This is a genomic window from Streptomyces sp. PH10-H1, assembly GCF_030063355.1.
Lineage (GTDB): Bacteria > Actinomycetota > Actinomycetes > Streptomycetales > Streptomycetaceae > Actinacidiphila.
Genome location: NZ_JASISZ010000045.1, coordinates 1 through 57,671, shown reverse-complemented (window position 1 = coordinate 57,671; position 57,671 = coordinate 1). Strand labels below are relative to the sequence as shown.

The 57,671-nt window shown below is 70.8% G+C and carries 44 protein-coding genes and 1 pseudogene (1 of these 45 running past the window's edge); 31 read left to right on the top strand and 14 right to left on the bottom strand.

All coding sequences use genetic code 11. The annotated features are described in order from the left end of the window. Positions 1–574 carry the 3' portion of an enoyl-CoA hydratase family protein gene (locus QMK24_RS25150; RefSeq protein WP_283469046.1) on the top strand. It extends 254 nt beyond the left edge of the window, so only the last 574 of its 828 coding nucleotides appear in the window; the start codon falls outside the window, past its left edge; the stop codon is at positions 572–574. Positions 575–588: 14 nt separating this feature from the next. Next, a complete protein-coding gene (locus QMK24_RS25145) occupies positions 589–2,895 on the top strand; it encodes a bifunctional salicylyl-CoA 5-hydroxylase/oxidoreductase (protein ID WP_283469045.1) in 2,307 nt (768 codons plus the stop codon). A gap of 51 nt (positions 2,896–2,946) precedes the next feature. On the opposite strand, the gene QMK24_RS25140 is transcribed toward QMK24_RS25145, so the two are convergent. Continuing rightward, on the bottom strand, positions 2,947–3,792 hold the full coding sequence (locus QMK24_RS25140; RefSeq protein ID WP_283469044.1) for a PaaX family transcriptional regulator: 846 nt from the start codon (positions 3,790–3,792) through the stop codon (positions 2,947–2,949). Positions 3,793–3,811: 19 nt separating this feature from the next. Continuing rightward, entirely contained in the window at positions 3,812–5,431 is a 1,620-nt protein-coding gene (locus QMK24_RS25135; RefSeq protein WP_283469043.1) for an AMP-binding protein, read from the bottom strand. Between the two features lie 98 nt (positions 5,432–5,529). On the opposite strand from QMK24_RS25135, the gene QMK24_RS25130 reads away from it, so the two are divergent. The 9 genes from QMK24_RS25130 (at position 5,530) to QMK24_RS25090 (ending at position 14,023) form a co-directional block, all read left to right on the top strand. After that, positions 5,530–6,645 (top strand): acyl-CoA dehydrogenase family protein, encoded by a 1,116-nt coding sequence (locus tag QMK24_RS25130; protein ID WP_283469042.1) that lies wholly within the window; start codon positions 5,530–5,532, stop codon positions 6,643–6,645. Next, on the top strand, positions 6,642–7,040 hold the full coding sequence (locus tag QMK24_RS25125; protein WP_283469041.1) for a RidA family protein: 399 nt from the start codon (positions 6,642–6,644) through the stop codon (positions 7,038–7,040). The genes QMK24_RS25130 and QMK24_RS25125 overlap by 4 nt, the downstream gene beginning before the upstream one ends. 67 nt (positions 7,041–7,107) lie before the next feature. Beyond that, positions 7,108–8,337, top strand: coding sequence for an NAD(P)/FAD-dependent oxidoreductase (locus QMK24_RS25120; protein ID WP_283469040.1), 1,230 nt, complete (start codon positions 7,108–7,110; stop codon positions 8,335–8,337). After that, positions 8,327–8,641, top strand: coding sequence for a (2Fe-2S)-binding protein (locus tag QMK24_RS25115; RefSeq protein WP_283469039.1), 315 nt, complete (start codon positions 8,327–8,329; stop codon positions 8,639–8,641). Before QMK24_RS25120 ends, QMK24_RS25115 begins: the two co-directional genes overlap by 11 nt. After that, positions 8,622–10,127: an FAD/NAD(P)-dependent oxidoreductase gene (locus QMK24_RS25110; protein ID WP_283469038.1), complete on the top strand. Its 1,506-nt coding sequence runs from the start codon at positions 8,622–8,624 to the stop codon at positions 10,125–10,127. Before QMK24_RS25115 ends, QMK24_RS25110 begins: the two co-directional genes overlap by 20 nt. Before the next feature lie 47 nt (positions 10,128–10,174). Next, the gene (locus QMK24_RS25105) at positions 10,175–11,113 is read left to right on the top strand and encodes a dihydrodipicolinate synthase family protein (protein WP_283469037.1); all 939 of its coding nucleotides are present in this window, start codon (positions 10,175–10,177) and stop codon (positions 11,111–11,113) included. Between the two features lie 79 nt (positions 11,114–11,192). Further along, complete coding sequence (locus QMK24_RS25100) at positions 11,193–12,194, top strand: proline racemase family protein (protein WP_283469036.1); 1,002 nt, start codon at positions 11,193–11,195, stop codon at positions 12,192–12,194. A gap of 138 nt (positions 12,195–12,332) precedes the next feature. Beyond that, positions 12,333–13,262 (top strand): ornithine cyclodeaminase family protein, encoded by a 930-nt coding sequence (locus QMK24_RS25095; RefSeq protein ID WP_349307899.1) that lies wholly within the window; start codon positions 12,333–12,335, stop codon positions 13,260–13,262. A 41-nt stretch (positions 13,263–13,303) separates the two neighbouring features. Beyond that, the gene (locus tag QMK24_RS25090) at positions 13,304–14,023 is read left to right on the top strand and encodes a GntR family transcriptional regulator (RefSeq protein ID WP_283469035.1); all 720 of its coding nucleotides are present in this window, start codon (positions 13,304–13,306) and stop codon (positions 14,021–14,023) included. A 101-nt stretch (positions 14,024–14,124) separates the two neighbouring features. On the opposite strand, the gene QMK24_RS25085 is transcribed toward QMK24_RS25090, so the two are convergent. Beyond that, positions 14,125–15,513, bottom strand: a complete 1,389-nt coding sequence (locus QMK24_RS25085) for an aminopeptidase P family protein (protein WP_283469034.1) — start codon at positions 15,511–15,513, stop codon at positions 14,125–14,127. 213 nt (positions 15,514–15,726) lie between these two features. On the opposite strand from QMK24_RS25085, the gene QMK24_RS25080 reads away from it, so the two are divergent. Both QMK24_RS25080 and QMK24_RS41550 read left to right on the top strand, forming a co-directional pair. After that, positions 15,727–18,162, top strand: coding sequence for a collagenase (locus tag QMK24_RS25080; protein ID WP_502962606.1), 2,436 nt, complete (start codon positions 15,727–15,729; stop codon positions 18,160–18,162). Between the two features lie 274 nt (positions 18,163–18,436). Further along, positions 18,437–19,168: pseudogene (locus QMK24_RS41550) on the top strand (ATP-binding protein); the annotation flags it as partial. A 288-nt stretch (positions 19,169–19,456) separates the two neighbouring features. On the opposite strand, the gene QMK24_RS25070 reads toward QMK24_RS41550, so the two are convergent. Next, entirely contained in the window at positions 19,457–20,329 is an 873-nt protein-coding gene (locus QMK24_RS25070) for a sterol desaturase family protein (protein ID WP_283469033.1), read from the bottom strand. Positions 20,330–20,369: 40 nt separating this feature from the next. Here QMK24_RS25070 and QMK24_RS25065 point away from each other — a divergent pair, with 40 nt between their 5' ends. After that, complete coding sequence (locus QMK24_RS25065; RefSeq protein WP_283469032.1) at positions 20,370–21,305, top strand: helix-turn-helix transcriptional regulator; 936 nt, start codon at positions 20,370–20,372, stop codon at positions 21,303–21,305. Positions 21,306–21,368: 63 nt separating this feature from the next. Here QMK24_RS25065 and QMK24_RS25060 read toward each other — a convergent pair whose 3' ends face one another. Next, positions 21,369–22,898: a helix-turn-helix domain-containing protein gene (locus QMK24_RS25060; RefSeq protein ID WP_283469031.1), complete on the bottom strand. Its 1,530-nt coding sequence runs from the start codon at positions 22,896–22,898 to the stop codon at positions 21,369–21,371. A 452-nt stretch (positions 22,899–23,350) separates the two neighbouring features. Between QMK24_RS25060 and acnA the strand changes: the two genes are divergently transcribed. From acnA to QMK24_RS24990, 14 genes are all read left to right on the top strand, one after another. Continuing rightward, complete coding sequence (gene acnA / locus QMK24_RS25055) at positions 23,351–26,062, top strand: aconitate hydratase AcnA (protein ID WP_283469030.1); 2,712 nt, start codon at positions 23,351–23,353, stop codon at positions 26,060–26,062. A 434-nt stretch (positions 26,063–26,496) separates the two neighbouring features. After that, positions 26,497–27,885, top strand: a complete 1,389-nt coding sequence (ngcE, locus tag QMK24_RS25050; protein WP_283469029.1) for an N-acetylglucosamine/diacetylchitobiose ABC transporter substrate-binding protein — start codon at positions 26,497–26,499, stop codon at positions 27,883–27,885. Positions 27,886–27,966: 81 nt separating this feature from the next. After that, positions 27,967–28,899 carry a carbohydrate ABC transporter permease gene (locus QMK24_RS25045; RefSeq protein WP_283469028.1) on the top strand — a complete coding sequence of 311 codons (933 nt, stop codon included), beginning with the start codon at positions 27,967–27,969 and terminating at the stop codon, positions 28,897–28,899. A 13-nt stretch (positions 28,900–28,912) separates the two neighbouring features. Continuing rightward, positions 28,913–29,857 (top strand): carbohydrate ABC transporter permease, encoded by a 945-nt coding sequence (locus QMK24_RS25040; protein ID WP_283469027.1) that lies wholly within the window; start codon positions 28,913–28,915, stop codon positions 29,855–29,857. Between the two features lie 381 nt (positions 29,858–30,238). Further along, positions 30,239–31,453 carry an ROK family transcriptional regulator gene (locus tag QMK24_RS25035; RefSeq protein WP_349307900.1) on the top strand — a complete coding sequence of 405 codons (1,215 nt, stop codon included), beginning with the start codon at positions 30,239–30,241 and terminating at the stop codon, positions 31,451–31,453. A 137-nt stretch (positions 31,454–31,590) separates the two neighbouring features. Continuing rightward, a complete protein-coding gene (locus tag QMK24_RS25030; RefSeq protein ID WP_283469025.1) occupies positions 31,591–32,676 on the top strand; it encodes a sugar ABC transporter substrate-binding protein in 1,086 nt (361 codons plus the stop codon). 218 nt (positions 32,677–32,894) lie between these two features. Then, positions 32,895–33,683 carry an ATP-binding cassette domain-containing protein gene (locus QMK24_RS25025; RefSeq protein WP_283469024.1) on the top strand — a complete coding sequence of 263 codons (789 nt, stop codon included), beginning with the start codon at positions 32,895–32,897 and terminating at the stop codon, positions 33,681–33,683. After that, complete coding sequence (locus tag QMK24_RS25020) at positions 33,680–34,975, top strand: sugar ABC transporter permease (protein WP_283469023.1); 1,296 nt, start codon at positions 33,680–33,682, stop codon at positions 34,973–34,975. Before QMK24_RS25025 ends, QMK24_RS25020 begins: the two co-directional genes overlap by 4 nt. Before the next feature lie 194 nt (positions 34,976–35,169). Beyond that, positions 35,170–37,095, top strand: a complete 1,926-nt coding sequence (gene dxs, locus QMK24_RS25015) for a 1-deoxy-D-xylulose-5-phosphate synthase (RefSeq protein WP_283469022.1) — start codon at positions 35,170–35,172, stop codon at positions 37,093–37,095. A 171-nt stretch (positions 37,096–37,266) separates the two neighbouring features. After that, positions 37,267–38,802, top strand: coding sequence for an amino acid permease (locus QMK24_RS25010; protein WP_283469021.1), 1,536 nt, complete (start codon positions 37,267–37,269; stop codon positions 38,800–38,802). A 20-nt stretch (positions 38,803–38,822) separates the two neighbouring features. Then, positions 38,823–40,373: a glycosyltransferase family 39 protein gene (locus tag QMK24_RS25005; protein ID WP_502962607.1), complete on the top strand. Its 1,551-nt coding sequence runs from the start codon at positions 38,823–38,825 to the stop codon at positions 40,371–40,373. Positions 40,374–40,478: 105 nt separating this feature from the next. Then, positions 40,479–41,282: a DsbA family protein gene (locus QMK24_RS25000; RefSeq protein WP_283469020.1), complete on the top strand. Its 804-nt coding sequence runs from the start codon at positions 40,479–40,481 to the stop codon at positions 41,280–41,282. A 127-nt stretch (positions 41,283–41,409) separates the two neighbouring features. Further along, positions 41,410–42,717, top strand: a complete 1,308-nt coding sequence (locus QMK24_RS24995; protein WP_283469019.1) for a peptidoglycan-binding protein — start codon at positions 41,410–41,412, stop codon at positions 42,715–42,717. Further along, positions 42,714–43,787 carry an SPFH domain-containing protein gene (locus QMK24_RS24990; RefSeq protein ID WP_283469018.1) on the top strand — a complete coding sequence of 358 codons (1,074 nt, stop codon included), beginning with the start codon at positions 42,714–42,716 and terminating at the stop codon, positions 43,785–43,787. The genes QMK24_RS24995 and QMK24_RS24990 overlap by 4 nt, the downstream gene beginning before the upstream one ends. Before the next feature lie 97 nt (positions 43,788–43,884). Here the strand turns inward: QMK24_RS24990 and QMK24_RS24985 are convergent, their stop codons facing one another. The 5 genes from QMK24_RS24985 to QMK24_RS24965 all read right to left on the bottom strand — a co-directional run bounded on the left by QMK24_RS24985 (position 43,885) and on the right by QMK24_RS24965 (position 50,261). Further along, entirely contained in the window at positions 43,885–46,011 is a 2,127-nt protein-coding gene (locus QMK24_RS24985; RefSeq protein ID WP_283469017.1) for a 3-hydroxyacyl-CoA dehydrogenase NAD-binding domain-containing protein, read from the bottom strand. Continuing rightward, positions 46,008–47,252: a thiolase family protein gene (locus QMK24_RS24980; RefSeq protein ID WP_283469016.1), complete on the bottom strand. Its 1,245-nt coding sequence runs from the start codon at positions 47,250–47,252 to the stop codon at positions 46,008–46,010. The genes QMK24_RS24985 and QMK24_RS24980 overlap by 4 nt, the downstream gene beginning before the upstream one ends. A 130-nt stretch (positions 47,253–47,382) precedes the next feature. Then, positions 47,383–48,645, bottom strand: a complete 1,263-nt coding sequence (locus QMK24_RS24975; RefSeq protein WP_283469015.1) for an HRDC domain-containing protein — start codon at positions 48,643–48,645, stop codon at positions 47,383–47,385. 86 nt (positions 48,646–48,731) lie between these two features. Continuing rightward, positions 48,732–49,397: a response regulator transcription factor gene (locus QMK24_RS24970; RefSeq protein WP_138354287.1), complete on the bottom strand. Its 666-nt coding sequence runs from the start codon at positions 49,395–49,397 to the stop codon at positions 48,732–48,734. A gap of 234 nt (positions 49,398–49,631) precedes the next feature. Next, positions 49,632–50,261, bottom strand: a complete 630-nt coding sequence (locus tag QMK24_RS24965; RefSeq protein ID WP_283469014.1) for a DUF3000 domain-containing protein — start codon at positions 50,259–50,261, stop codon at positions 49,632–49,634. Positions 50,262–50,324: 63 nt separating this feature from the next. On the opposite strand from QMK24_RS24965, the gene hemE reads away from it, so the two are divergent. The 3 genes from hemE to hemQ all read left to right on the top strand — a co-directional run bounded on the left by hemE (position 50,325) and on the right by hemQ (position 53,659). Further along, positions 50,325–51,395 (top strand): uroporphyrinogen decarboxylase, encoded by a 1,071-nt coding sequence (gene hemE, locus QMK24_RS24960; RefSeq protein WP_502962608.1) that lies wholly within the window; start codon positions 50,325–50,327, stop codon positions 51,393–51,395. 79 nt (positions 51,396–51,474) lie between these two features. Continuing rightward, positions 51,475–52,929, top strand: a complete 1,455-nt coding sequence (gene hemG, locus QMK24_RS24955; protein ID WP_283469013.1) for a protoporphyrinogen oxidase — start codon at positions 51,475–51,477, stop codon at positions 52,927–52,929. 4 nt (positions 52,930–52,933) lie between these two features. Further along, entirely contained in the window at positions 52,934–53,659 is a 726-nt protein-coding gene (hemQ, locus tag QMK24_RS24950; protein ID WP_283469012.1) for a hydrogen peroxide-dependent heme synthase, read from the top strand. Between the two features lie 27 nt (positions 53,660–53,686). Here hemQ and QMK24_RS24945 read toward each other — a convergent pair whose 3' ends face one another. From QMK24_RS24945 to QMK24_RS24930, 4 genes are all read right to left on the bottom strand, one after another. After that, on the bottom strand, positions 53,687–55,258 hold the full coding sequence (locus QMK24_RS24945; protein ID WP_283469011.1) for an alpha/beta hydrolase: 1,572 nt from the start codon (positions 55,256–55,258) through the stop codon (positions 53,687–53,689). Positions 55,259–55,341: 83 nt separating this feature from the next. Then, positions 55,342–55,554, bottom strand: a complete 213-nt coding sequence (locus QMK24_RS24940) for a hypothetical protein (RefSeq protein WP_283469010.1) — start codon at positions 55,552–55,554, stop codon at positions 55,342–55,344. A 56-nt stretch (positions 55,555–55,610) separates the two neighbouring features. Continuing rightward, positions 55,611–56,705, bottom strand: a complete 1,095-nt coding sequence (locus QMK24_RS24935) for a DUF1996 domain-containing protein (RefSeq protein WP_349307901.1) — start codon at positions 56,703–56,705, stop codon at positions 55,611–55,613. Positions 56,706–56,715: 10 nt separating this feature from the next. Next, on the bottom strand, positions 56,716–57,378 hold the full coding sequence (locus QMK24_RS24930; RefSeq protein WP_283469009.1) for a DUF4142 domain-containing protein: 663 nt from the start codon (positions 57,376–57,378) through the stop codon (positions 56,716–56,718). Between the last annotated feature and the right edge of the window lie 293 nt (positions 57,379–57,671).

Sequence of the window (57,671 nt, the reverse complement as noted above, 5' to 3'; positions counted from 1 at the left end):
GCTCGCCATGGGCGCGGGCGAACTGCTCGGCTTCAACCGCATGACCGGGCAGGTCGTCCGGGCGATCCGCGAAGCGCCGTTCCCCGTCGTCGCCGCCGTGCACGGGATCGCGGCCGGCGCGGGCGCCGTACTGGCACTGGCCGCCGACTTCCGGATCGTCGAGACGTCCGCCCGTTTCGCCTTCCTCTTCACCCGGGTCGGACTCGCGGGGGCCGACATGGGGGCCGCGTACCTGTTGCCCCGCATGGTCGGACTCGGCCACGCCACCCGGCTGCTGATGCTCGGCGAGACGGTCGACGCCGCCGAGGCGCAGCGGATCGGCCTGGTCAGCGAAACGGCGGCCGACGGACAGGCCGACGCGGTGGCCGCCGCACTGGCCGCGCGGCTCGCCGCCGGCCCGACGCTGGCGTACGCGCAGACCAAGGCGCTGCTCACCGCCGAACTCGACATGCCGCTGGCGGCCGCCGTCGAAATGGACGCCGCCGCCCAGGCGCTTCTCATGACCAGCGCCGACTACGCCGAATTCCACGCCGCGTTCACCGCGAAGCGCCCGCCCCGCTGGGAAGGGCGCTAGCGATGCGGACGCGGATGCGGATTGCGGTCATCGGCGGCGGACCCGGCGGCCTGTACGCGGCCGCGCTGCTCAAACGCCTCGACCCCGCGCGTGACATCACCGTGTGGGAACGCGGCGCCCCCGACGACACCTTCGGCTTCGGCGTCGTCCTTTCCGACGAGACCCTCGGCGGCATCGAGCACGCCGACCCGGTCGTCTTCCGCGCCCTGCAGGCGGAGTTCACCCGCTGGGACGACATCGATGTGCACTTCCGCGGCGAAGTGGTCACCTCCGGCGGGCACGGCTTCGCCGCCCTCGACCGTCGCCGGCTGCTGGCGATCCTTCACCAGCGCTGCCGCGACCTCGGCGTGGAGCTGCGGCTGCGTGAACCCGGCCCCGCCGCCGCCACCCTGGCCCGGAGCCACGATCTCGTCATCGCCGCGGACGGCGCCAACAGCGCGACCCGCGCCGCGCACGCCGATGTCTTCCAGCCGAGCCTGACCGGCCACCGCTGCCGCTACATCTGGCTCGGCACCGACCTTCCGCTGAACGCCTTCCGCTTCGAGATCGCCGAGACCGAGTACGGCGTCATGCAGGGCCACGCCTATCCCTACCGTGACAGCGCCAGCACCTTCATCGTCGAGATGCGGGAGGACGTATGGCGGCGCGCGGGATTCGACCGGCTCGACGAGGCCGAGTCGATCGCCCGCTGCGAGAAGCTCTTCGCCTCCTCTCTGAACGGCCACGCGTTGCACGGCAACCGCTCACGCTGGGGCGCGTTCACGACCGTCGTCAACCAGCGGTGGTGGCACGAGCGGACCGTACTGCTCGGCGACGCCGCCCACACCGCGCACTTCTCCATCGGCTCCGGCACCAAACTCGCCATGGAGGACGCGCTCGCGCTCGCCGCCTGTCTGCAGGAACAGCCGGATGTGCCGGCCGCGCTGGCGGCGTACGAATCCGAGCGCAGGCCCGTTGTCGAGAGCACCCAGCGCGCCGCCCGTGCCAGCCTCGAATGGTTCGAGCAGCTCTCCCAGTACACCGGCCAGCAGCCGCTGCAGTTCGCCTTCAACCTCCTCACGCGCAGCCGCCGCGTCACCCACGACAACCTGCGGATGCGGGACCGGGACTTCACCGATGCCGTGGAACGGGCCGTACTGCCTCAGACCGAGGGAACCGGGCCCGCCGCCACCGGGCCCGCCGCCACCGGGCCCGCCGCCCCGCCGATGTTCACCCCCTTCCGGCTGCGCGGGCTCACCCTGCGCAACCGGGTCGTCGTCTCGCCCATGGACATGTACTCGGCCGTGGACGGCACCCCCGGCGACTTCCATCTCGTCCACCTCGGCGCGCGGGCCCTCGGCGGCGCCGGTCTTGTCATGACCGAGATGGTGTGCGTCAGCCCGCACGGCCGCATCACCCCCGGCTGCACCGGCCTGTACACCGACGAGCACGAGACGGCCTGGCGGCGCGTGACCGACTTCGCGCACAGCCAGTCGTCCGCCGCCATCGGCCTCCAGCTCGGCCACAGCGGACGCAAGGGCTCCACCCGCCTCATGTGGGACGGCATGGACGAGCCGCTGCCGGACGGCAACTGGCCGCTCGTCGCGCCCTCCCCGGTGTCCTACCGGCCGGGCGTCAACCAGGTGCCGCAGGAGCTCGACGCGGCCGGACTCGCCGGCATCCGCGAGCAGTTCACCTCGGCCGCCCTGCGCGGCGCCCGCGCGGGCTTCGACCTGCTCGAACTCCACTGCGCCCACGGCTATCTGCTCTCCTCCTTCCTCTCTCCGCTCACCAACCACCGCACCGACGCGTACGGCGGCGACCTCGACGGTCGGCTGCGCTACCCGCTGGAAGTCTTCGACGCAGTCCGGGCCGTCTGGCCGCAGGACCGGCCCATGACCGTCCGCATCTCGGCCACCGACTGGGCGCCGGGCGGCACCACGGATGACGACGCCGTCGCCATCGCCCGTGCCTTCGCCGCCCACGGGGCCGACGCCATCGACGTCTCCACTGGCCAGGTCGTCGCCGATGAGCGCCCCCAGTACGGCCGCTCCTACCAGACCCCCTACGCCGACCGCATCCGCAATGAACTCGGCGTCCCCGTCGTCACCGTCGGCGCCGTCTCCTCCTGGGACGACGTCAACTCCCTCATCCTCGCGGGCCGCGCCGATCTCTGCGCCCTGGCCCGCGCCCACCTCTACGACCCCAACTGGACGTTGCACGCCGCCGCGGAACAGAACTACACCGGCCCGGCGGCCGCGTGGCCCCAGCCCTACGCCGCCGGCAGCCGCCGCCCGCCGAGCGGCCGCACGGACGCCCCGAAGCCGCGGCTCACGCTTTAGCCGTGACCGGCAGGGCTGCACCGGGTTAAGCGTCCTCCGGCCGCGCTGTCCTCACTGGCCGCGGGGGTCCCCAGTGTTCTCGCGCACGTAGCGTCCGCCTGCTTCGCGCAGTCGTGCGTGCAGCTCCCGGAAGACCTGGGCCGCGCGAGCCCCGGGCCAGTCGGCGGGGAGCAGATCCGCGGGAAGGCCCGGGTCGGCGTAGGGGAGCCGGCGCCAGGTGTCGAGGGCGCGCAGATAGTCGCGGAAGGCGGCCTGCGGCGGGGCGGGGGACCGGTGGGGCCAGTGGGCGAGGACGGGCTCATGGGCGTCGAGGAAGGTCCGGTGGAGTTCGGCGATGGCGTCGAGGTCCCACCAGCGGCGGACGGCCGTGACGGTGGGTTCGAACCCGAGGCGGGTGCCCTGGAACAGGTCGACGTAGGCGTTGAGTTCGAGGCGGCGCAGGGTGTGGCGGGCCTCCTCCTGGATGTGGGCGCGGGCTATCCACACACCGGGGGCGGCGGTGCCGAAGCCGAGCCGAGCCAGCCGGGAGCGGAGCAGGTGCCGCTTGCGGCGCTCGGTCTCGGGGACGGAGAAGACGGCGAGCACCCAGGCGGCCTCCGCGGCCTCCGCGCCCTCCGCGCCCTTCGCGAGGGACCCGTAGATGCGCCGGTCGCCGTCGGCGAGGAGCTGGCGGGCGTCGTCGGAGAGCGCGTATCCGGCGGCGCCGCCGACCCGGTCCGGGACGAGGAACTCGCGCCGTTTGAGCCGGGAGACGGCCGAGCGGACCGACCGCGGGTCGATGTCCACCGCGCCCATGAGCCGGACGAGGGCGGCGACCGGCACCCGGCCGCCCAGTTCGGCTCGCCCGTAGGCGCCGAAGAAGGTCACGATCAGTGAACCGGGGGTGTACTCGGTCATCTGGTCACTCCAGGTCGCGTCACTCCAGGTCGCGCAGCCGGAAGCGCTGCAGCTTCCCGGTGGGCGTGCGGGGCAGCGCATCGAGGAAGACGATGTCGCGCGGGCACTTGTAGGGCACGATCACGCCCTTCGTGAAGTCGCGCAGGGCCCCCACCGTCGCATCGTCCCGCGCGACGCCGGCCCGCAGGACGACGAAGGCCCGGACGTGCTGGCCGCGCTCCTCGTCGGGGACGCCGATCACGGCCGCTTCGAGGACGTCGGGATGGCGCAGCAGCGCCTCCTCGACCTCCGGGCCCGCGATGTTGTAGCCCGCCGAGATGATCATGTCGTCGGCGCGGGCGACATAACGGAAGTAGCCGTCGGGCTCACGGACGTAGGTGTCGCCGGTGAGGTTCCAGCCGTCCTGTACGTACACGGTCTGACGCGCGTCGGCGAGATAGCGGCAGCCGGTGGGACCGCGCACCGCGAGCAGGCCGGGCTCGCCGTCCGGGACGGGCCGCCCGTCGGCGTCCACGATCCGCGCGCGGTAGCCGGGCACGGGCACGCCCGTGGTGCCGGGGCGGATGGCGTCGTCGGCGGCGGAGATGAAGATGTGCAGCATCTCGGTCGCGCCGATGCCGTTGATGATGCGCAGGCCGGTGCGCTCGTGCCAGGCCTGCCAGGTGGCGGCGGGCAGGTTCTCGCCCGCCGACACGCAGCGCCGCAGCGACGACACGTCGTACGGGCCGGAGCCCGCGTCGGCGCCGAGCTGTCCGAGCATCGCCCGGTAGGCGGTCGGCGCGGTGAACAGCACGCTCACCCGGTGCCGGGCGACGGCCGCCAGCAGCTGCTCGGGCCCGGCCTGTTCCAGCAGCACACTGGACGCCCCGGCCCGCATCGGGAAGATCACCAATCCGCCGAGGCCGAAGGTGAAGCCGAGCGGCGGGCTGCCCGTGAAGACGTCGTCGGGGCGGGGGCGCAGCACCTGGGCGGAGAAGGTGTCCGCGATGGCCAGCACATCGCGGTGGAAGTGCATACAGCCCTTGGGGCGGCCCGTGGTCCCGGAGGTGAAGGCGATCAGCGCGACATCGTCGGACGAGGTGTCGACGGCGGGGAACCGGTCGGGCTTGCCTGCGGCCAGCCGCAGCAGGTCATCGGGCGCCTCGCCGCCGTAGGTGGTGATCCGGAGCTCCGGGATCTCCGCCTTGGCCAGGTCGTCGACCGACCGGAGGTCGCACAGCGCGTGCCGGACGGCCGCGATCCCGCAGATCGTCGCCAGCTCACCGGAGCGCTGCGCGGCCAGTACGGTCACGGCGACCGCGCCCGCCTTGAGCACCGCGAACCAGCAGGCCACCAGCCAGGGCGTGGTCGGTCCGCGCAGCAGTACCCGGTTGCCGGGGCGCACGCCGAGGTCGTCGGCCAGTACGTGCGCGATGCGGTCGGCGGCGGCGCGCAGGTCGTCGTAGGACCAGACCTCCCCGCCGGGAGTGCGCAGGCAGGGGGAGCCGGGGCTGCCGCCGGACAGCAGTTCGGCCGCGCAGTTGAGCCGGTCGGGGTAGTGCAGGGCGGGCAGCTCGAAGGCGAGTTCCGGCCACGTTTCGCGCGGCGGGAGATGGTCGCGCGCGAAGGTGTCCACGTGGGCTGAGGGCAACAGGTCCATGGCGGTACCGCCTTCGTTGGCACCTGAGAGCGGACGAATTCAGCGTAACGTGTTGCTGACGACAGTCAACGGTACGCGATACCGCTTGGAGGCGCCCGATGCCCTCGTTCGCGCTTGACCCGGAACAGCTGAAGTGGTGCGCCCACGTCCGCTCCCTCGCGGCGAGCCGGCTGCGGCCGTTGGCCGAGGCGGGCGATCCCGGGCGCGTCAACCGCCCGCTGCTCGCGGAACTGGGCGGACTCGGCCTGCTGGAGCGGGTCTTCCCGCCCGGCGGCCGGGTGTCGGCGATGGACCTGTGCCTGGTGCGGGAGTCGCTGGCCCGCGAGTGCACTGAGGCCGAGACTGCCCTCGCCCTCCAGGGCCTGGGCGCGCATCCGGTGCTGCGCAACGCGGCGCTGGCCGCCCGGTGGATCCCGGAGGTCACGGCGGGCCGGGCGGTCGCCGCCTTCGCGCTCACCGAACCCGCCGCCGGATCGGACGCGGCGGCACTGGAACTGGCCGCTGAGCCGGACGGCGCGGGCTGGCGGCTGACGGGCGAGAAGTGCTGGATCTCCAACGCCCCACAGGCCGACTTCTACACGGTCTTCGCCCGCACCGAACCCGGCGCGGGGGCGCGCGGGGTGACGGCGTTCCTCGTACCCGCCGACCGGCCGGGCCTGTCCGGCGAACACCTGGACATGCTCTCCCCGCACCCCATCGGCCGTCTCGCCTTCGACGGCGTCCCCGTCACCGCCGGCGATCTGCTCGGTGAGGCGGGCAGGGGCTTCCGCGTGGCCATGGACACCCTGAACCTCTTCAGGCCCAGCGTCGGGGCGTTCGCCGTCGGGATGGCGCAGGCCGCGCTCGACGCCGCCATCGCGCACGCGGGCGGGCGCACCGCCTTCGGCGGCCCGCTGAAGGATCTGCAGGCCGTGTCCCACGCGCTCGCCGAGACGGCGACCCGCACCGAGGCCGCACGGCTGCTCGTGTACGCGGCCGCGGAGGCGTACGACAGCGGAGCGGCCGACATCGCCAAGCGCTCGGCGATGGCGAAGCTGTACGCCACCGAGACGGCCCAGTTCGCCGTGGACACCGCTGTCCAGATCCATGGCGCCCGCGCCCTGGAACGCGGCCATCTTCTCGAACACCTCTACCGTGAAGTGCGCGCGCCCCGAATCTATGAGGGAGCCACCGAGGTCCAGCGCACCATCATCGCGAAGGAGCTGTACCGATGAGTCTGCGGCGTATCAACCCGGACGAACTGTCACCGCCCACCGGCTTCACCCACGCCGTCAGCGCGACCGGCCGCACGCTGGTCTTCCTGGCCGGCCAGACCGCCCTCGACCGGGCGGGAAAAGTCGTCGGCGACACGCTGCCCGAGCAGTTCGAGCAGGCCCTCACCAATCTCCTCGCCGCGCTGAACGCCGCGGGAGGCGGCCCCGCCGACCTCGCCCGGGTCACGGTGCACACCACCGATGTCGGCGCCTACCGGGAGAACGCCGCCGAACTGGGGCGCCTCTGGCGGTCGTTGGCCGGCCGGGACTTCCCGGCGATGGCTGTCGTCGGCGTGGTCCGGCTGTGGGACGAGCAGGCGCTGGTCGAACTCGACGGGATCGCCGTCCTGCCGTAGCGCCTGTCCTGCCGCCGTGATCGCGTGATCTCTTGGCAGCACTAAAGCCATGTGACATATTACTGCGGTGCCCACAAGACACTCACCGGACGTCGTCATCGTCGGGGCCGGGGTGGTCGGCGCGGCCTGCGCCTATTACGCCACCCGGTCCGGACTGTCCGTCGCCGTGGTCGACCGCGGCCCTGTCGCGGGCGGCACCACAGGCGCCGGTGAAGGCAATCTGCTGGTCTCCGACAAGGAGCCCGGTCCTGAGCTCGACCTCGCGCTGCTGTCCACCAGGCTCTGGCGCGAGCTCGCCGACGAACTCCCACCGGAGATCGAGTTCGAGCCCAAGGGCGGCCTCGTCGTAGCGTCCGACGAGGCCCGCCTGGGCGCCCTCAGCGCCTTTGCGGCCAAGCAGGCCGCAGCCGGCGTGGACGTGCGGGAGGTCCCCGCGGACCGGCTGCACGAGCTCGAACCGCACCTGGCCCCCGGCCTCGCGGGCGCCTTCCACTACTCCCAGGACGCCCAGGTGCAGCCCGCCCTGGCCGCCGCCCACCTGCTGCGCGCCGCCCGGCGCGACGGCGCCGTGCTGCGCCTCGGCGAGGAGGTCACCGCCGTCCTCACCGGTCCCGGCGGCGCGATCCGCGGTGTGCGCACCGATCGCGGCGAACTGTCCGCACCCGCCGTGGTCAACGCCGCCGGTACCTGGGGCGGCGAACTCGCCGCGCTCGCCGGGGTGGGCCTGCCGGTCATGCCGCGGCGCGGCTTCGTCCTCGTCACCGAACCGCTGCCCCGGCTGGTCCGGCACAAGGTCTACGCCGCCGACTACGTCGCCGATGTGGCCAGCGGCTCGGCCGCCCTGCAGACCTCGGCCGTGGTCGAGGGCACGTCCTCGGGGCCGGTCCTCATCGGCGCCAGCCGGGAGCGGGTCGGCTTCGACCGCACGCTTCGAGTCGAGATCCTGCGCAGGCTCGCCGCCCAGGCCGCCGGACTCTTCCCGGTGCTGGCCGGGGTGCGGGTGCTGCGCGCGTACCACGGCTTCCGGCCCTATCTGCCGGATCATCTGCCCGCGATCGGCCCCGATCCGCGTGCCCCGGGCCTCTTCCACGCATGCGGCCACGAGGGCGCCGGAGTCGGTCTCGCCCCGGCGACCGGACTGCTGCTCGCCGCCGCGATCCGGGGTGAGCGGGCCGCCCTGGACCTCGCGCCGTTCCGCCCCGACCGCTTTCCCGGCGCCGGTGCCGGTGGTGATGTCGGTGCTGATGCTGACGCCGATGTCCGGTCGGACCGGAGAGGAGATCCCCATGGCGCGTAATCCGGCCGACCTGGCCGGGGCCACGCCCGAGCCGCCGTTCGAGATCCGGATGGACGGGCGCGCCGTGCCCGCGCTGCCGGGCCAGAGCGTCGCCGCCGCCCTGTGGGCGGCGGGCATCCTCGCCTGGCGCACCACCCGGGTGAACGGCCGCCCGCGCGGCGCCTTCTGCGGCATCGGCTCCTGCTTCGACTGCCTCGCCACCGTCAACGGCACCGCCAACCAGCGGGCCTGTCTGGTCCCGGCCCGCCCCGGCGACCTCGTCACCACCCAGGAGGGCAACGGCCGTGCCGACCTCGCCGTCTGAGCCGCAGCTGTACGACCTCGCCGTCGTGGGCGCGGGCCCCGCCGGACTCGCGGCGGCCGTCACCGCCGCGGACCTCGGCCTGAGCGTCGTCGTGCTCGACGCCGCGGCCGCCCCCGGCGGCCAGTACTTCCGCCATCCCGCGCCCGGACTCGGCGCCGCGCGCCCCGAAGCGCTGCACCACGGCTGGGCCGCTTTCGCCGCGCTGAGGGAACGGCTCGACCTGCACACCGGGGCCGGCAGGGTCCGGCATCTCACCGGCCATCACGTGTGGACCGTGGAGCGCACGGGCGAGACCTGGACACCGCACGCCGTCGCAGGGCCTGACGGTCCGGGGCAACGGCAGCGGGCCGTCACATCGCGCGCGCTGCTGCTGGCCACCGGCTCCTACGAGCGCCAACTGCCCTTCCCCGGCTGGACCCTGCCCGGTGTGGTCGGCGCGGGCGGCGCCCAGGCGATGCTCAAGTCCGGGCTCGTGCTGCCTGGCCGGCGGATCGTGGTGGCGGGCAGCGGACCGCTGTTGCTGGCGGTCGCGGGCTCGCTGGCCGCCGCGGGCGCGAAGGTGCCCGCCGTCGTCGAGGCGGCCGGTTACGCCGCGTACGCCAGAGGCCCGCGGACGCTGGCCGCCAACCCAGGCAAACTGCTCGAAGGCGCGGTCCACGGCGCCGCCCTGCTGCGGCACGCTGTGCGGCTCCGCAGCCGCAGCGCCGTGACCGAGGCCCATGGCACGGACCGGGTGGAGGCTGTCACCGTCGCCCGGTTGGACCGCGACTGGCGGCCCGTGCCGGGCACCGGGCGGCGGATCGCCTGTGACGCGCTCGCGGTGGGCCACGGCCTGGTGCCGCAGCTGGAACTCGGCACCGCACTCGGCTGCGCCACCCGCCGCACCCCCGACGGTACATACGCACTCGAACTCGACGACCGTCAGCGGTCGTCGGTCCCCGGCGTATGGGCGGCCGGGGAGGCCGGGGGAGTGGGAGGCGCTCGACTCGCCCTGGCCGAGGGGGAATTGGCGGCCCTCGCCATCGCGGCCGAGCTGCGGGCGGACACCGTCCTCGCGGACGCCCCGCGTGCGGTCGCGCTGCGTCGTAACCGGTCCCGGCTGCGCGCCTTCGCCGGGATCATGGCGACCGCCCACCGGCCCGGCCCCGGCTGGCCGGGCTGGCTGCGGGACGACACCGAGGTGTGCCGTTGCGAGGAGGTGTCCGCGGCGGACATCCGGGAGGCGGTCGAGGGGCTCGGCGCCCGCGATGCCCGCACCGTCAAGCTGTTCACCCGCGCCGGGATGGGCTGGTGCCAGGGCCGGATGTGCGGCCCCGCGGTCGCGTGGCTGGCGGGTGGCGGCCCGGACGCGAGCAAAGGCACAGGCGCGGGCACAGGCGCGGGCGCTACCGCGAGCACCGACGCCGGGCCGGACCGCCGTCCGCTGGCCTGCCCCGTCCCGCTGGCCGCGCTCGCCGCGCTGCCCGTGACCACGGAGGATCCGTAGGACTCTCGTCCCGAGCCTCTTGTGGGCTCCGCGCGGCACACAGTAAAATGTCACATCTCACCAAAGGGAGATCCACCGTGAGCACCAACACCCCGCCCCGAGACCAGCCCTGGCACGGCGTCATGGTCGCCACCGCCCTCCCGTTCCACGCCGATCTGCGCGTGGACTTCGACGCCTACGCCGAGCACGTCACCTGGCTCATCGGATCCGGCTGCGACGGTGTCGTCCCCAACGGCTCGCTGGGTGAATACCAGACCCTCACCGACGACGAGCGCGACCGCGTCGTCCGCACCGCCGTCGAAGCGGCGGGCGACGGCGACCGCGTCATGTCCGGCGTCGCCGCCTACGGCAGTGCCGAGGCCCGCCGCTGGGCCGAACAGGCGGGCGAGGCAGGCGCAGGCTCCGTCCTGCTGCTGCCGCCCAACGCCTACCGAGCCGCCGACGCTGCGGTCCGTGCGCACTACGCCGAGGTGGCCAGGGCCGGGCTGCCGGTCGTCGCCTACAACAACCCGCACGACACCAAGGTCGACCTCACGCCGCAGCTGCTCGCCGCTCTCTACAACGACGGCAGCATCGTCGCGGTCAAGGAGTTCAGCGGTGATGTCCGCCGGGCGTACGAGATCGCCGAACTCGCCCCCGGCCTCGACCTTCTGGCCGGCGCCGACGACGTACTGCTCGAACTCGCCGTCGCGGGCGCGGTCGGCTGGATCGCGGGTTACCCCAACGCGTTCCCCGAGGCATGCGTCAGCCTCTACCGGGCCGCGGTCTCCGGCGACCTCGACACCGCCGTGCCGCTCTACCGGTCGCTGCACGCCCTCCTGCGCTGGGACTCCAAGACCGAGTTCGTGCAGGCGATCAAGGTGTCGATGGACCTCGCGGGCCGCCCCGGCGGCCCGGTCCGCCCGCCGCGCTCCCCGCTCCCGGCCGACACCGAGGCCGCGGTACGCGCTGCGACCGAGAAGGTCATGGCCGAAGGCCTCGGCTGACCGCAGACCGTTCACCGCAGACCGTTCACCGCAGACCGTTCACAGCAAACCGCCGAGGCGACATTTCCAGGGGGACCCCATGCGCAGCCGGAACATCTACCACGCCGTGGACTCCCACACCGAAGGCATGCCGACCCGCGTCATCACCGGCGGCGTGGGCGTCATCCCCGGCGCCACCATGGCGGAACGCCGTCTGCACTTCCAGGAGCACTCCGACCGGGTGCGCACCCTGCTGATGTACGAGCCGCGCGGGCACTCCGCCATGAGCGGCGCGATACTCCAGCCGCCCACCCGGCCCGACGCCGACTACGGCGTGCTGTACATCGAGGTCTCCGGCTATCTCCCGATGTGCGGCCACGGCACCATCGGCGTCGCCACCGTCCTGGTCGAAACCGGCATGGTGCCCGTCACCGAACCCGTCACCACCGTCCGCCTCGACACCCCCGCCGGGCTCGTCACCGTCGACGTCCAGGTCGAGGACGGCGTGGCCACCTCCGTCACCCTCCGCAACGTCCCGGCCTTCTCCGTCGGCCTCGACCGCAAGGTCGACGTCCCCGGCCACGGGACGCTCACGTACGACCTCGCCTACGGCGGCAACTTCTACGCCATGCTGCCGCTGGCCGCGCTCGGACTGCCCTTCGACCGGGACCGCAAGAACGACATCCTCGCCGCAGGACTGGCCGTCATGGACGCCATCAACGCGGTGGACCGGCCGGTCCACCCCGAGGACCCGGACATCCACGGCGTCAAGCACGTCCAGCTGATCGCCCCGGGCTCCGACGCGAAGCTGTCCCGGCACGCGATGGCCATCCATCCGGGCTGGTTCGACCGGTCGCCGTGCGGCACCGGCACCTCGGCCCGGATGGCGCAGCTGCACGCGCGCGGTGAACTGCCGCTGCACACCGACTTCGTCAACGAGTCCTTCATCGGCACGTCCTTCACCGGCCGGCTCGTCGAGGAGACGACGGTCGGCGGGCTCCCCGCCGTGGTCCCCACTGTCACCGGCCGCGCCTGGATCACCGGCACCGCCCAGTACTTCCTCGATCCGTCCGACCCCTTCCCCGGCGGGTTCCTGCTGTGAGCCTCATTGTCCGAGTCCCCCGCCTGAGTCCCCTCGTCCCGGCCGGGCTCCTCGCCCCGTCCGGACGCGCCGCCCGCGCGGTTGGCCGGTACGGTTTTCCCAGGGCGCCCCACGACGCTCCGGAAACGGACTCCTGCTGTGACCCTGCTGCACCTCGGTGCGAACGCCATCGCCCGGCTCCTCGGCCCGGCCGAGGCGGCGGACGCCGTCGAAGCGATTCTGCGGGGCGGCCTCGACCCCGAGTCGGGACCGCCCCGCACCGGCGTTCCGGTACCGGCCGGCGAGTTGCTGCTCATGCCCGCCGCCGCGGACGGCTTCGCCGGGGTGAAGATCGCGGGCGTGGCGCCGGGCAATCCGGCGCGCGGCCTGCCCCGTATCACCGGCAGCTATCTCCTCCTCGACGGCGGGACCCTGCAGCCGGTCGCCCTGCTCGACGGGCCCGCCCTCACCTCGCTGCGCACCCCGGCGGTGTCCGCCGTCGCGATCCGGTACCTGGCCGCGCCCGACGCCTCCCACCTCGTCCTGTTCGGCGCCGGGCCGCAGGCGTACGGGCATCTGGAAGCGGCCCGCGCGGTGCGGCCCCTGAAGCGGATCACAGTGGTCGCCCGCAGACCGGGACCCGCCGAGGCGCTGGCGGCCCATGCCCGCGGGCTCGGTCTTGAGGCCGGTACCGGCGGGCCCGACGCGGTGGCGGAGGCCGACCTGGTGATCTGCTGCACCACGACCCGCACCCCGCTGTTCGACGGACGGATGATCGCCGCCCACGCCACCGTGGTCGCCGTCGGATCGCATGAGACGCAGGCCCGCGAGACGGACACCGCCCTGGTGACCCGGGCCACCGTCGTCGTCGAGGCCCGCTCGGCCGCGCTGCGCGAGGCGGGGGACATCCTGGTCCCGATCGCCGAGGGCGCTTTCCGGCCGTCGGACCTCGCGGGCACCCTCGCCGACCTCGTCACGGGCCGGCTGCGCCCGGAACCGGGCCGCCCCCGTTTCTTCAAGGGCACCGGGATGGCCTGGCAGGACCTCGCCGTGGCGGCGGAGATCTTCCGGGCCGCGAAAGCAACGTGACATTGTACGCTGGTGCTCCGCGCGATGACGGAGGAACAGCGATGGGTGACCTGAAGCAGCGCAACCTGATCACGGCGCAGGAGCGGCTGCGCGACCAGGTGGGCCACGCCCTGCGCGCCGCGCTCATCGCCGGTGAACTCCGCCCCGGAGTCGTCTACTCGGCGCCCGCCCTCGCCGCGGACTTCGGCATCTCCGCCACCCCGGTCCGCGAGGCGATGCTCGACCTGGCGCGCGAGGGACTGGTCGAGCCGGTCCGCAACAAGGGTTTCCGGGTCACCGAGATGAACGAGCGGGACCTCGACCAGTACACCGAGATCCGCGCCCTCATCGAGGTCCCCACCGTCGGCCGCGTCGCCCGTACCGCCACCCCCGAGCAACTGGAGGAACTGCGGCCGTTCGCCGAGGAGATCGTCGCCGCCGCCCGGCAGCACGACCTGATCGGCTATCTGGAGGCCGACCGCCGCTTCCACCTCACCCTCCTCGGACTGGCTGGGAACGAGCGGCTGGTCGAGGCCGTCGGCGACCTGCGCAAGCGGTCCCGGCTGTACGGACTGACGCGGCTGGACGAGCGCGGCGAGCTGGTCTCGTCGGCCGAGGAACACCTGGAACTTCTCGACTTGATGATCGCGGGCGACGCCGAGGCCGCCGAGGAGTGCATGTCCCGCCACCTGGGTCACGTCCGGTCCCTCTGGGCGGTCGGCCAGGAAGAGCGGGAGTCTGCGAAGGCGACCCCGGTGCTCAAGCGCAAACTGGGCGCCTAGGCCCGGACAGGGCCTAGCCGCTGGTCGCGCTGTCCTCGGAGCCGGACGGGCCGAACAGCCCGTCCAGGGGGTACCTCCCAGCGGTAGCTGGGGGAGGACGGTCAGCCCTCCAGCAGCGAACCCATCCAGCTCTCGATGCCGGCGACATCGCGCGGCAGCGCCCCGGACATCAGCCGGGCCCCGTCGGACGTGATCACCAGGTCGTCCTCGATCCTGATGCCGGTGCCGCGCAGTTCGAGGGGCAGTGTCTCGTCGTCGGGCTGGAGGTACAGGCCCGGTTCGACGGTGAGGACATGGCCCTCCTCCAGCACCGCGTCGAGATAGGTCCCGGCTCGGGCCCGGGCGCAGTCGTGGACGTCGAGGCCGAGCATGTGGCCGCTGCTGCACAGGGTGTACCGGCGGTACAGGCCGCTGTCCTCGGCGAGGGCCTCGTCGGCGGAGATCCGCAGCACACCCCAGTCGGCGAGTCCTTCGGCGATGACGCGCATGCAGGCCCGGTGGAAGTCACGGAAGCTCGCGCCGGGCTTGAGGGCCGCGATGCCGGCGTCCTGCGCGCCGAGGACCAGCTCGTACAGCTGCCGCTGGACAGGGGAGAAGGTGCCGGACAGCGGCAGGGTGCGGGTGATGTCGGCGGTGTAGAGGGTGTCGGTCTCCACGCCCGCGTCGAGCAGCAGCAGTTCCGACGGGTCCAGGGCGCCGTCGTTGCGTATCCAGTGCAGTACGCAGGCGTGCGCGCCGGACGCGGCGATGGTGTCGTAGCCGGTGCCGTTGCCCTCGGCCCGCGCGCGCAGGTTGAACGCCCCTTCGAGCCAGCGCTCGCCGCGCGCGTGCCGCAGGGCCCGCGGCAGGGCGCGTACGACGTCCTCGAAGCCGGTCACCGTATGGTCCACGGCGAGTTGCAGCTGACCGACTTCCCACGCGTCCTTCAGCAGCCGCAACTCCGAGAGCGCGGTGGCCAGTTCCGCGTCGGCGGAGGCGTCGCGGCCCGGCGGCAGCGTGCCGAGGCCGTCCAGGTGCTCGCACCGGATGCCGGTCATCCGCCCGGCCTCCTCGAGGTCGGGGCGGCGCCCGACCCAGAACTCCCCGTAGCGGCGGTCGCGGTAGAACTCGTCGCCGGTGCGCGGTGAGCGCGGCCGGAGATACAGGACGGACTCGTGCCCCGCGGGTCCCGACGGCTCCATGACGAGGACGTTGCCGGGCTGGTCCTCGCCGGTCAGACCGGTGAGCCAGGCGTAGGCGCTGTGTGGGCGGAAGCGGTGATCCGCGTCGTTGGAGCGGACCTTGAGCTGCCCGGCGGGGACGATGAGCCGCTCGCCGGGGAACCGGGCGGACAGCCGCTCGCGGCGGGCCGGGGTGAGGTGTGAGGCGGGGACACGGGTGCCGGCGGGCAGTGGGGTGGCCGCCCAGCCGGCACCCATGAAGGCGCCCAGCGCCGCGGAGACGGGCAGATCGTGGCTTCCCGTATGGAGTCGGACGGCGGTCTCGGTCATCGGACGGGCTCCTTCGGACACGGGTCGGTAACGGCGGTGCACACATCTTGTCAGTGCAATTTCACATTACTATGTTACGGGTCACATCTTAGGACGATCGCGAGTCCCGGGACAGTGGCAGCGGCGAGGCCGTCGGCCACTCTCCGGAATCCGCACCCGTCAGCCGCATCCGACGGTGTCTCACCCACTCCACCCCACTCTGAGGAGTTCTCGGTGTCTCACGCCCGTTCCGCACGCACCACCCGCACCGTGCGCAACACCCTGCTCGTGACTGCCCTGTCGGTCTCTCTCACGCTGCCGATGATGCAGGTCGCCCAGGCGGGCCGGACCGGTCCGCAGGCCGCCACCGCCGCCCCCTCGATTCCCGCGTCTCTCGCGGGACGGCCGGGCGCCGGATCCCAGGCACCCGGCGGCAACCCGTTCGACGAGGTGCAGCGGCTCGCCCAAGCCGGCACCGTCGCGCCCCAGCAGGCGCCCGCACCCGGCGGCGGCCTGCACCTCGAGGGCAAGCTGCCCGGTGACCAGTCGGCAGTGGCGGGCACTTCAGGTGCGGCCCGCGCCAAGGCCGCTGCCACCGCCGCAGCCGCCACCGCGAACGCGGCCAAGGCACCGCGGGGCACCGTGCCCTGCACCCTCGACGCCATCACCGTGCTGAGCCCAGAACGCTTCGCGGACTTCCTCGCCGACACCTACACGGTCTCCGTGGACGGCTGCCTCCGCGGGCTCCTGTGGACCTGGGACCCGAGACTCATCCCCGTCATGTCCCGCGCCCACGTCCAGGCCGTCGCCAAGCGAATAGCGCTCCTCGCCCCCAAGCACCGGGGCACCAACGCCAACAACCTGTACGAGATGTTCACGTACCTGCACGCCGTGGCGTACCACGACTTCTCCCACGACGAGATCGACACCACCGACGCCCCGACGGTCGCCGCCGTCCAGCGCGCCGTGGCCGCCTTCGGGACCGCCCCGCGCACCTTCGACGCGACCAAGGCGAACGCCAACACGCTCCGCGAGGCCCTCTACGCGGCCAGCGCGCCGGGCCTGCGCCGGTACCAACTCCCGCTGATCAAGAAGGTGCTCGCCACCATGGCCCCGGGCGCGGCCACCGCCACCGACGCGGACTGGGGCGGCGCGGTCCTGGCGGCCCTGTCCGTCAACTACCTCGGGATCTACCCCGGGAACAACGACACCGCGTTCCGCGCGGCGGCCGGCTCCGACACCTCGTACCGGAACGCCTTCCGGGTCTTCGCCGGCTACGGCCACCTCAAGGGCACCGCGAACGCCTGGGCGGCGCGCGACGCGGTGGGCGAGTACGGCCGCTTCGGCCAGATCGACGCCCTCAGGACCGCGATCATCAACGATCTCGGCACCCTGCTGGGCACCACCGAGGCCGCCTTCGGAAAGATGAGCGCGCCCTGGGCCGGGATCGCCTCCTGGCTCAACTACTACGGCGACTGCCAGCGGTTCAACGTCTGCAAGTCCCAGATCGAGGCCGCGCTGTTCCCCAACACCTTCACGTACGACAACGGCGCCATCGAGGTCCGCACCGGACTCGACCGGGGCACCGTCGACCAGCTCTACTACGCCAGCAAGCAGGTCAAGACCCAGTTCTTCCGCGTGCTGGGCACCAGCGCCCCGCTCGCCGGGGACACCAACACCACCCTCCACATCCACCTGTACGCCTCGCGCGCGGACTACGAGGTCTACCAGCCGCTGCTCACCGGCTACAGCACCGCGAACGGCGGTATGTACATCGAGGGCGGCGCCACCTTCTACACCTACCAGCGCCGGGTTCCGCAGGACTCCTCGCTCACTCTGGAGGAGCTGTTCCGCCACGAGTACACCCACTACCTCAACGGCCGCTGGGCGGTCCCCGGCACCTTCGGCGACGCCCGCTGGTTCGCCAACGACCTGACCACCGCGATGGACGAGGGCACCGCCGAGTTCTTCGACGGCGGCACCCGCGACGACGGCATCAAGGTCCGCAAGTCCCTGGTGCAGAGCATCATCAACGACACCGCGGGCGGCGGCCCGCGGATGAGCGTCAATCAGCTGCTGCACGCCACGTACGCCGGCGACGGATTCCGCTTCTACTCCTACGCGGGCACGTTCTTCGAGTTCCTGTGGACCGAGCACCCGACCTTGGTGCGCGAGATGTACGGCTACCAGCGCGCCGACGACCCGGCCGGCTTCGACGCCTGGCGCAGCCGTACGGGCGCCGACGCCTCGCTCCAGCGGGAGTACGACGCCTTCCTGGACCAGCAGATCGCCCAGGTCACCACCCTGTACGTGCCCGACACCCACTACACTCCCAACGGCTCCCTGACGTTCGCCACCGCCGCCGAGGTCGGTACGGCCTTCGCCGCGGCCACCTCCAACACCCCGGTCTGCAAGGACAACGCGGACTGGAACAACAAGGTCCGCTTCACCTGCACGGGCCGCATCACCGCCAACCTCGCCGATTCCGCCGACCCCGACCAGGTCTTCAAGGACATGTCCGAGACCGTCGACTACTTCATCCTCGACCGCGCCGGCGCCGCCGCGAACAACCTCGCCGACATGAACTGCACCTTCGGTGCGGTCGACGTCTGGTCCTCCGGCCTCGCCGGCACCAGCGACTACTCCTGCGAGGGCCCGCTGCGCCGCTGACCCTCCGGCCCCGGAACGGCTCCGCCCCGGCTCCCGCGCAGTGCGGGAGCCGGGGCGCAGGCGCTGGCATCCCCGGTGCGTGGCGCTGGTCGAAGTGAACCAGGCCCTGCGGTCGCTGGCTGTCGCGGTTCCGGACGATACCCCCAGCATTGCGGTGATCGACGAGGTGCCGTGGCTGGTCGAGCAGGATCAGGAATTCGAAGGCGCGCTGCAGACCGTTTGGGATCGGCAGCTGTCCGCCAAGCCGGTACTGCTGGTGCTGGTCGGCAGTGACATGTCGGTGATGGAGGCGCTGCAGTCGTACGGTCGTCCATTCTTCGGGCGGGCGGCGAAGATGACCGTCCAGCCGCTGCACCTGGCCGACGTGCAGGCCATGACCGGTCTGGCCGCGGTGGACGCGGTGGACGCGTTCTTGATGACCGGCGGGTTTCCGGAGATCGTCCAGGCATGGCGGCCCGGTATGAGCCGGGCGGACTTCCTGCGCCAGTCGGTCGCGAATCCGCTGTCGCCATTGCTGGCAGCAGGGGAGCTGTCGTTGTTGGGGGAGTTTCCTGAGGCGTCGCACTCCCGGGCGGTCCTGGAGGCTGTGGGCAGTGGTGAGCGCACCTTCAGCGCCATTGCCGCTCAGGCGGGGGGTGTCAGCGCGCTGCCTTCGGGCACGCTCTCCCCGTTGCTGAACACGTTGCAGGCCAAGCGGGTACTGGCTGCCGACCTGCCGCTGTCGACCAGGCCCGATACCAGGAACAAGCGCTACCGCGTCGCCGACCCGTATCTCCGGTTCTGGATGGCCTTCCTGCAACGCGCGATCCCCCTCATCGACCGCGGGCGCAGCGATCTGGCCCTGGAACGCATCGAACGGTCGTGGACCACCTGGCGCGGCCGCGCGGTCGAGCCGCTCATCCGGGAGTCCCTGCTCCGGCTGTTGCCGGACGCCGACTGGCCCGAGACCGAGGCCGTCGGCGGCTGGTGGAACCGGCAGCACAACCCCGAGATCGACCTGGTCGGCACCGATCGCACGCCCGTCGCAGGGGCGGTGCACTTCGTCGGGTCGGTGAAATGGCTGGAGACCCATGCCCTTCGGCCGCCGCGATTACGACGCACTGGTCCGCGACATGCCCGCTATCCCCGGCACGACTCCGGACACGCCGTTGGTAGCTGTCTCCCGCTGCGGTGCGCCGGCCGATGGCCTCCCCCTGGCCGCGTGCTGGGGGCCCGACGACCTCGTACGCGCCTGGCAACCGCGATAGCCCTGGCGTCGGGCCTGGCCCGCGCAAAGTCGGTGTCCCGACCCGGCTCAGGTCGTGGCTCGCCGGAACGGCCAGGCCAGTGCGGTGTGGAAGCGGCGGGGGTCGGGGTAGGCGGTGGGGTCGTCGAGGCCCAGTTCGTCGGGGATGCGGCGTGGTTCGTAGACGAACGTGTTGAAGAGGATGTCCCAGAGCGGGACGACTGATCCGTAGTTGCGGCGTTCCCCGGAGGCGTGGTGGTAGCGGTGGGTCTCGGTACCGATGAGCAGGTAATTCAGCCAGCCGGTCCGCAGGTCGCTGTTCATGTGGCTGACCGTCTGTTGCAAGCCCAGCACGACGATCGCGATGAAGGCCGCGTCGGGTTCGATGCCGCTGAACCTGAAGACCACCAGCGCTATGACGAACCGGGACACCAGGAGGTCGAGTGGGTGAAAGACCTGGTGCATCAGCACATACAGCTGGGACGGGGAGTGGTGCAGGCCGTGGACGCGCCACATCCGGGTGAAGGTGTGCGCGGCACGGTGATAGGCGTACCAGAGCAGGTCGAGTGCCAGGAGCGCGGACACGGCCTGCGCGGCCAGCGGCATCCGTCCGAGCGGGCCGAACCCGCCGGCCGGCATGAACGCCGTCGCGATGAGCGACACCCCGGCCGTGGCGATCTGGTCGACGACGACGGCCAGCCCGATGAAGGGCAGGTCGCGATCGAGCAGGCTCCGCTTGGTCATGGACCAGCGGTCCAGGAGCGGGTTCATCCGTTCAACCGCGAAGGCGATCACGAAGGTCGCAAGTATGAGCAGACCGATCACCGTGCTGCGGTCCACGCTCTGGCGCAGCGCCGCCCAGATACCCGCGGCGGTGATCAGCGCGAGTGTTGGATACGTTCCGTAGGTGAGAAGCGGCTTTGCCGGCTTGTCCAAGTCCATGCCGCCATGCTCGGACTCCTGAGAGGGACACCGCTGCCCCATGAACGCAGACCGCTTGCCTTCCGACGCAGATCCGATCACCGCACAGGCCGGAAGGTTCGCCGCGACCCACGGCGTGGCCGCGACCGCACTCGAGGGAATGTGGACGGCGCTGGCCGAGCAGGGCCTCGCCCATCCAGGCCTGGCGTTCGCGTCGTGGACGGAGATCATGGCGATGGGCGGGTTGCTCGCGCCGATCCTCGTGAACTCCCCGGACGTCGGTGCGATGCTCCAGGATCTGCAGCGATTCCACCCGTTGCTCGCCCGGGAACAGGTCGTGGTGACCCGGCGGGGTTCCTCGGTACTGGTCTCCTTGCGCTCGCCCGATGGCAGAGCGGCACACGGGGACACTGTGGATGCGTGTTTCGCGTTGCTGTGCCAGGTGATCGGCCGACTGGCCGGTGAGCAGGCCGCTCCATCGCTGGTCGCGCTGAGACGGCCGGTCCCTCCGGGCGGCCCGGACGCCTATGAGTCGGTGTTCGGCCGGACCGCCTTCGCCCAGGCCGAGGACTCCTGCCGGTTCGACGAGGCCGCGTTGTGTGTTCCCCTGGTCCAGGCCGATCCCCTCGTACGGTCGATGTTGCACCCGTATGCGGAGCGCCGTATCGCTCATCGGCGCGCGCCCTGGTCGGCGGCGGTCAGTGAACTGCTCTCCGACGGCAGAGAAACGCTGTCCGATGTGGCACGTGCGCTGGCGGTCAGTAACCGGACGCTGCAGTCGAGGCTCGACGATGAGGGCGCGGCGTTCTCGGCGCTGGCCGACACCATCCGGCGTGAACGAGCCCTCGTGCTGCTCGCCCAGCCCGATCTGCCGGTGACGGTGATCGCGACCAGACTCGGCTTCGCGACACCGTCGGCGTTCACCCGGGCCTTCCGCCGTTGGACGGGGATGCCGCCCTCGCACTACCGACGGGAGCCTCACGCAGCGACGCGGTGACGGGAAAGCGCCGCTGCGTGCCGACGCGCACGGATGAAATCGGTCACCTGACCTGCGGCTATGTCAGATGTCGCGGAAGGTCTCGATCTGCGCGCCGATGGTGTTCAGCCGTTCGGCCAGGTCCTCGTAGCCGCGGTTGATGACGTACACGTTCCGCAGGACCGAGGTGCCCTCGGCGGCCATCATCGCGAGCAGGATGACGACGGCCGGGCGCAGCGCGGGCGGGCACATCATCTCGGCGGCGCGCCAGCGGGTCGGGCCCTCGACGAGGACGCGGTGCGGGTCCAGCAGCTTGACGCCGGCGCCGAGCCGGGTGAGATCGGTGAGATAGATCGCGCGGTTGTCGTACACCCAGTCGTGAATGAGCGTGGAGCCCTGGGCGGTCGCGGCGATGGCGGCGAAGAAGGGGACGTTGTCGATGTTGAGGCCCGGGAAGGGCATCGGGTGGATCTTGTCGATGGGGGCGCGGAGTTTGGAGGGGCGCACGGTGAGGTCGATGAGGCGGGTGCGGCCGTTGTCGGCCTTGTACTCCTCGGTGCGCTCGTGGTCCAGGCCCATCTCCTCCAGGACGGCCAGCTCGATCTCCAGGAACTCGATCGGCACCCGCCGGATCGTCAGCTCCGACTCGGTGACGACGGCCGCGGCGAGCAGACTCATCGCCTCGACCGGGTCCTCGGAGGGCGCGTAGTCCACATCGCGGTCGATGTCGGTGACGCCGTGCACGGTCAGGGTGGTGGTGCCGACGCCGTCGACCCGGACGCCGAGCTGCTCCAGGAAGAAGCACAGGTCCTGGACCATGTAGTTCGAGCTGGCGTTGCGGATCACCGTGACGCCGTCGTTGCGGGCGGCGGCCAGCAGCGCGTTCTCGGTGACGGTGTCGCCGCGCTCGGTCAGCACGATGGGCCGGGAGGGGGAGATCGCCCGCTCGACGACGGCGTGGTAGGTGCCGTCGGTGGCGGTCACGTCGAGGCCGAAGTGGCGCAGCGCGTTCATGTGCGGCTGCACGGTGCGGGTGCCGAGATCGCAGCCGCCCGCGTACGGGATCCGGAAACGGTCGGTGCGGTGCAGCAGCGGGCCGAGGAACATGATCACGCTGCGGGTGCGGCGGGCCGCCTCGGTGTCCATCGCGTCGAGGTCGAGACGGGCCGGCGGCACGATCTCCAGGTCGTTGCCCTCGTTGATCCAGCGGGTGCGGACGCCGATGCTGCCCAGCACCTCCAGGATCCGGTAGACCTCCTCGATCCGGGCGACCCGGCGCAGCGTGGTGCGGCCGGAGTTGAGCAGCGAGGCGCACAGCAGCGCGACGCACGCGTTCTTGCTGGTCTTGACGTCGATGGCACCGGACAGCCGCCGTCCGCCGACGACCCGCAGATGCATGGGACCCGAGTAGCCGAGCGACACGATCTCGCTGTCCAGCGCCTCGCCGATCCTGGCGATCATCTCCAGGCTGATGTTCTGGTTGCCGCGCTCGATGCGGTTGACCGCGCTCTGGCTGGTGCCCAGGGCCTCCGCGAGCTGTGACTGGGTCCAGCCGCGGTGCTGCCGGGCGTCACGGATGAGCTTGCCGATACGGGCGAGGTAGTCATCGATCATAGGGGAGACGGTATCTCACACATGAGATGGGGGAAGTCTCGTGGTGGTCGAATGTCACGTGTGAATCGCCCCGAGCGGGGTAGGCATCGCGCGGCAGCACCGGATCCTGCAATGTCGCACAAGGTCACTATCTCGGATATGAGATTAATACGTCTGGGTGAGTGAAGGGTTGCTCCAGTGGTCCGGCCGGGGGCCGGGCAGCCGTGCCGGATGGGCGGCCGGGCGCGCGACGGCGCCACGGGGGTGCCGGGGCATGACCCCGTACCGGTGATGTACTAGAGTTATCTCGACATCGAGATATCTGCCGAGGCGTACCACGCCGCAGTCAACGAGTCGCCAGGTAAGGCATACCTAACTTGGAGCTCACCTTAGCGGATCGGCATGGAGACGTGCCGGTCGTGTCGGCAGGATTGCGGTGGTACGCGCGAATTTCATGCATGAAGGAGACTGTCGTGTCGGCGAACAGCTTCGACGCCCGCAGCACGCTGCACGTGGGCGACGAGTCGTACGAGATCTTCAAGCTGGACAAGGTCGAGGGCTCCGCCCGCCTTCCCTACAGCTTGAAGGTCCTGCTGGAGAACCTGCTCCGCACCGAGGACGGCGCGAACATCACCGCCGACCACATCCGGGCCATCGGCAACTGGGACTCGAGCGCCCAGCCCAGCCAGGAGATCCAGTTCACGCCGGCCCGCGTGATCATGCAGGACTTCACGGGCGTGCCCTGCGTGGTCGACCTCGCCACCATGCGCGAGGCCGTCAAGGAGCTCGGCGGCGACCCGTCCCGCATCAACCCGCTGGCGCCGGCCGAGCTGGTCATCGACCACTCCGTGATCGCCGACAAGTTCGGCACGCCGGAGGCGTTCGCGCAGAACGTGGAGCTGGAGTACGGCCGCAACAAGGAGCGCTACCAGTTCCTGCGCTGGGGCCAGACCGCGTTCGACGAGTTCAAGGTCGTCCCGCCGGGCACCGGCATCGTTCACCAGGTGAACATCGAGCACCTGGCCCGTACCGTCATGGTCCGCAACGGCCAGGCGTACCCCGACACCCTCGTCGGCACCGACTCGCACACCACCATGGTCAACGGCCTGGGCGTGCTGGGCTGGGGCGTCGGCGGCATCGAGGCCGAGGCCGCGATGCTCGGCCAGCCGGTCTCGATGCTCATCCCGCGCGTCGTCGGCTTCAAGCTGACCGGCGAGCTGCCGGCCGGCACCACCGCCACCGACCTGGTGCTGACGATCACCGAGATGCTGCGCAAGCACGGCGTCGTCGGCAAGTTCGTCGAGTTCTACGGCCAGGGCGTCTCCGCGACCTCGCTGGCCAACCGCGCCACCATCGGCAACATGTCGCCGGAGTTCGGCTCCACCGCCGCGATCTTCCCGATCGACGCCGAGACGATCAGCTACCTCAAGCTGACCGGCCGCTCCGAGCAGCAGGTCGCGCTCGTCGAGGCGTACGCCAAGGCGCAGGGCCTGTGGCTCGACCCGGCCGCCGAGCCGGACTTCTCCGAGAAGCTCGAGCTAGACCTGTCCACGGTCGTCCCGTCGATCGCCGGACCGAAGCGCCCGCAGGACCGCATCGTGCTCGCGAACGCCGCCGAGCAGTTCAAACAGGACGTCCGCAACTACGTGGACGAGGACGACGAGGCGGGCAAGGAGTCCTTCCCGGCCTCCGACGCCCCGGCCGAGCACAACGGCGTCCCGACCCGCCCGTCGCTGGTCACCGCCCCCGACGGGTCCACGTACGAGATCGACCACGGCGCGGTCGTCGTCGCGGCGATCACGTCCTGCACCAACACCTCGAACCCGTACGTCATGGTCGCCGCCGCGCTGGTGGCCAAGAAGGCGGTCGAGAAGGGCCTCACCAGCAAGCCGTGGGTCAAGACCTCCCTGGCCCCCGGGTCCAAGGTCGTCACCGACTACTTCGACAAGGCCGGCCTCACCCCGTACCTCGACAAGCTCGGCTTCAACCTCGTCGGCTACGGCTGCACCACCTGCATCGGCAACTCCGGCCCGCTGCCGGAGGAGGTCTCCAGGGCGGTCAACGAGCACGACCTCGCCGTCGCGGCGGTGCTGTCCGGCAACCGCAACTTCGAGGGCCGGATCAACCCGGACGTCAAGATGAACTACCTGGCGTCCCCGCCGCTGGTCGTCGCGTACGCCATCGCGGGCTCCATGAAGGTGGACATCACCAAGGACGCCCTGGGCATCGACCAGGACGGCAAGCCGGTCTACCTCGCGGACATCTGGCCGTCCGAGGCCGAGGTGGACACGGTCGTCGCCTCCTCGATCGGCCAGGAGATGTTCGGCGAGAGCTACAAGGACGTCTTCGCGGGTGACGCGCAGTGGCAGTCGCTGCCGATCCCGACCGGCAACACGTTCGAGTGGGACAGCGAGTCCACCTACGTCCGCAAGCCCCCGTACTTCGATGGAATGACGATGGAGACCACCCCGGTCACCGACGTCACGGGCGCCCGGGTGCTGGCCAGGCTCGGCGACTCGGTCACCACCGACCACATCTCCCCGGCCGGCGCCATCAAGGCCGACACCCCCGCCGGCAAGTACCTCACCGAGCACTCGGTCGAGCGCCGTGACTTCAACAGCTACGGCTCGCGCCGCGGCAACCACGAGGTCATGATCCGCGGCACCTTCGCCAACATCCGGCTGCGCAACCAGATCGCGCCGGGCACCGAGGGCGGCTTCACCCGCGACTTCACCGTCGAGGGCGGCCCGGTGTCGTTCATCTACGACGCCTCGCAGAACTACCAGGCCGCCGGCATCCCGCTGGTCATCCTGGCGGGCAAGGAGTACGGCTCCGGCTCGTCCCGTGACTGGGCCGCCAAGGGCACCGCGCTGCTCGGCGTCAAGGCCGTCATCGCCGAGTCCTACGAGCGCATCCACCGCTCGAACCTGATCGGCATGGGCGTCCTGCCCCTGCAGTACCCGGAGGGCGCCACGGCGGCCTCGCTGGGCCTCACCGGCGAGGAGACCTTCTCCTTCACCGGCGTGACCGCGCTGAACGACGGCGGGATCCCGGAGACCGTGAAGGTGAAGGCGGGCGACGTCGAGTTCGACGCCAAGCTGCGCATCGACACGCCCGGCGAGGCGGACTACTACCGCAACGGCGGCATCCTTCAGTACGTGCTGCGCTCGCTGATCAACAAGTAGCCGTCGCGCACCACGGCCCGCGGACGGGCCGCACCCCCGACAGGGGTGCGGCCCGTCGGTATGCGTCCTTCAAGAGTCGACCGCAAGGCCGCTCAAGCGTGTCGAGAAGTGAACGCAAATGCCGCGTGCTGGAGGCTGGTTCGGAACCGGATTCGGCCCCTCCGCGTTTCGGCCAGGTCTCAACTCGGGAAAGCTTCACGGCCAAACAGCCTTTCGATCTTGCCCTCTCAACGGGAAGTGGACTATACCTGTCGCGTCCAGGGAAGCCCGCGAGCGCGGGACGGGTCGGAGGGATCGACGGGCCGAAAACGCCCGCTCGGAGCAGGACCACCTCCCCTCGTTGGATGGCAGCATCACTGAAGCTTCATCTGTTCGCGGGCGCCGGCGGATTCCGCTGCACCGCATGAGTCCTGTTAGAAGGCGAGGACTTGAGCATGCGATCCGAAATCAACCGTCGGAGTCTGATCAAGCGGTCCGCGGCTGTTGGCCTGGTGGCCCTCCCGTCGGCCGGTCTGCTGAGCGCCTGCGCTTCCAGCGGAGGCAGCACCGACAAGGGCCCGGACAAGGGTGCGGTGACGAAGGACAACCCCTTCGGTGTGAACGACTCCAAGGCCTTGGACATTGTCGTCTTCGACGGTGGTTACGGTCACGACTACGCCACGGCGCTCGGCAAGCTCTACGAGACCAAGCACAAGGGCGCCAAGTCCAGCGTGCTGCCGACCCAGGACATCAGTGGCAAGCTGCAGCCGCGTTTCAACGCAGGCACCCCGCCGGATGTCATCGATGACTCCGGTGCCAAGCAGATCAAGCTCGACGTCCTGGACAAGGCCGGCCAGCTCGCCGACCTCACCCAGCTGCTGGACGCCCCGTACATCGACGACCCGAGCAAGAAGATCCGCGATGTGCTCCAGCCGGGCACGATCGAGACGGGCATGCTGAACGGCAAGTTCAAGCAGCTCAGCTACGTCTACACGGTGTGGGGTCTGTGGTACTCCGGCAAGCTCTTCAAGGAGAAGGGCTGGACCGAGCCGAAGACCTGGGCGGACTTCATCTCCCTGTGCGGTGAGATCAAGAAGGCCGGGATCGCGCCCTTCATCCACCAGGGCAAGTACCCCTACTACATTAACGTCGTGATCATGGACCTGATCGCCAAGAACGGCGGCACGGACCTCCAGAAGCGCATCGATGCTCTCGACCCGACCGTGTGGGACGAGCCGGCCGCCAAGGCCGCCGTCGAGGCCGTCTACCAGATCGTGGACAAGGACCTGCTGTACCCGGGCACCAACGGTCTGACCCACATCGAGTCGCAGACCCGCTGGAACGAGTACAAGGCCGCCTTCATCCCCTGTGGGTCCTGGCTGGAGAACGAGCAGCTCAAGTCCACCCCGAGCGACTTCGACATGAAGTTCATGCCGATGCCGTCGCTGCCCGGTGACAAGCTGCCGTTCGCGGCCATCCGCGCCGGTGCCGGCGAGCCCTTCGTGGTACCGGAGAAGGCGGGCAACAAGGCCGGCGGCCTGGAGTTCCTCCGCCTGATGCTGACGAAGGAAGGCTCCGGCAAATTCGCCGCCGCCGCCAACTCCCTCACCGTTCTCAAGGACGGCGTCGGCTCCGACGTCCAGCTGCGTCCGGGCACCGCTGCCACCGTGACGGTGCTGAAGGCCGCGGGTGCCAACACGTTCAACTACAACTACCCGAACACGGCGAGCGCTTTCGGTACCGACCTGGAGACCGCCAGCGGCGAGCTGATGGCAAAGCGGCTCACCCCGGCGCAGTGGCTGGCGAAGGCCAAGGAGGCCGCGACCAAGGCCAAGAAGGGCTGACGCAGCGATATCGATCGGTGGGGGAGCGGACACGTTCGCTCCCCCACCGGCACAGCCCGTCGATCAGGAGCAGGATGATCCATGCAGCATCGTAAATACCCCTTCATTGTGGGCTTTCTCATCGTTCCGCTGGTCCTGTACATCACCTTCGTGGTCTGGCCGTACATACAGACTTTCGGCTACTCGCTGACGGACTGGTCGGGACAGTCGCAGACCTTCAACTTCGTGGGTCTGGACAACTACACGGCGCTCTTCCACGACGACGTCTTCGTGACGGCGCTTGAGCACAACATCCTGCTGCTGATCTTCCTGCCGGTGATCACCATCCTGCTGGCGCTCTTCTTCGCCTTCATGGTGAACGTCGGCGGGCGCGAGACGGCGGGCGGCGTCCAGGGGGTGCGCGGGGCCGGGTTCTACAAGATCGTTTACTTCTTCCCCCAGGTCCTGTCGGTCGCCATCCTCATCGTGCTCTTCGGTGCGGTCTACCGCAGTGACGGCGCGGGCCTGCTCAACGGCTTCCTGCTGAAGCTCCACCTGATCGACGCGGCCCACCCCGTCGAGTGGCTGAACGACCCGAACCTGGTGCTGTGGTGCCTGCTGGCCGTGCAGGTCTGGGCCGGCGTCGGCTTCTACCTCGTGCTGTTCTCGGCCGCGATGACGTCCATTCCCAAGGACATCTACGAGGCCGCTCTACTCGACGGCGCGGGGCGCTCGCAGACGTTCTTCAAGGTCACCCTGCCGCTGCTGTGGGACAGCATCCAGACGTCCTGGGTCTATATCTCGATCTTCGCGATGGACTTCTTCGCGCTGGTGTCCGGCCTGACCACGGGTACGGGCTACGGCGGCGGCCCCGACCATCACAGCGAGGTCATGGCCACCTACCTGATGCGCAACTTCCTGTTCTTCGGCAAGAGCGGCTATGCCTGCGCGCAGGGCGTCATAATGATGCTGCTGACCTTGATCGTTTCCGCTGTCACGCTCCGGGCCTCCCGCCGTGACCGCATTGAGTTCTGAGCGGGGAAGCGCCATGACCACACCCACAACGGAGTCGCAGTCCGGACTTCAGGGCAAGGTGCCCGCCCAGGGACGCGAGAACAAGCCGAAGCGCGGCGAAGAGGGACACACCGACGGCACCGGCGGCCGGGTGCTGAACGTGTTCTCGCACGGCTTCCTCGCCCTGTGGGCGCTGATGATCGTCTTCCCGATCGCCTGGATCATCCTCAGCTCGTTCAAGAACAATTCGGAGATCGGCAACAGCGCCTGGTCCTGGCCCTCGCACTGGGGGTTCGGCGCCTTCAGCCGCGCCTGGGACAAGGGCATCGGCGACTTCTTCGTGAACACCGTGATCGTGATGGCGTTCTCGGTGCCGCTGACGATGCTCCTCGGGTCGATGGTGGCCTACGTGCTGGCGCGGTACGACTTCCCCGGCAACAGGGCGATCTACTTCCTGTTCGTCGGCGGCGCGATGTTCCCGTACTTCCTGGCGCTGGTTCCGCTGTTCTTCATGGTGAAGAACCTCGGGATGCTGAACACGTACCAGGGGCTGATCCTGGTCTACGTCGCGTACTCGCTGCCGTTCACGACGTTCTTCATGCACTCGTTCTTCCGTACGCTGCCGACGGCGATCCATGAGGCGGCCGTACTGGACGGTGCTTCGCACTCCCGGGTCTTCTTCCAGGTCATGCTGCCGCTGGCCAAACCCGGCCTGCTGAGCGTCGGCATCTTCAACGTGCTGGGCCAGTGGAACCAGTACGTGCTGCCGGTCACACTGATGCAGCAGCAGCACAGCACCGACCCCGACCACTCGATGCTGGCCCAGGGGTTGGTGAACCTTGCGCTCCAGCAGGGCTACGCGGGCGACTACCCGGCGCTCTTCGCCGGCATGGTGATCGCCATGCTGCCGGTCCTGGTGGTGTACCTCTCCTTCCAGAGCCAGGTCCAGGCGGGCCTGACCGCGGGGACGCTCAAGTAGCGTCCGGGGGTCGCGACGCCTCGGCCCGGGTACCGGTGATCACACCGGTACCCGGGCCGAAGCGCTGTCACGGGCGGTGTGGGGGATCGGGCGAGTCAGAGATCACCTTGTGTTCGGGCTTCGTCACCCGCCCTACGGCCCGAACCCGGTCCGGCCGCCGCGACAGCGTGCGCGAACCGGCCATTGACCGGCCGCTGACCGGCCACGGGCGCTCGTGACGCATCGGGCTTTCCGTCGCAGAATGGTCTCAGCCCTTGACGGGACATCACCCCAAAGGCTCAGCTTAGGGTTCACATGTTGTAGACGACGGGGTCTCACTGGTGCGGCCTCGTCCGTTCGGGCGGCGGTTTGTACCGCCTGCCGAGGCAGGAGTGGATGGTCGTGGAGACTCCGGGATCGCAGTCATCGCTGCACCGGGCCAACCTTGAGCGTGTGGTCCGCGCCGTACGGCTGGCCGGCTCGCTCACCCAGGCGGAGATCGCCCGGAGTACCGGGCTGTCCGCCGCCACGGTCTCCAATATCGTCCGGGAGCTGCGGGACAACGGCACCGTGCAGGTCACACCGACCTCCTCGGGCGGCCGGCGGGCGCGCAGCGTGGCCCTGTCGGGCGACGTCGGAATCGTCGTCGGCGTCGACTTCGGCCACTCCCACCTGCGGGTGGCGGTGGGGAACCTCGCCCACCAGGTGCTGGCCGAGCAGTCGGAGCCGATCGATGTGGACGCCTCCGCCTCGCAGGGCTTCGACCGGGCCGAGCAGCTGGTCGCCCAGCTGATCGCGTCGACCGGCATCGGCGTCGACAAGGTACTGGGGGTCGGACTCGGTGTCCCCGGGCCGATAGACGTGGAGTCCGGAGCCATCGGATCGACCGCGATCCTGCCGGGCTGGAGCGGCATCAACCCACGTCAGGAGCTGTCCGACCGGCTCGGCATGCCCGTCAAGGTCGACAATGACGCCAACCTCGGCGCACTGGGCGAGCTGGTCTGGGGCGGTGGCCGCGGGGTGCGCGACCTGGCCTACATCAAGGTCGCCAGCGGGGTCGGCGCCGGTCTGGTGATAGACGGGCGCATCTACCGCGGGCCGGGCGGCACGGCGGGCGAGATAGGGCACATCACGCTGGACGAGTCGGGCCCGGTCTGCCGCTGCGGCAACCGCGGCTGCCTGGAGACCTTCACCGCCGCGCGCTACACCCTGGAGCTGCTGCGCAGCAGCCACGGCGCCGATCTCACGGTGCCGCGGATGGTCCAGTACGCACGGGAGGGCGACCCCGGCTGCCGTCGGGTGATCGCGGACGTGGGGCGCCATATCGGCATGGGCGTGGCCAGTCTCTGCAACCTCCTCAACCCCAGCCGGGTGGTCCTCGGCGGCGATCTGGCGGAGGCCGGCGAGCTGGTGCTGGCGCCGATCCGCGAGTCGGTGGCGCGGTACGCGATACCCAGCGCGGCCCGGCAGCTGTCGATCGTTCCCGGCGGGCTCGGCGCGCGCGCCGAAGTGCTCGGAGCGCTCGCTCTGGTACTAAGCGAAATGGGTGATTCAACCCTTCTCGATGGAAATGCTCCAGCGGCCGTTCCGGCGCTTTCAGCTCAGCGACCTGCATAACCCTGAGTTCACACAGCTAACGAAACGCGCCGTTGCCATCTCGTTAAGTGTTTACTTATTGACGACATGGCAACGGCGGAGTTGACTCACGTGAACCTCGGCCGCAGCGTTGCGGCCTCGTCAGGGAGGCAACCCAAATGAACGCGATGATGCGACGTGCCGTAATTGGCTCGCTTGCGGTATCGATGGCCCTGTCCGTGGCCGCTTGTGGCAAGGCCGGAAGCAGCTCCACCAAGGGCAGCAGCACGGACAAGACGATCGGTCTGCTGCTCCCGGAGAACGCCACCACCCGGTACGAGAAGTTCGACCGCCCGCTGATCGAAGCGAAGATCAAGTCCCTCTGCTCGGACTGCAAGATCGAGTACGCCAACGCGGCGGGCGACCCGGCCAAGCAGGCGCAGCAGGTCAGCAGCATGATCACCAAGGGCGTCAAGGTCCTGATCCTCGACCCGCAGGACGCGGTCGGCATCAAGGCCTCGGTCCAGGCGGCCGTGGACAAGGGCATCAAGGTCGTGGCGTACGACCGCTTCGCCCAGGGTCCGGTCTCCGCGTACGTCTCCTACGACAACGAGAAGGTCGGCGAGCTGCAGGGCCAGGCGCTCCTCGACGCCATGGGCGCCAAGGCGACCCCGACCGCCAACGTTGTCATGATCAACGGTGACGACGCCGACCCGAACGCCGCGCAGTTCAAGGCCGGTGCCCACAAGGCCCTCGACGGCAAGGTCAAGATCGCCTACGAGCAGAGCGGTCTGTGGAAGGACACCGTCGCCAACCAGAAGGTCACGGCGGCGATCACCCAGCTCGGCGCCAAGAACATCGCCGGTGTCTACTCCGCCAACGACGGCATGGCCGGCGGTATCGCCACCGCCCTCAAGGGCGCGGGCATCAACGTCCCGCTGACCGGTCAGGACGCCGAGCTCGCCGGTGTCCAGCGAATCCTGGCGGACCAGCAGAGCAGCACCGTCTACAAGGCCTTCAAGCCCGAGGCCGACGCGACCGCCGAGATCGCGGTCAAGCTGCTCAACGGTGAGGACATCAAGTCCGTCGCGGACATCACCGCCACCAGCGGCTCCGGCACCACCGTCCCCGCGAAGCTGCTCCCCGCGGTGTCGGTGACCAAGGCCAACATCAAGGACACGGTCATCAAGGACGCCCTGTACACCGTGGCCCAGATCTGCACCGCTGACTACGCCGCCGCCTGCAAGACGGCCGGCATTCAGTAAAGACCCCCGGCCCCTCCCAGGGCCTTCGGTCCCGTAGAGCCTGTCCGGCGCCCCGCCCCACCATCCATACCCCGCTGCGGGGTGGGGCGCCGGACGGAAACGCTTACGGGGCAAGGGACTTACCCCTACGTATTGACTTTTGCAATCCTGTGCTTCATGCACGTCCTTCCGCGCCTGTCCCAGTGCGCGGCATCCCCGCCGGTCAGGCGGCGAAGGAGATGATTCACGTGTCCGCTACGCCCGTGTTGGCGTTGCGCGGAGTCTCCAAGCGATTCGGTGCGGTGCAAGCACTCACCGATGTCGAGCTGGAGGTCCACGCCGGAGAGGTGGTCGCGCTGGTCGGCGACAACGGCGCTGGTAAGTCCACTCTGGTCAAGACGATCGCCGGTGTGCACCCGATCGACGAAGGCGTCATCGAGTGGGAGGGCTCGCCAGTCAGCATCAACCGGCCGCACGACGCCCAGGGTCTCGGCGTCGCCACCGTTTACCAGGACCTCGCCCTGTGCGACAACCTCGATGTTGTCGGCAATCTCTACCTCGGCCGCGAACTGCGCCGCGGGTTCGCGCTCGACGAGGTGACGATGGAGAAGCGCGCCCGCGAGCTGCTCGACACCCTGTCGATCCGCATCCCGAGCGTCCGTATCCCGATCGCGAGTCTGTCCGGCGGTCAGCGGCAGGTCGTCGCGATCGCCCGTGCCCTCATCGGCGACCCGAAGGTCGTCATTCTCGACGAGCCCACCGCCGCTCTCGGCGTGGAGCAGACCGCCCAGGTCCTCGACCTGGTCGAGAGGCTGCGCGAGCGCGGCCTCGCCGTCATCCTCATCAGCCACAACATGGCCGATGTGCGCGCCGTCGCGGACATCGTGTCCGTACTGCGGCTGGGCAAGAACAACGGTGCCTTCCCGGTGAAGGACACCAGTCCCGAAGAGATCATCGCTGCGATCACCGGTGCCACGGAGAATGCCGTGACCCGTCGTCAGGCGCGCAACCCGGAGGCGGCAAAGTGAGCGACACGTCCAAGACCGTGAAGGACGACGTGCCTCCGGCCGACGACCCCACCGCGGCGGTCCTCCCCGTCATCGACCCGCGCCTGCTGGTCCGTGAAGAGGGATTGAAGGGCTATCTCACCGAGTTCAAGCGCAAGGTGCGCGGCGGTGAGCTGGGCTCGCTGCCCGTCATCATCGGCCTGATCATCATCTGGTCCGTGTTCCAGTCCCAGGACAGCCTGTTCCTGAGCGCGGGCAACATGGTCAACATCAGCTTCTTCCTGGCCGCCACCGGCATGCTGGCCATCGGCCTGGTCTTCGTGCTGCTGCTCGGTGAGATCGACCTGTCCGTCGGTTCGGTCAGCGGTCTGTCGGCCGCCGTCTTCGCCATCCTGGCGACGACACACAACATGAACCCCTGGCTGGCCGTGATCCTGGCCATCCTGACCGGTACCGCCATCGGCGCTCTGCACGGCTACTTCTTCGCCAAGATCGGTGTACCGGCCTTCGTGGTCACCCTCGCCGGCAACCTCGGCTGGAACGGCCTGATGCTGTGGCTGCTCGGCGACACGGGCAGCCTCTCGATCCAGGACAAGGGCCCGCTGCACATGCTCGGGCAGCGTTCCTACTTCCTGAACCAGGATGTCGCCGGCGCCTACCTGCTGGCCGGTGTCGGCACCCTCGCCCTGCTCGCCGGCTCGCTGGTCGAGCAGCGGCGCCGCCGCCAGGCCGGGGTCCCGTTCCGGCCGACCAGCGAGATCGTCGTGCGCGTCGGGGCGCTGGCCGTGGTGTCCTTCGTCGCCGCGTATGTGCTCAACCAGGCGACGGGTGTGCCCAGCGCCCTGGTGATCTTCCTCGTGGCGCTCGTAATCACCGACTTCGTCCTGCGGCGTACCTCGTACGGCCGCAAGATCTTCGCGGTCGGTGGCAGCATCGAGGCCGCCCGCCGTGCCGGTATCAACGTGGCCCTGATCCGTATCTCGGTGTTCGCCATCTCCGGCGGCTTCGCGGCGCTCGGCGGTCTGTTCTTCGCCGCGCAGACCTACACCGCGACGCTGGCCGCCGGCGGTGGCAACATCCTGATGCTGGCCATCGCGGCCGCGGTCATCGGTGGCACCAGCCTCTTCGGCGGTCGCGGCAACACCTGGTCCGCCCTGCTGGGCATGCTGGTCATCCAGTCGATCCAGACCGGCCTCGACCTGCTGAACATGAACACCTCGCTGCAGTACATGATCACCGGCGCCGTACTGCTCGCCGCGGTGGTCATCGACTCGCTGTCGCGCAGGACGCAGAAGGCCTCCGGCCGCGCGTAACGCTCCATCGCGCACACCACCGCCCGGCGGTGGCGTGGCGGCACCGGCCCGGTGCGGGGATGATCATCCCCGCACCGGGCATTCGCGTTGCCGGCCGTGCCGCGCGTGACAAACGTCGCACGGTGCGCACCACGACGCCGCACGCGGAACATTAGACTCGACGGATCGACCAGTTCGACAGCTAGGAGGCACGGGTGGCGCTGCTGACCCGTATCAAGGGACCGCGCGACCTCGACCGGCTCAGCCAGGAACAGCTGGTGGAGCTGGCGGGCGAAATCCGTACCTTCCTCGTCGACGCCGTTTCCAAGACCGGCGGACACCTGGGCCCGAACCTGGGTGTGGTCGAGCTGACCATCGCCCTGCACCGTGTCTTCGACTCACCGCGGGACAAGGTGCTCTTCGACACGGGGCACCAGTCCTACGTCCACAAGCTGCTCACCGGCCGGCAGGACTTCTCCAAGCTCAAGGGCAAGGGCGGCCTGTCCGGCTACCCCTCGCGCGCCGAGTCCGAGCACGACGTGATCGAGAACAGCCACGCCTCCACGGTGCTCGGCTGGGCCGACGGCCTGGCCAAGGCCAACGAGGTGCTCGGCAAGCAGGACCATGTGGTCGCCGTCATCGGTGACGGCGCGCTGACCGGCGGTATGGCCTGGGAGGCGCTGAACAACATCGCCGCCGCCCGGGACCGCCCGCTCGTCATCGTCGTCAACGACAACGAGCGCAGCTACGCCCCCACGATCGGCGGCCTCGCGGACCACCTGGCGACGCTGCGCACCACCGACGGCTATGAGCGCTTCCTGTCCCGTACCAAGGACCTGCTGGAGCGCACCCCGCTGATCGGGCAGCCGCTCTACGAGACGCTGCACGGCGCCAAGAAGGGGCTCAAGGACTTCATCGCGCCGCAGGGCATGTTCGAGGACCTCGGCCTGAAGTACGTCGGCCCGATCGACGGCCATGACGTGGACGCGCTGGAGTCCGCGCTGTACCGCGCCAAGCGCTTCGGCGGACCGGTCATCGTGCACTGCCTCACCGAGAAGGGCCGCGGCTACCGCCCGGCCGAGCAGGACGAGGCCGACCGCTTCCACGGCATCGGGCCCATCCACCCCGACACCGGCCTGCCGATCGCCGCCTCCGGCGCCGACTGGACCTCGGTCTTCGGCGAGGAGATGGTCAAGCTCGGCCGGGAGCGCGCGGACATCGTCGCGATCACCGCCGCGATGCTGCAGCCGGTCGGCCTGGACAAGTTCGCGAAGGTCTTCCCGAACCGGGTCTACGACGTCGGCATCGCCGAGCAGCATGCCGCCGTCTCGGCGGCGGGCCTGGCGACCGGCGGTCTGCACCCCGTCTTCGCCGTCTACGCCACCTTCCTGAACCGGGCCTTCGACCAGGTGCTGATGGATGTGGCGCTGCACAAGTGCGGGGTCACCTTCGTCCTGGACCGAGCCGGCGTCACCGGCACCGACGGCGCCTCGCACAACGGCATGTGGGACATGTCGATCCTCCAGGTCGTGCCGGGCCTGCGGATCGCCGCCCCGCGCGACGCCGACCAGGTCCGCGCCCAGTTGCGCGAGGCCGTCGAGGTCGATGACGCGCCCACCGTCGTCCGGTACTCCAAGGGCGCGGTCGGCCCGGCGGTCAAGGCCGTCGGCCGGGTCGGCGGCATGGACGTGCTCCGCAAGGCGCCCGAGGGCGAGCGCCCCGACGTCCTGCTGGTCTCGGTCGGCGCCCTCGCCCCGATGTGCCTGGAGATCGCCGACCTGCTCGACGCCCAGGGCATCACCACCACCGTCGTCGACCCGCGCTGGGTCAAGCCGGTGGACGCGGCGCTCCCCGGGCTCGCGGCGGAACACCGCGTCGTGGTCACCGTCGAGGACAACTGCCGGGTCGGCGGTGTCGGCTCCGCGATCTCGCAGGCGCTGCGCGACGCGGACGTCGACATCCCGCTGCGCGACTTCGGCATCCCGCAGCGGTTCCTTGACCACGCCTCCCGCAAGGAGGTCATGGCCGAGATCGGCCTGACCGCGCCCGATATCGCACGCCAGGTCACGGGCCTGGTCGCCACGATCGACGGCCGGTACGGCGACGAAGCGGCCGAGCCGGCCGAGGCTGTCCGCGACTGAGTTCCGTGCGGCGCCGGCCGGGCAGGTGAGGGGGTCCACCCACACGGGTGGACCCCCTCACCCTTTGGCGTACGCCTGGGCGCGCCTATTCGGGTGAAACGAACCTCCGGAGTGCAGTGGCGACTGCCGACGCGTCCGACCCTGTCGGCAGGACGATCAGGAGGTGCGCCGGTGAGTACGACCACGCAGGACAACCCGCCCCCGTCGGGCAGGAATCAGAACGGGCTCTTCAGGACCAAGTCGGTCGAGCAGTCGCTGCTGGACACCCATGAGCCGGAGCACGCCCTCAAGAGGTCGCTGTCGGCGCTGGACCTCACGGTCTTCGGGGTCGGCGTCATCATCGGCACCGGCATCTTCGTCCTCACCGGCACGGTGGCGAAGAACAACGCGGGTCCCGCGGTCGCCCTCGCGTTCGTCGCGGCCGGTGTGGTGTGCGGGCTGGCGGCCCTGTGCTATGCCGAGCTGGCGTCCACGGTGCCGGTCGCGGGATCGGCGTACACCTTCTCCTTCGCGACCCTGGGCGAGCTTCCGGCCTGGATCATCGGCTGGGACCTGGTACTGGAGTTCGCCCTGGGCACGGCGGTGGTCGCGGTCGGCTGGTCCGGATACGTGCGGTCGCTGATGGACAACGCCGGGTGGCATCTGCCCCAGGCCCTGTCGGGCACCAGCGATGCGAACGGATTCGGCTTCGACCTCCTCGCGTTCCTCCTGGTGCTGCTGCTCACCGGGGTGCTGGTCCTCGGGATGAAGCTCTCCGCCCGGGTCACCTCGGTGGTCGTCGCGATCAAACTGGCCGTGGTGCTGCTGGTCATCATCGCCGGCGCGTTCTTCATCAAGTCCGAGAACTACAAGCCCTTCATCCCCAAGTCCCAGGGCTCCGTCACGCAATCAGGTCTCAAGGCACCGCTCATCCAGGAGATGTTCGGGTACGCGCCGACCTCCTTCGGCGTCCAGGGCATCTTCACCGCGGCCGCCGTGGTCTTCTTCGCCTTCATCGGCTTCGACATCGTGGCGACCGCGGCCGAGGAGACCAAGAACCCGCAGCGGGACATGCCGCGCGGCATCCTCGGCTCGCTCTTCATCTGCACCGCGCTCTACGTCGCCGTGTCGGTCGTGGTCACCGGCATGCAGAAGTACACCCAGCTCTCGGTCGACGCGCCGCTCGCCGACGCCTTCAAGGCGACCGGACACCCCTGGTACGCGGGCGTCATCAGCTTCGGTGCCGCGGTCGGTCTCACCACGGTCTGCATGATCCTGCTGCTCGGCCAGACCCGGGTGTTCTTCGCGATGAGCCGCGACGGGCTCATTCCGCGGTTCTTCTCCAGGGTCCACCCGCAGTTCCGCACGCCGTACCGCTCGACGGTCCTGCTCGGGGTGCTGATCGCCGTGATCGCGGGCTTCACCAGCATCTCGGAGCTGGCGGCGCTGGTGAACATCGGCACCCTCTTCGCCTTCGTCCTCGTCGCGGTCGGGGTGACGATCCTGCGCCGCACCCGGCCCGACCTGCCGCGCTCCTTCCGCACTCCGTGGGTGCCGGTGCTGCCGATCGCCTCGGTGTGCGCCTCGCTGTGGCTGATGCTGAATCTGCCGAGCGAGACCTGGGTGCGGTTCGCGGTGTGGATGGTGATCGGCGTCGTCGTCTACTTCCTGTACGGCCGTCAGCACAGCCGTATGAACGACACAGCCCGTATGAACGACGCCGGCTGACGACCGGTACGTTGGCAACCGTGCCGGCGGCCCCGAAGACCACGAGCGACGCCCCCGCCGTACTCCCCCTCCTGTCCGGGGCGTACGGCCGGGGCGTGCGCCGTTGGCTCCCGCGGATCCGGCGGCCGGACCGCTACTGGCTGCGGCCGGCGGCCGCGCTGGCCGTTCTCGCCGCCCTCGTGCGCGTTCCCTCGTTCCTGCGCCCGGTCTGGAATCCCGATGAGGGCTTCCTCGCCGTGCAGGCGCGGATGCTCGCCCAGGGCGGGGTGCTCTACGACACCGTCGTGGACCGCAAGCCGCCGTTGCTGCCCTGGCTCTACGAGGGCCTCTTCTGGGTCTTCGGGGACGGCTCGCTGTGGCCGCTGCGCGCCGCCGCCGTCCTCGCGCAGTTCGTCACCGCCCTGCTGCTCGCGTCCGTCGCCCGCCGCCGCTGGGGCGACCGGGCGGGTGCCGCCGCCGGTGCCGGCTATCTGCTGCTGTCCATCTGTCTCGCCCCCGAGGACGCCCAGGCCGCCTCCTTCGGCGTGTTCATGCTGCCGTGGACCGTTCTGGCCTTCTGGGCGGCCGACCGCCGCCGCTGGGCCCTGGCGGGCCTGGCCGTCGCGGGAGCGGCGCTGACCAAGCAGACCGGCGGCGCGGCGCTGCTGCCCGTGCTGTGGATGCTGTGGGGCGCCCTGCGCGGCCCCGGGCCGGCCGCGGGCCGGGGCGCCGTCCTCCGGCTGCTCGCCGGCTGCGCCGTGCCGGTGGTGGCCGTCGCGCTGTTCACCGGCCCCGGCCGGTTCCTGTTCTGGACGGTCACCGGCTCCGGGTCGTACGCCTCCGCGTCCGGCGCCTGGGGCGTGGCGCTGGGGCGGGGCCTGGGGAACGCCGGGATCCTGGCCGCCGCCGGGGCGGCCTTCGTCATCCCGGCGGTGTACGTGACGGCGCGCCGGGGGCGCGCCGGGCGGGTCCCCGCGCGGATTCCCGCCGACCTGTGGGTGTGGCTGGGCGCCTCGGCGCTCGCGGTGGTCTTCGGCTTCCAGTTCTACGGCCACTACTTCCTGCAGCTGATCCCGCCGCTGGTACTGGCCGGGGTGGCCGCGCTGCGCGGGCTGCCGCGCTGGCGGCCCGCGGCCACCGCCTGGACGGTGCTCGCGAGCACCGCGTTCCTAGTCTGGGGCCTGACCGCGCCGCGCACCGAGCTGGACCACTCCCGTACCGTCGCCGCGGCCGTACGGGCGCGTACCGGGCCCGGGGACACCGTCCTCGTCTGGGGCATGCACCCCGAGCAGTACTGGATCGCCGGCCGCACCCCCGCGAGCCGCTATCTGACCGCCGGCTTCCTGACGAACTTCAGCGGCGGCCGCGGTGGCGCCCGGGTGGGGGAGCAGTATGCGGTGCCCGGTGCCTGGCGGACGTTCGGCGAGGAGATGGCGCGGCGCCCGCCGGACCTCATCGTCGACGACTCGCGCGGAGCGCCGTACGCCCCCGGGCTGACCCCGTCACTGAAGCGGCTGCTGGACGCCGGATACCGGCCCGTGGACACCGTCGGCGGTGCGGTGCTCTACGCGCGGGGTGCGGCCCGGCGCTAGACCCCCGCACCGGGCCCCCGGCGGCAGGCCCCGCGCCGGGCCCGCGCGGCCCGGTGGTATACAGGCTGACGTAGCAGAGCACGCTGATCGAGGTGGCGGTTTTTCATGACGGAGTCCAAGGGACTCAAGGACCAGAACGGCCCGAAGGACCCGGGGGCGGCGCCCCGCAACGGTCTGCTGCAGCGCTGGCGGCCGTATGCGGCGGGCGTCGTGGTGATCGCGGTGGTGTTCGGAGCGTCCGCGGCCATCGGCGCGCATGTGCGCGGTGCGAAGGCGGACCGGGTGAAGGCGCCCGCGAACGCGACGGGCCCGGAGGGCCGGCCGAAGCTGGCGGTGCCGGTGAAGCCGACCATCCCGGTGACGCTGACCGTGTACGAGGACCTGCGCAGCCCGCAGTCCAAGGCCTTCGCCGAGCAGTACGCGGACGCGTTCGCGCAGCTGCTGGTGACCGGGCAGGTGCAGATCGAGTACCGGCTGGTCACGCAGACCGACGCACAGCTCGGCGGCACCGGTTCCAAGGCCGCCGCGAACGCGGCCGCGTGCGCCCAGGACCAGGGGCGCTACACGGAGTTCGTCAAGCAGATCTGGCAGCAGCAGCCGGATCCGCAGAATGACGCGCTGAGCAGCCAGAAGCTGCTGAAGGAGCTGTCGAAGAAGGCCGGGAAGATCGACGAGGGCAAGTTCGTACCGTGCATGCAGGGCGGTGACCACGACGGCTGGGTCGCGAAGTCCCAGGCCGACTTCCTGTCGGCGCAGCTCGGCACGGTGCCGGTCGTCCAGATCAACGGCGAGGCGGTGCCGGATGTGCAGAACACGCTGACGCCGTTCAAGCTGCGATCGCTGGTGGAGAAGGCCGCCAAGAAGGCGTCCGACGCCGTACCTTCCGGCCAGCCGAGCCTCGCGAGCTGAACGCCGTTTCACCCCTCCGTGACCGGGTGCGTCATCACCTGGCCGAGACGTATCCGACTTTTCGTCAACTTTTGGGCGAAATCGGGTATTGAAGGCATGTGACGCCCGATCACGGAGGAGTGTGCGCATGTCCATACCGTTGTTCGATGAGGTCGAACCGTTGTCCGGGTGTGTCTGCGAGGAGTGTGCGCGACAGCGCCTCGCCGACTCGGTGACGCGAGCCGCCGGCACCGCCGGAACGACAACCCCCGCGGCCGCCCGCGTGGTCATCGTGGCAGCCGCGGCCGGCACCGCGATCAGCGGCGGAGCGGGCACTGTTGTGGCTGCCGCCTTCCCGCACGCCGCCACCGGCTCCACGCCCGGCCACGCCATGTTCCCGGCGCAGGCCGCGGCGCCGGCGGCTCCACTGCGTCTGACGCGTGACCAGATCCTGGACCGGGCACAGCGCTGGGTGGACGCCGTGGTGCCGTACAGCATGACCGCGTACTGGAAGGACGGGTACCGGCAGGACTGTTCGGGCTATATCTCCATGGCCTGGGGCCTCGGCACCAGCGAGTGGACCGGCAGCCTGCCGGACTTCGCGACGCGGATCTCCCGCGCGGATCTGATGCCCGGTGACATCCTGCTCTTCCACAACCAGGCGGACCCGGAGCAGGGTTCACACGCCGTCATCTTCGCCGGCTGGGCCGACTCCGCGCACACCGAGTACACCGCGATGGAACAGACCCAGCCGCACACCCGCGTCCAGACGACGCCGCTGGCCTACTGGACCAACTCCGGCAAGTACCTGGCCTACCGGTACAAGTACCTGGTGGCCACCGCCGGCCCTGCACCTGGACCCGGGACCGGAGGAACCGGAACCGGCACCGGATCCGCGGGAACGGGAGCCGGAACTGCGGGGACCGACGCCTATCCCGGCGCTTCGGCCTTCGGGCCCGGCGCGAAAAACGCCAGCGTCACCCGGCTGGGCACCATGCTCGCCGCCCGCGGCGCCAGGTCCTACTACACCGTCGGTCCCGGCTCGCTCTGGACCGACGCCGACCTCGGGGCCACCAGTGCCTTCCAACGGGCCCAGGGCTGGTCCGGCGGCGACGCCGACGGCCTGCCGGGACCCACCACCTGGGGCTACCTGGTGGAGGGCAAGGGCAAGGACATCGGCGCCGCCGCCGCGAAACCGCCCGCCCGCGTCTCCACGGAGACCGGCTATCCCGGCGCCGGCTTCTTCCGCGCGGGACAGTCCAACGACTACGTGCTGAACCTGGGGCGGCGCCTCGTCGCCAAGGGCTTCGGCAAGAACTACCGCGTGGGCCCCAGCCGCACCTGGGGCGAGGCCGACCGGCGCGCCGTCGAGGCGTTCCAGCGCGCCCAGGGCTGGTCCGGGCGCGACGCGGACGGCTATCCCGGACCGGAGACCTGGAGACGACTCTTCTCGTGACGACTGACGCGACCACGGCGGAGGCGGCCCTGTCCGCCTCCGCCGTCACCACCGTTCTTCCCACGCTCACCGCCACCGCTGTCCTTCCCACGCTCACCGCCACCGCTGTCCTTCCGACGGTGACCGCCACCGCTGTTCTTCCCACGGTGACCGCCACCGTTCCCGACATCACCGAGCGCCCCGGCCGCTTCCTGCCCGGCTGGACCGCGGCGCTGACCGGTCTGGCAGCGGCGGCCGCCGGCGCCTGGCTGCTGTGGCGGACGGGCGCGCTCCCCGAGCAGCTCGCCGGCCGCGCCGTGCTTCCCGAGCCGCCGGCGCCCCGCGACCTCGCCGGCCTGTGGGGCGCGGTGCTGCTGCTCGGCGCGCTGACCGCGTTCGCCCTGGGCGGCCTCACCCGGGGCCGCCCAGGCAATGTCTGGGTCCTGACCCGGCACGGCGCCTACCAGGGCAGCGTCCGGGACACCGGCCTGCTGTGGATCAGCCCGCTGCTCGGTCGCCGCAGGATGGACGTCACCCTGCGGCACTGGCGCAGCCGCGTCATCGAAACGGTCGACGCGGACGGCACCCCGCTGCACGCCAGCGTGCTGATCGTCTGGCGGGTACGGGACACCGCGCGGGCCGCCTTCGCCATCGACGACCACTCGCGCTATCTGCGCGAACAGGTGGAGAGCGCGGTCGCCCGGGCCTTCTCCCGGCTTCCCGTCGACGACTTCCGCGGCACAGGGCCCACCCTGCGCGACGGCGAACGCCTCGGCGATCAGCTCACCCGGCTGCTTGCCGCCGATATGCGCCCGGTCGGCGTCGAGGTCTTCTCGGCGCAGCCGGTACGTCTCGACTACGCGCCCGAGGTGGCCGCCGCGATGCGGCGCGCCCAGGTCTCCGCCCTCGACGCCAAACACCGCCGTGCCGTGCTCGACGACGTCCTGGGAGCCGTCGCCGAGACGGTGCGGGGGCTGACCGACCGCGGGCTGGTCCAGCTCGACGACTACGAGCGCAGATCGCTCGTACGCGACCTGACCGTGGCCTTCTACACGTCACGCGGCCCACTGGCCGAGGTGCCGAAGAAATAGGCCCCGCGAAAAGACCGGGCCCAGCAAGAAAACAGGCCCCCGCCCGGGGACCGGACTCTGTGCGGTCCGGCCCCGGGCGGGGGCCTCACTCCCTGCGTTACGCCGGCACGCTCGCGACGCCCGGCGCCAGGAACGGCTTGCCGTTGACCCGCTGCGAGACACCCTCACGGTCCAGGTACGGAGTGATCCCGCCCAGGTGGAAGGGCCAGCCGGCGCCGGTGATCAGGCACAGGTCGATGTCCTGCGCCTCGGCGACGACACCCTCGTCGAGCATGAGGCCGATCTCCTGCGCGACGGCCTCCAGCACCCGGCTGCGGACCTGCTCCTCGGAGAGGACCTTGTCGCCCTGTACGAGAAGGGCGGCGACCTCGGGGTCCAGCTCCGGCTTACCGGAGTCGTAGACGTAGAAGCCACGCTTGCCGGCCTTGACCACGGCCGCCAGGTTCGCGGAGACGGTGAACCGCCCCGGGAAGGCGCGGTGCAGCGTCTCCGAGACGTGCAGACCGATGGCCGGGCCGACCAGCTCCAGGAGCACCAGCGGGGACATCGGCAGGCCGAGCGGCTCGATGCCCCGCTCCGCGACGTCGACGGGGGTGCCCTCGTCGATGATGTTCTGGATCTCGCCCATGAAGCGGGTGAGGATCCGGTTCACCACGAACGCCGGGGCGTCCTTGCAGAGCACGGCGGTCTTCTTGAGCTTCTTGGCGACCGAGAACGCGGTGGCCAGCGAGGCGTCGTCGGTCTGCTCGCCGCGCACGATCTCCAGCAGCGGGAGGATCGCGACGGGGTTGAAGAAGTGGAAGCCGACGACCCGCTCGGGGTTCTTCAGCTGCGACGCCATCTCCGTCACCGACAGCGAGGAGGTGTTGGTGGCGAGGATCGCGTGCGCCGGGGCGACCGCCTCGACCTCCGCGAACACCTGCTGCTTGACGCCCATCTCCTCGAACACGGCCTCGATGATGAAGTCCGCGTCACCGAAACCGGCGGCCTTGTCGAGCGAACCGGTCACCAGCGCCTTGAGGCGGTTGGCCTGGTCCTGCTTGATGCGGCGCTTGCCGAGCAGCTTGTCGATCTCGCCGTGGACATAGCCCACGCCCTTGTCGATGCGCTCCTGGTCGATGTCGGTCAGCACGACCGGCACCTCGAGGCGGCGGGCGAAGAGCAGCGCGAGCTGCGAGGCCATCAGGCCCGCTCCGACGACGCCGACCTTGGTGACCGGGCGGGCCAGGTTCTTGTCCGGCGCACCGGCCGGGCGCTTGGCGCGCTTCTGCACCAGGTTGAAGGCGTAGATGCCGCTGCGCAGCTCACCGCCCATGATGAGGTCCGCCAGGGCGGTGTCCTCGGCGTCGAAGCCCGCCTGCAGGTCGCCGTCCTTGGCGTTGGCGATGATCTCCAGCGCGCGGTACGCGGCCGGGGCGGCGCCGTGCACCTTGGAGTCCGCGATGGACTTCCCGCGCGCCACGGCCTGGTCCCAGGCGTCGCCGCGGTCGATCTCGGGGCGGGCCACCACGATCTCGCCGCGCAGCACGGCGGCGGTCCACAGCAGCGACTGCTCCAGGAAGTCCGCGCCCTCGAACAGCGCGTCCGCGATGCCGAGTTCATGGACCTGGGCGCCCTTGAGCTGGCGGTTCTGGTTCAGCGAGTTCTCGATGACCACGGTGACCGCGCGGTCCGCGCCGATCAGGTTCGGCAGCAGGGTGCAGCCGCCCCAGCCGGGGACGAGACCTAGGAAGACCTCGGGGAGCGAGAACGCCGGCAGCGCAGCCGAGACGGTGCGGTAGGCGCAGTGCAGGCCGACCTCGACGCCGCCGCCCATCGCCGCGCCGTTGTAGTACGCGAAGGTCGGGACCGCGAGGTGCGAGAGCCGCTTGAAGACCTCGTGGCCGCCCTTGCCGATGGCGAGCGCGTCCTCGTGGCGCTTCAGCAGCTCGACGCCCTTGAGGTCGGCGCCGACCGCGAAGATGAACGGCTTGCCGGTGACACCGATACCGGTGATGGTGCCCTCGGCGGCCTCGGCCTCGACCTGGTCGATCGCCGCGTCGAGGTTGGCCAGCGACTGCGGGCCGAAGGTGGTCGGCTTGGTGTGGTCCAGGCCGTTGTCCAGCGTGATGAGCGCGAAGCGTCCGGCGCCCGGGAGGTCGAGGTGGCGCACATGCGCGCTCGTTACGACCTCGTCGGGGAACAGCTCGGCCGCACCCTTCAAAAGCTCGGCGGTGGTTGTCACTTGCTGCCTCCGTCGCTGTGCTTGTTGGCCGCTTCGCTCCAGCGCGGGTTCTCCCAGATGACCGTTCCGCCCATGCCGAACCCGACGCACATGGTCGTCAGGCCGTAGCGGACGTGCGGCTGCTCCTCGAACTGGCGGGCCAGCTGAGTCATCAGCCGGACGCCGGAGGAGGCCAGCGGGTGGCCGAACGCGATCGCGCCGCCGTACTGGTTGACACGCGGGTCGTCGTCCGCGATGCCGAAGTGGTCGAGGAACGCGAGTACCTGCACCGCGAACGCCTCGTTGGCCTCGAAGAGGCCGATGTCGTCGATCGTCAGACCGGCCTGGGCCAGCGCCTTCTCGGTCGCCGGGACCGGGCCGATGCCCATGACCTCGGGCTCGACACCGACGAAGGAGTAGGACACCAGACGCATCCGGACCGGCAGGCCCAGCTCATTGGCGACGTCCTCGGCGGCGAGCAGCGACGCGGTGGCGCCGTCGTTCAGCCCCGCCGCGTTACCGGCCGTGACCCGCCCGTGGGCGCGGAACGGGGTCTTGAGGCCCGCCAGCGACTCCAGGGTGGTGTTCGGGCGCATCGGCTCGTCGGCCGTGGCCAGACCCCAACCGGTCTCGCCCGCCTCCGGGTTGGAGCGTCGTACCGCGATCGGCACCAGGTCCTGCTGGATCTTGCCGTTGGCGTACGCCTTGGCGGCCTTCTCCTGGCTGCGCACGGCGTACTCGTCGACGCGCTGCTTGGTGATGGCGGGGTAGCGGTCGTGGAGGTTCTCCGCGGTCATGCCCATGAACAGGGCGGACTCGTCGACGAGCTTCTCGGAGACGAAACGCGGGTTCGGGTCCACGCCCTCACCCATCGGGTGGCGGCCCATGTGCTCCACGCCACCCGCGACGACCACGTCGTACGCGCCGAAGGCGATGCCGCCGGCCAGCGTGGTCACGGCGGTCATCGCGCCGGCACACATCCGGTCGATGGAGAAGCCCGGGACGGTCACGGGCAGGCCGGCCAGGATGCCGGCGGTGCGGCCGAGGGTCAGACCCTGGTCGCCGATCTGCGTGGTGGCGGCGAGGGCCACCTCGTCGATCCGCTCGGCGGGCAGCTCCGGGTTGCGCCGCAGCAGCTCCCGGATGCACTTGATCACGAGATCGTCGGCGCGGGTCTCGTGGTAGATGCCCTTCGGGCCCGCCTTGCCGAACGGGGTGCGGACGCCGTCGACAAAGACGACGTCCCTAGCGGTACGAGGCACGTTGGCTCTCCTCCAGATGCGGATTCGCTGCCACTGGGCGCGAGGCTGCGGCTACGCCCCCATGCTACTAGCCAGTAACCAACGGGGACAGTCCCCCCGACCGGAGCGGCGAACGTCACATACGGCGCGGCTACTCCGCCGGGACCTCCGGGGCCGCCGGAGCCTGCGCGGTCAGGGCCGCGGTGAGGATCGGCGCGGTCAGCCCGACCTGCCACGGGCGCGCCCCATGGCCGGCCAGTACCGCCGCCACCTCCTCTGCGGTGGCCTCGTCCGGCGGATCCCAGCACAGCCGGCGCACGGTGTCCGGGGTGATCAGGTTCTCCTGCGGCAGGTTCAGCTCCTCCGCGAGCTCGCTCACCGCGGCCCGCGCGGCGGACAGCCGGGCGGCCGCCACCGGGTCCTTGTCGGCCCAGGCGCGCGGCGGCGGGGGACCGGCGTAGGCCGGACCCGGCTGCGGCAGCTCCCGCTCCGGCAGGGCGCGGGCCCGGTCGATCGCCGCCTGCCACTGGTCGAGCTGGCGGCGGCCCATCCGGTGCCCGAAGCCGGGCAGCGTCGCGAGCACCGTCACATTCGGCGGGCCCTCCAGGGCGGCGGTGACGATCGCGGCGTCGGTGAGGATCCGGCCCGGCGAGATGTCCCGCTCCTGGGCGGCCTGGTCGCGGGCGTTCCACAGTTCGCGCACCACGCCGATCTGACGGCGGCGGCGGACCTTGTGCATGCCCGACGTACGCCGCCACGGGTCGACGCGGGGCGCGGGCGGCGGAGCGGCGGCGATGGCGGCGAACTCCTGCAGCGCCCAGTCCAGCTTGCCCTGCTCCCGCAGTTCCTCCTCCAGCGCGTCGCGCAGGTCGACCAGCAGCTCGACATCGAGCGCGGCGTATCGCAGCCAGGGCTCGGGGAGCGGGCGGGTGGACCAGTCGACGGCCGAGTGCCCCTTCTCCAGGGCGAACCCGAGGACGTTCTCGACCATGGCGCCGAGGCCGACGCGCGGGAAGCCCGCGAGCCGGCCGGCCAGCTCGGTGTCGAACAGGCTCTTGGGGCGCATGCCGATCTCGTCGAGGCACGGAAGGTCCTGGGTGGCGGCGTGCAACACCCATTCGGTGTCGGTGAGGGCGGCGCCCAGGGTTGACAGGTCGGGGCAGCCGACCGGGTCGATCAGCGCGGTCCCGGCTCCCGCACGGCGCAGCTGGACCAGATAGGCCCGCTGTCCGTAGCGGTATCCGGACGCGCGCTCGGCGTCGACGGCGACCGGACCGGAGCCCGCGGCAAATGCCGCGACGATATCTGCGAGGGCCTCCGGGCTGGCGGTCACCGGCGGGATTCCCTCGCGCGGGTCCAGCAGCGGGACCGGCGCCGGGGCAGCCTCTGTTGCGGTCTCTCGGGCGTCGGTCACCCCCTAAGGGTATCGGTGTATGGCGAACGCCCGTCGACGGAACGTTCCGTCGACGGGCGCTGCGGTTGCGAGAGGGTGCCGGAGCGCTAGTGGATGATGCCCGTACGCAGGGCGACGGCGACCATTCCGGCCCGGTCGCCGGTGCCGAGCTTGCGGGCGATACGTGCCAGGTGGCTCTTCACGGTGAGCGCGGACAGGCCCATCGAGACGCCGATCGCTTTGTTGGACTGGCCTTCCGCGACCAGCCGGAGCACCTCGACCTCGCGGCCGGAGAGCTCGCGGTAGCCGCCGGGGTGGCCGGGCGTGCCGGGCGGGCGGCGCTGCATACGGGCGCCGGCGGAGCCGACCGGCGCGGCGCCGGGACGGCCCGGCATACCGCCGAGGTTGTTGCGGGTGCCGGTGACGACGTATCCCTTGACGCCGCCCGCGAGTGCGTTGCGGACTGCGCCGATGTCGTCGGCGGCGGAGAGTGCGAGGCCGTTCGGCCAGCCGGCCGCGCGGGTCTCGGCAAGCAGGGTGAGGCCGGAACCGTCGGGGAGGTGGACATCGGCTACGCAGATGTCCCGGGGGCTGCTGACCCGGGGGCGGGCCTCGGCGATCGACGAGGCTTCGATCACATCGCGCACTCCGAGCGCCCACAGGTGCCGGGTTACGGTGGATCGTACGCGGGGGTCGGCGACGACGACCATGGCCGTCGGCTTGTTCGGACGGTAGGCGACCAGGCTCGTGGGCTGCTCGAGAAGAACTGACACCGGGCCTCCTGTGGCAAAGGGGGGACTGAGAGGGTCACAGTCTCCTTCGGCAGCAATTGCCCCGGCCTTTAGGGAAAGATCATGATTTGTTGAGTAACAATTCCGGCAAATCGGACGCCCGATCGAACAAGATCACTGGCACCTGCCATGCCGTCAGCACGCGGGCGGACACGCGGACACCGAGCGGCCGCCACGCGGCGGCACGCTGCAGAGGTGAGCTGGAGAGGTGAACGGTCAGCCGCGGCGCTTGGGCATCGGGACGACGCCGCCCCCGGGGCGGTCCGGCGGCTCGTGCCCCTCGGCCGGCGGGAGTCCCGCGCACGAGCAGAGCAGATCGCACCAGGCCGCCAGGTGCGCGGCGACATCGGGAACGCCGCCGGTACCCTCGCTCGGCGTCCAGGACGCCCGGATCTCGATCGCCGTCGAATCGGGGCGCTCCGCGATCCCGCCGAAGAAGTGCGAGGAACTGCGCGACACCGTTCCACTCGGTTCCGTGTACCCGGCGCTCCGCGCCTCCAGGGCGCCGGTCAGCCAGGACCAGCTCACCTCGGGCAGCAGCGGGTCCGTCGCCATCTCCGGTTCCAGATCGGCGCGCACCAGCGTGACCAGCCGGAACGTACCGTTCCACGCCTCATGGCCGGCCGGCTCGTGTAACAGGATGAGCCGGCCGTCGGCCAGCTCGTCGCCGTCCACCACGACCGTCGCCTCCAGCGCGTACGCGTACGACGCGAGTCGCTTGGGCGGTGTCGTCGTATCGATCTCCACTTCGGGACGTACCCGCGCGGAACTCAACGCGTCGACCGCGCGCTGGAAGGGGAGAGGGGCGCCGTCCCCGTCCGCAAGGTGCCCGTGAACCGCTGCCATGCCCGGAAGACTAGGGCGCCCGCGGCCTCCACGGGTGGAGCAACACCCGTGCGCGCGGGACGCATCCCGGCGCGTGCGAAGATTCAAGGCGTGAGTGCGCACCAGCAGACCGCTGCTTCCCCGTTCATCCGCGCCTGCCGGCGTCAGTCCGTGCCGCACACCCCGGTGTGGTTCATGCGGCAGGCCGGCCGATCGCTGCCCGAGTACCTCAAGCTGCGCGAGGGCACCGCCATGCTGGAGTCGTGCATGCGGCCCGACATGGTCACCGAGATCACGCTGCAGCCGGTGCGCCGCCACAAGGTCGACGCGGCCATCTACTTCAGCGACATCGTCGTACCGCTCAAGGCGATCGGCCTCGACCTCGACATCAAGCCCGGCGTCGGTCCGGTCGTCGAGCAGCCGATCCGGACCCGCGCCGACCTCGGCCGGCTGCGGACGCTGGAGCCGGACGACGTGAAGTACGTGACCGAGGCCATCGGCATGCTGACCGGCGAGCTGGGCGAGACCCCGCTCATCGGCTTCGCGGGCGCGCCCTTCACTCTCGCCAGCTACCTCGTCGAGGGCGGCCCGTCCCGCAACCACGAGCGCACCAAGGCGCTGATGTACGGCGAGCCCGAGCTGTGGCGCGACCTCCTCGACCGGCTCGCGGACATCACCGCGGCCTTCCTCAAGGTGCAGATCGAGGCCGGCGCGAGCGCCGTCCAGCTCTTCGACTCCTGGGTCGGGGCGCTCTCCCCCGAGGACTACCGGCGCTATGTCATGCCGTCCTCGGTGAAGGTCTTCGACGCGGTCGCCGGCTACGGCGTGCCGCGCATCCACTTCGGTGTCGGCACCGGTGAGCTCCTCGGGCTGATGGGCGAGGCCGGTGCGGACGTCGTCGGCGTCGACTGGCGCGTCCCGCTCGACGAGGCCGCGCGCCGGGTCGGACCCCACAAGGCGCTCCAGGGGAACCTCGACCCGGCGGTGCTCTTCGCCCCGACGGCCGCCGTCGAGACGAAGACCCGCGAGGTGCTGTACTCGGCGACCGATCTGCCCGGCCACATCTTCAACCTCGGCCACGGCGTGCTGCCCAGCACCGACCCCGACGCCCTCAGCCGCCTCGTGGACTTCGTCCACCGCACCACCGAAGTCTGACCGGTCCGCTCACTCCCCGGTGTCGATCCCACGTCACTGGGCGCATGCCGGCGCGTGCGGTCGTGGGACAGTGGAGGGCATGACCGACACACACTGCGGCACAGGACATGTGATCGTCGTCGGCGGCGGGGTCTCCGGACTCGCCGCTGCCCACTTCCTGGCCGGGGGCGGTGCGCGGGTCACGGTGCTCGAAGCCTCGGGTCGGCTCGGCGGGAAGCTGTACGCGGACGAGATCGCCGGGGTGCCCGTCGACCTCGGGGCCGAGTCGATGCTCGCGCGCCGGCCGGAGGCGGTCGCCCTCGCCCGTGAGGTCGGGCTCGGCGACCGGCTGGAACCGCCGGCCGTGTCGGGCGCCGCCCTGTGGACCCGCGGCCGGCTGCGGGCCATGCCGCAGGGTCATGTCATGGGAGTCCCCGGCGATCTGGGTCCCCTCGCGGCCTCCGGCCTGCTGTCGCCCGCCGGCCTGGCCCGGCTGCCGCTCGATCACGTACTGCCGCGGACGAAGGTCGGCGAGGACGTGGCCCTGGGCGAGTTCGTCGCCGCGCGGCTCGGGCACGAGGTCGTCGACCGGCTGGTCGAGCCGTTGCTCGGCGGTGTGTATGCGGGCAACGCGTACCGGATCTCGCTGCGCGCGGCGATGCCGCAGCTCTTCGAGGCCGCCCGCTCGCGGCGTTCCCTCATCGAGGCCGTACGCGGCGTCCAGCGGCGCGCGGCGGCGGCCGGCCAGGACGGACCGGTCTTCATGGGGATCCGCGGCGGCGTCGGACAGCTGCCGGTCGCCGTCGCCGAGGCATGCCGGGCCGCCGGTGTGACGATCGAGACCGACGCCCCGGCAAGGGACCTGCGGCGGACCGCGCACGGCTGGCAGGTCACCGTGGGCGACCGGGTACTCGACGCGGACGCCGTCCTCATCGCCGCGCCCGCCCCGGCCGCCGCCCGGCTGCTGGCTGCCGAGTCGCCCGTCGCCGCCGCCGAACTGTCGGCGGTGGAGTACGCGAGCATGGCGCTGGTCACGATGGCGTTCCGGCGGCGCGATGTGCTGCGCATGCCGAAGGGCACCGGCTTCCTGGTGCCGCCCGTCGACGGCAGGACGATCAAGGCGTCCACCTTCTCCACCCACAAGTGGGGCTGGATCGACGAGGCGGGGCCCGACACCTTCGTGCTGCGCACCTCGGTCGGACGGCACGGCGACGAAGCGGACCTGGCCTGGGACGACACCGACCTCGTCCGGCTGTCGCGGCGCGACCTCGGCGACGCCATCGGGCTGTCGGCGGCGCCCGTCTCGGCCCGCGTCACCCGCTGGGACGGCGGGCTGCCGCAGTACCCGGTCGGGCACGTCGGGCGCGTCGCCAGGATCCGCGAGCAGGTCGGCAAGCTGCCGGGACTCGCGGTCTGCGGCGCGGTGTACGACGGGGTGGGGATTCCGGCCTGCATCGCCAGCGCCCGCAAGGCGGCCGACGAGGTGCTGACCTCGCTGGCCGCGACCCTGGCTGCGACCCTGGCTGCGGGCACCGCGCGGGACGCGGGAGAATGACGGCATGACTGACTCGACTGCTGCTCCCGACAAGGCCCCGAACGCCGGCAAGAAGGCGAAGGACCTCAATGAGGTCATCCGCTACACGCTCTGGTCCGTCTTCCGGCTGCGTGACGCGCTGCCCGAGGACCGCTCCGGCTACGCGGACGAGGTGGAGGAGCTGTTCGCGCAGCTCGCCGCCAAGGACGTCACGGTGCGTGGCACCTACGACGTGTCGGGGCTGCGGGCGGACGCCGATCTCATGATCTGGTGGCACGCGGAGACCTCGGACGCGCTGCAGGAGGCATACAACCTCTTCCGCCGCACCCAGCTCGGCCGCGCGATGGTCCCCGTCTGGTCGAACATGGCGCTGCACCGCCCCGCGGAGTTCAACAAGTCGCACGTCCCGGCGTTCATCGCCGACGAGACCGTACGCAAATACGTGAGCGTCTACCCCTTTGTCCGCTCCTACGACTGGTACCTGCTGCCCGACGAGGACCGCCGCCGGATGCTCGCCGACCACGGCAAGATGGCGCGCGGCTTCCCCGACGTGCGGGCCAACACCGTCCCGGCCTTCACCCTCGGCGACTACGAGTGGATCCTCGCCTTCGAGGCGGACGAGCTGCACCGGATCGTCGACCTGATGCGGCACCTCCGCGCGTCCGAGGCACGGATGCACGTACGCGAGGAAGTGCCGTTCTACACCGGGCGGCGCAAGGAGATCGGCGAGCTGGTGGCCGGGCTCGTCTGACCGTCCGCGGAAATCCCCGGGCCTGGGCTACGGCTTCGGCTCGGGATGCGGACCGCACGTCTGCGTGCGGTCCGCTCCTGTCTCGCCGCGCAGGAGATACGCGTCGACGCGGTCGTTGACGCAGGCGTTGGGGCCGTACACGACGCCGTGCGAACCGGAGCCCCGCTCGGTGACGAGCACGGAACCGGGCAGCCGGCGCTGGAGCTCGACGGCACCGGCGTGCGGGGTGGCGGCGTCCCGTTCGGCCGAGACGAGCAGCACCGGCGGCAGCTCATGGCCGTACGTGGCCACCTCGAGGGGCTGCCGGTGCGGGGCGGGCCAGAAGGCGCACGGCAGGTTCATCCAGGCGTTGTCCCACGTCTCGAAGGGCGCGGTGCGGGCGAGCGCGGTGTTGTCGCGGTCCCAGGTGAACCAGTCGCGCGGCCAGGGCGCGTCGGCGCATTCGACGGCCGTGTAGACGGCGTTGCCGTTCTCGCTCCCGGTGGCCCCCGCGGGGTCGGGGGCGGCCCGGGCGATCAGCGGCCGGGGGTCGCCGTGGACGTACGCGGACAGCGCGGCGGCCAGCCCTTGCCAAGTGCCGTCGTAGTACCCCGCGCCGAGGTAGGCGCTCTGCAGTTCGCCCGGGCCGACCACACCGCCCGCAGGCTTCGCCGCCAGCGCGGCACGCACCGATTCGTAGGCGTCCCGCACCTGCTCCGCGGTGTGCCCGAGGTGGTACGCGGCGTCGTGCCGGGCCACCCAGTCGCGCCAGTCGGCCCAGCGGATCTCGAAGGCGGCGGACTGCTCCAGGTTGGCGCGGTACCAGATCTGGCTCCGGTCGGGGTTGACGACGCTGTCGAACACCATGCGGCGCACATGGCTCGGGAAGAGCGTCGCGTACACCGCGCCGAGGTAGGTGCCGTAGGAGGCGCCGAAGTAGCTGAGCTTCCGCTCGCCGAGCGCGGCGCGGATGACATCCAGGTCACGGGCGCTGTTGAGCGTGGTGAGATAGGGCAGCAGATGCCCGGATCGGCTCGCGCAGCCCTGAGCGTACGCCTTCGCCGTGGCGATCCTGTCCTGCTTGTCGAGGCCGCTCGTGGGCTGCGGATCGCGGGTGGGAGCCTTGATGAACTCGGCGGGCGCCTCGCACGAGATGGGCGCGGAACGGCCCACCCCGCGCGGGTCGAAGCCCACGAAGTCATAGGCGCGGGCGGCGTTGGCGTACGCCTTGGCCTTGACGACGCTGAGCAGGGGGAAGTACAACCCCGAGCCGCCCGGCCCGCCGGGGTTGTAGACCAGCGCACCCTGGCGTTCCCCGGCCGGTCCGGTGGCGGCGACCCTGCTGATCGTCAGAGTCAGCAGCTCGCCGTCGGGCCGGGCGTAGTCCAGCGGTACGGACACGGTGCCGCACCGGACCGGGGCGGGCAGCCGGGTCGCGGCCGCACACCGGCCGAATCTCACTCCGGCCGCTTCGGCGCGCTGGGCGGCGATGGCAGTGCCGCGCGCCTCGGCCTGCCGGTCGCCATGCGGTGGCCCTTCGGCCGCAGAGCCAGGGGGAGCGAAGGTCAGGGCGCTCAGCGCCAGGGTTCCTGCGACGCCGTACAGCGCGATCGATCGCACAAATGGTCCTCTCCTGTCAGGGCACGACAAAAGGGATCCTTGGGCCGGTACTTGATGAAGTAAAGGACAAGCGGCCGGTGTCGTCACCGACCACTCTTGTCGGCTCCGGTCGGGCGACAGCCGGCCTCAGCTGAGCGCCGCCCGCTGCGCGGGATCCAGCAGCCGGTGGTCAGCAGCAGCGGCAGGGTGAACCAGGCCGGCGCCCTGCCCCCTTCGGCCTGCTCACCCGCGGAGAGGACCACGGCGGCGCCGGCCATCAGCAGGGTGAGGGCGATGGCGCCCCGCGGTAGTGACACTCCGCCGGGAATTCCGCGGATTGGCGGAGCGGACGGCCGGCCCCGGACCGTGCCGGTCAGCCGCAGCGGCGGCCGGCGTTGATGCAGGTGACAGCCTGCTTCATCAGCCCGTCCGGCATGACGTTCGTGAAGTCGGCATGGTCGGTGACCGGTTTGTGCAGCTGCTCGGGGAAGCTGTCGACGGCGAACACCGGTCCCTTGGGGACCTGGTACGTCAGCCGCATGCGGAGCTGCGGGACGGCCTTGAGGCCTTGCGCGCATCGGCCGTCGGCGCCGGGGAAGGCGATGTGGGTGCGGTGGTTGGCGCTGTCGGTGCTCACGCCGTTCCAGCAGCTGGGGAAGTCGAGAAGGCGCACCACCTGGCTGCGGGCCGGGCACAGCGGATACCGGTCGGTGAGGATCCGGTCCTCGAAACCGGTGCAGGTCCACTGCGCGCGGGCGTTGGCGGTGCCGTTGGTCAGGGCCTTGGCATCACCGGTGATGACCCGCAGGAACGGCGGCATCGCGGTCACCTTGGCGGCCGGATTGCCGCGGAACTGCAGAGAGACCGACGTAGGGGTGAGGATCGTGCCGGTGTTGAGGTCCGGGTCGGCGGCGTTGTCCGGGGAACGGACCCGCAGCACCGGCCAGAAGTACGCCGACTTGTCGCCCTGGGCGCAGGTCGTGCCCGCGGCCGCCAGCGACTCATTGGTGGAGAAGCCGTCGGTGGAGAGGTTCCCGACGTAGTCGTGGACGTGGTGCGCGCCGTTGGTGACACCGGGCGCGACGATGAAGTTGTCGGGGTTGCGGTGGGCGTTGGTGTTGCGGCCGCAGCGGGTGATGAAGGTGCCGGTGGAGGCGCCGCGCCGGTCCCGTACCCGCGGGGCGTTCGGCCGCACCGAGCGGATGTCGGTGAAGTCCGCGGCGGCTCGGGAGGCCGGGGGCATGCCTGTCGGGCCGGGAGTCGCAGTGGATGACGTGGAGGCCGGGGACGACGTGCCGGGTAAGGAGGGGGTGGCGGTCGGCGGCGCGCGGTGGGCCGAGGCGGGGCCGGTGACGAGGGCGAAGACGCCGCCCGAGCCGAGCAGCGCCAGTATCGCGACGAGCACGAGACGGGTGCCGCTCAGCCGGCGGCGGTGCCCCGAGGGACGGAAGGGTGGTCGGTCGTGCATGAGGGATCGCTCATTTCTTCGGTGACGGGCTCGACGTGCCCGCCGCGGCGTCCGCGGCGATCGCGTCGAAATCGACGAGTCCGGTCTCCTCCAGGACGGTGATGTGGTCGAGTACGGTCGCGTTGGCCTGGTTGGCCAGCTCCCGCACCAGCGAATTGCGGGTGGTAGCGCGGATGTGGGCGACGACCTCGAAGACCCTGCCGTGCGCGAGCCGCAGGATGTTCGCGAATTTCCTGTCGTAGTCCTGACCGGTGGCCGCCGACAGTTCGGCGAGCCACTCCCGCTGCTGGTCGTTGGGCTGATTGGGCAGCGGAATGCCGAGCTGAGCGGCTACGGAGCGGACCTGCCGGTCCAGCTCGGTGTGCCCGGCGATGAGGTGCTGGCCCGCGAGCCGGACCGACTGCGTGGTGCCGCGCTCCTGGGCCTGCTGGCCGGCCGGTGTCTCCCACAGGCCGGCCAGCCGCACCTTGTCGACGAACTCGCTGTCGAGCGCGGACAGCGGGCCGTACTGCGTGGCGACGGTCGGGGCGTTGCCGCCGGCCCCGCTGCTCCCGGACCCGGCGGTGCCGCCGCCGCGGAGCGACGACATGACGGGGAAGAGCAGCGCGGCGAGGGTCACGGCGAGTGCTCCGACGACGAGGCCGGTTCCCGTGATGTGACGGCTGGATCGCATGGTGCCTCCTGGTGCGGCACCGGACGTTAGTGCGTTCGCTGCGAACGCGTCGCTGAAACATCACGTCCCGGCGAATCCTGGGATTCCAGGGACGAGTGGGCGGTATGGTGACCGGTTGCCCGCTGGGGCGGCCGGGTGGTCCGGTGGACGGGCCGGGTGGGTGGGTCCGGGCGAGAGGCTACGAACTGCTGCTGCCGCAGCTGGAGCCCGAGCTGGATCCGCAGCCGGCACGACGGCGGACATGGCGACACGGCGGTCACCTTCCGGGCAGGGCGGCGCGCGCGGAGTTCATG

What these genes read in the sequence shown, in the direction of transcription:
- hemG (WP_283469013.1), top strand. Translation starts at nt 51,475, where the DNA reads ATGACCGACACACACTGCGGCACAGGACATGTGATCGTCGTCGGCGGC.
- QMK24_RS25065 (WP_283469032.1), top strand. Translation starts at nt 20,370, where the DNA reads ATGAACGCAGACCGCTTGCCTTCCGACGCAGATCCGATCACCGCACAG.
- QMK24_RS25000 (WP_283469020.1), top strand. Translation starts at nt 40,479, where the DNA reads ATGACGGAGTCCAAGGGACTCAAGGACCAGAACGGCCCGAAGGACCCG.
- QMK24_RS25025 (WP_283469024.1), top strand. Translation starts at nt 32,895, where the DNA reads ATGATTCACGTGTCCGCTACGCCCGTGTTGGCGTTGCGCGGAGTCTCC.
- QMK24_RS24930 (WP_283469009.1), bottom strand. Translation starts at nt 57,378, where the DNA reads ATGCGATCCAGCCGTCACATCACGGGAACCGGCCTCGTCGTCGGAGCA.
- QMK24_RS25135 (WP_283469043.1), bottom strand. Translation starts at nt 5,431, where the DNA reads ATGGACCTGTTGCCCTCAGCCCACGTGGACACCTTCGCGCGCGACCAT.
- QMK24_RS25140 (WP_283469044.1), bottom strand. Translation starts at nt 3,792, where the DNA reads ATGACCGAGTACACCCCCGGTTCACTGATCGTGACCTTCTTCGGCGCC.
- QMK24_RS25130 (WP_283469042.1), top strand. Translation starts at nt 5,530, where the DNA reads ATGCCCTCGTTCGCGCTTGACCCGGAACAGCTGAAGTGGTGCGCCCAC.
- QMK24_RS25060 (WP_283469031.1), bottom strand. Translation starts at nt 22,898, where the DNA reads ATGATCGATGACTACCTCGCCCGTATCGGCAAGCTCATCCGTGACGCC.
- QMK24_RS25085 (WP_283469034.1), bottom strand. Translation starts at nt 15,513, where the DNA reads ATGACCGAGACCGCCGTCCGACTCCATACGGGAAGCCACGATCTGCCC.
- QMK24_RS24965 (WP_283469014.1), bottom strand. Translation starts at nt 50,261, where the DNA reads ATGGCAGCGGTTCACGGGCACCTTGCGGACGGGGACGGCGCCCCTCTC.
- QMK24_RS25105 (WP_283469037.1), top strand. Translation starts at nt 10,175, where the DNA reads ATGTCACATCTCACCAAAGGGAGATCCACCGTGAGCACCAACACCCCG.
- QMK24_RS25030 (WP_283469025.1), top strand. Translation starts at nt 31,591, where the DNA reads ATGAACGCGATGATGCGACGTGCCGTAATTGGCTCGCTTGCGGTATCG.
- QMK24_RS25070 (WP_283469033.1), bottom strand. Translation starts at nt 20,329, where the DNA reads ATGGACTTGGACAAGCCGGCAAAGCCGCTTCTCACCTACGGAACGTAT.
- QMK24_RS25125 (WP_283469041.1), top strand. Translation starts at nt 6,642, where the DNA reads ATGAGTCTGCGGCGTATCAACCCGGACGAACTGTCACCGCCCACCGGC.
- ngcE (WP_283469029.1), top strand. Translation starts at nt 26,497, where the DNA reads ATGCGATCCGAAATCAACCGTCGGAGTCTGATCAAGCGGTCCGCGGCT.
- QMK24_RS25115 (WP_283469039.1), top strand. Translation starts at nt 8,327, where the DNA reads ATGGCGCGTAATCCGGCCGACCTGGCCGGGGCCACGCCCGAGCCGCCG.
- QMK24_RS25040 (WP_283469027.1), top strand. Translation starts at nt 28,913, where the DNA reads ATGACCACACCCACAACGGAGTCGCAGTCCGGACTTCAGGGCAAGGTG.
- QMK24_RS25090 (WP_283469035.1), top strand. Translation starts at nt 13,304, where the DNA reads ATGGGTGACCTGAAGCAGCGCAACCTGATCACGGCGCAGGAGCGGCTG.
- QMK24_RS25100 (WP_283469036.1), top strand. Translation starts at nt 11,193, where the DNA reads ATGCGCAGCCGGAACATCTACCACGCCGTGGACTCCCACACCGAAGGC.
- hemQ (WP_283469012.1), top strand. Translation starts at nt 52,934, where the DNA reads ATGACTGACTCGACTGCTGCTCCCGACAAGGCCCCGAACGCCGGCAAG.
- QMK24_RS25045 (WP_283469028.1), top strand. Translation starts at nt 27,967, where the DNA reads ATGCAGCATCGTAAATACCCCTTCATTGTGGGCTTTCTCATCGTTCCG.
- QMK24_RS24995 (WP_283469019.1), top strand. Translation starts at nt 41,410, where the DNA reads ATGTCCATACCGTTGTTCGATGAGGTCGAACCGTTGTCCGGGTGTGTC.
- QMK24_RS24935 (WP_349307901.1), bottom strand. Translation starts at nt 56,705, where the DNA reads ATGCACGACCGACCACCCTTCCGTCCCTCGGGGCACCGCCGCCGGCTG.
- QMK24_RS25145 (WP_283469045.1), top strand. Translation starts at nt 589, where the DNA reads ATGCGGATTGCGGTCATCGGCGGCGGACCCGGCGGCCTGTACGCGGCC.